We start from the raw sequence: 48,393 nt of genomic DNA on the forward strand, positions 1-48,393 counted from the left end.
ATCGAGCTATATGATGCCTATTCCGAGCAACTGGTCGCTTATTCTGACGGCTATTGTGATGCCGACCTTGCTTACCTAAGTTTAGAAAGTGATAACCATGAGTATATCTACGAAGACACGGTCATAGTGGTTGAGGAACACGGCGGCAGTACGACTATCTTCGGTTTACTATTCATCGCCCTTACTCTAGTGGCGCGCAGAGTAGTTCGACACTAACACTTTACAGTTCACTAAAAAGACTTTCATTGAACGCGGCGTTTTATTCTTTTATCACTACACTAAAGTAGTAGAACAAAAAATAAGCATTATGCAATATGATTTGACCGCATAATGACTTACGAAAGTGGCTACCGATTGGCAGCCACATCGATATGTTAAGTCTAGATGGTATACGTGCGATGAAAATTGAAAATGTAAACCTGATCAACCTTTTGGAACATGCGCATATTGGCGTAGTGATACATTCTTGGGATTCGCAGATTGTTTACGTGAACCCTGCTGCTATGAAACTTTTTAAAACGTCACTTGAACGTTTACAAAACCGACATCTGGTAGAAGATGGATGGGAGTTGGTAGACAGGCAAAATCGCCGCCTGCATCCCGACGAATATCCGGTAAACAAAGTGACATCGCTAAATGTTTCGATTACTGATGAAATTATTGGCTTAGTCAATGAGGACAGCGGGGAGATCTGTTGGTTAAGTGTCAGTGCTTATCCGGAAAAGTCTGAGGGTGCAGGTTTTATGGTGGTTTACTTTACCGAAATCACCGAAAAAATTGCAGCGTTTTCATTCCTCGATATTGTGCAAAGCGCACAAGATATGATTATTGTTACCGAGGCGAAATCAATCGAGGGGCCTTTATCACCAAAAATCATTTACGTGAACGATGCCATTTGTAAGCTTACGGGATATTCTAGAGAAGAGTTAATTGGTGAAACGCCACGAATTTTTCAAGGTACGCTTACAGACAAAGAATCCACCTCTCGTATCCACTGTGCGCTTGCTGAGAACAAGCCAATAACGGAAACACTGCTTAATTATACTAAAACAGGTACCCCCTATTGGGTTGAAATGAGTATCTTCCCACTGAAAAATCAGCTGGATGAGGTCACCCACTTCGCTTCGGTCGAGCGAGACGTAAGTGCCGTTAAGTTCCACGCCGAGCAACTGAATAATCGTAATTTTGAGCTAAAGAGTATTCGTGAAAATTTAGAAGACTTGGTAAATCAACGTACCAGAGAGCTTCGGAACGTTAATGTGAAGCTTGAAAAACTGGCCTATTTCGACCCGCTCACAGACATTCCAAATAGGCGCGCCTTCGAAGAAGCATTAGATAAATCTACGCATTTTGCTCACCGTCACGGCTATTCTCTATTAATCGGCATTGCCGATGTTGACCATTTCAAAAAGCTCAATGATACCTTCGGGCATGCGTTTGGTGATGATGTATTAGTCGCTGTTGCGAAGTCGATGAAACAATTTTTCCGCCAAGAAGATGGTATAGGAAGAGTAGGCGGAGAAGAGTTTGCTTTTTGTATGGTATTACCAGGCTCCCATGATCCGAAAGACATTCTCGAGCGACTCAGAAAACGGATTGAGGTAATTTCAAGCTCACTTCCTGCACTTAAGGGTTATGACGTAACTATCAGTATTGGTGCTTATTATGTCACCGAGGTAAACCCCACTGAATTAAAAGAGATGATAAGCAAGGCTGATGAGGCGCTGTACTGCGCTAAACGGGAAGGAAGAAATCAGGTTAGCTTAGTAAGGCAATATAAAACGGAATTCAATTCAGTCAGTTAGTGGCATAACCTAAACGCTCAGAATCCGTTAATTTTTATCGTTCTTTTGTCTAAAGCTTCGCTCGTATTGGCAAATAACTTGGTAAATATCTAAAATCGATGCCAGAATAAAAATACTATAAAGAACAACTGGAATCGTTCTAATGCCACCCAGCCAACGTTTATCTTCTCGCCCTCGGCGTAGTTTTATTAAAAGAGCCGCTGCGCTGGGAGTAACCGCTGGCGTCACTGCCGGAGTAGCGCCTTTTGCAATAGGTAAGCCAACACCAACGTTAAGGGTCATGGGTACCCATGTCACGCTACAAGAAGAAATTCGTCAACACGCAATGGCTGATTTAGGCATTAATATCCAATTTCAGCCTGGTGGAAGTGCAACCGTACTGCAAAGAGCGTCAATGAATCCTGGTGCTTTTGATTTGTATGAACAGTGGTCAAACAGTATTAATGTTTTGTGGCGCTCGAAAGCTATTCAGCCTATCGAAAAGAAAAAGCTTACCTATTGGGATGAAATAAACGATTTAACCAAAACAGGGAAAGTAACTGAAGCCGCTCGCTTAGGCGCTGGTGATGCCCCCCATAAGATTATAAATGTACAAGCTGATGGCCGTTTAGGGGTTAAACATACAGACACCATTAGCTTTCTTCCCTATGTGCACAACGTAGACTCATTTGGCTACAATACGTCTCAATTTCCTGAACAACTCAAAAACCAAGAAGAAAGCTGGGGATGGCTACTCGATAGTCGGTTGTCTGGCAAAGTGGGGATTGTAAATGATCCCACCATTGGACTTTTCGATTTAGCCCTAGCGGCACAAGCAAAGGGCTACATTACATTTGAAGATATAGGGGCAATGACCACACAAGAGCTGGATAACTTATTCAGTATTCTTATTGAGTTATCCCAGTTAAATCACTTCAGTGGCTTTTGGACATCAGTGCCTGAATCTGTGCAATTTATGAAAAGCCAACGCGTCTCTATAGAGAGCATGTTCTCTCCTGCGGTATCGGCGTTAAACAGCCAAAACATTCCCGTTAAATTTGCTGCGCCGAAGGAAGGTTACCGAGGTTGGCATGGTGTAATGTGTTTATCGTCAGCTTCACAAGGAAGAAGTAAAGATGTGGCTTATGAATATATGAATTGGTGGCTGTCAGGCTGGCCCGGGGCATTTATTGCTCGTCAGGGCTATTACATCTCTAACCCAGAGCGCTCTGCAAAGTATTTGTCTCAAGCCGAGTGGGATTATTGGTACAAAGGGTTACCTGCAAGCGAAAATCTAAAAGGCCCGGCAGGTAAGGTTAGTGTTCAAAAAGGTGAACAGCGCTCAGGTGGAAGCTATGAAGATAGGTTTAGTAACATCGCAGTATGGAATACTGTCATGCCAACCTACGAATATAGCCTCCAAAAATGGTATGAATTTATTACGTCTTAACCCAATTGGTTAAGTCAAAGGCACAATAATAGCTATGCTGTCATCGATTCGAACGCAACTTATTCTCGTATTAATTGCTTTAGTCGCCCTGCTCTTAGTACAAGGGTATATTGCTAGAGAAAACCAATCTGTATTAAGCAGCGGCATGGCGGCATCGAGTCGTGCTGTGGTTGATGTGGGAATAGTAAAAGAACTCGAAAGAGATGTTATCGACCTACAGCGGAATGTGCTCATCTACAAAGAAAATGCGAGCCAATCTGCGGTAACACGTTTTGAAAGGTTGATGCTCTCTATCAATAAAAGGCTAGATGAGCTCGCCGATCCTGTTACTCAAAACGGTGAAATTGACGATACCTATGTGCTGTCTCGTATGCATAAGCACCTTAGTGCCTACCAAGAAAATTTTCGCCAAGTTATTGATGCACGCTCTAGAAAAGACGACTTAATCATTGATGGATCATTGTCAGATTTACTGGCGATTAAGCGGCTATTTGACACTGCCAATGAAGACTTCGCGCTTCCTCAAAGTACCATTGATAAACTTAACTTCCACATTGCTAAAGCGGAAAATGCAATCCTTCGCTATTTGATGAAGCCTGATATGGCGTTAATCACTCAATTCAATGAAGCAATTACTGCAGTTAAAGCGATTACCATGAACAATCAGACACTTCATAGCCAAGTGAATGAGTTACTTGAAAAGGCCGAAGCTGACCTATTTAAGCTAACACAAATTACCCAAGGGAATTTGTTTTTGGTTAATGTGGTTATGGCCGGTTCAGCGAATGAGTTTTTATATTTAAGCGGCGAACTTGCCAACCAAGTAACGTCGAAAACCGAATCTATTGCTCATAACACCTATTTGGTCGCGCAAGAAACACGACGTAATGGTGAGATATTTTCTCTGGTTTCCATTCTACTTGCCCTTACCGCAGCCATATTTACCGCCTACCGTATCTTAGGCCCTATTCGCACCATCACCGAAGTTTTCAATCGGCTTTCTGAAGGCCAGAATATTTCGAGTATTCCAGGCAATAGCCGTAACGACGAAATTGGTAATCTTGCTCGCGCCGCTCATGTATTTAGTGACAAAAACAAGCAAACGGAAAGCTTGCTATCGGAAGCCCGTGAACTAAATGGCAGGTTGGAATCTTTAAACTCAGAACTGACTGAAAGTAAGATAAAAGCAGAGCGGGCAACCGCCTCAAAGAGTATTTTCTTAGCCAATATGAGCCATGAAATTCGCACGCCCATGAATGGTATTATTGGTTTAATTGAACTCGCACAGCAACACCCAGTGCCTGATATCGTAAGTGGTTATCTTGATAAAGCGGCCTATTCAAGTCAGATTTTAATGAGTGTCATAAATGATATTCTTGATTTCTCTAAAATTGAAGCCGGCAAACTTAAAATTGAAGAAGTGAGCTTTTCCCTTCACTCGCTATTCGATAACCTCATTGCGGTTATTGCCCTTAAAGCCAAAGAAAAGAACTTAGCCGTACGCTTCATTGTGTCACCTTCCATTCCCCCCCAAGTTATTGGCGATCCGCTACGTATTGCGCAAATCATCATGAATGTTGGAAGCAATGCGGTGAAATTTACCGAACAAGGGCAAATCTGCATTCGGTTTGATGGCAAAATTAACGATAAAGGTAATTTACTCTCCCTAACAATGATCATTGAAGATTCGGGTATTGGTATGAGTGAGCGACAGCTTGCCCGTATTTTTAACCCCTTTACTCAGGCCGATGACGCGACCAATCGCAAATATGGTGGAACCGGCCTGGGTTTAACCATTGTAAAGCAACTCACCGACTTGATGGGTGGCTCTCTATCCGCCACTTCTGTGGAAGGAAAAGGCAGTACCTTTACAATATCCTTGCCTCTTCGTGTATTTAAAAATCAGCCTGGTATTTTTGACCTTACGCCTCAGTTGCCCACGTCCAGTATGTACTTAACTTCTTCGCCTCTGCTACCAGATATCTATCAGTCGATAATACAAATTAGCCAAGCCAATATCATGGACATTACCGCCGCCCAATCCCTCGATTCTCTGCCCAAACACCTTATTGTTGATATTCCTAGCTTTAGTGTGTTTAAAGAAAATATCCGCTGGTTACACGAATTGGCAGAGCAAGGAACCCATGTGGGCTTGATTATGGATACCGTGGGGAGTGCGCTGCAAGATAAGTACAATAGCCTGTGGAAAGGCCCGCTTATTATGCACCCCTTTACGCCTGCACAATTTGAGCACTTCATGTCTATGGTAGTAAGTAATGAAACACGAAAAACCATGACCAAAAATGTGGATATCATTGAAGATATAAACTTAGAAGGACATATCTTGTTGGTTGAAGATAATAATATAAATCAGATTGTTACCGGTGAAATGCTTAAAACCCTAGGGATTACGTTTGATATAGCGGAAGATGGCAATCAAGCGGTGCGTAAAATAGAAAACGCGCCTCATTATGATTTAGTGTTAATGGATGTCCAAATGCCCGTAATGGATGGCTATGAGGCAACAAAAGTCTTAAGAAATGCGGGCTTTACTACCCTTCCCATTATCGGGCTCTCAGCGAATGCGATGAAAGAAGACAGACAAAGCGCTATCGATGTAGGTATGAACGACTATCTTACTAAGCCAATTAAACGCAAAGCTTTGGTTGATATGTTGAAGCGGCACATGAAACATTAAACACGCAGAGGTTCTTACTCTTTGCACCGTTTAGTGAATAACGGCCAAACAAAAAGGGTTATCTCTCGACAACCCTTTATCAGTTAGCGTGTTAGCTCTGAGTTATAAAGCAGCAATAGTCTCGTATTGCGCTTTTAGCTTTTCGAGTTGTTTCTCACCTTCTTCCAGCTTACCGCGCTCTTTCTCAATCACGGCGTCTGGGGCGTTACTTACAAACTTCTCGTTACCCAGCTTTCCGCGTGTACGTGAAACGTCTTTGTCCACTTTATCCATGGCTTTCGTGATACGAGCAAGCTCAGCATCTTTATCGATAAGACCCGCCATTGGAATAAGAATTTCCATTTCACCTACCAGTGCCGTAGCGCTCGCTGGTGCTTCTTCACCGTCTTTAAGGATGGTTACTGTTTCAAGCTTAGATAACTTATCTAAGAAGGCTTTAGCGGCCTCTAAACGGCGGCTATCTTCAGCACTTACGTTTTTGAGTAAAGCATTAAGCGGTTTGTTTGGAGAAATATCCATTTCGCCGCGAATATTACGAATACCTACGATGAACTTCTTCACCCACTCAATATCGGCAAGTACTTGCTCATCTTGTTTAGCGGCATCTTGTACTGGGAATGCTTGCACCATAATGCTGGCATTCTCTTCAACCTGAAGCGCGCTTAATGGCACAACTCGCTGCCAAATAGTATCGGTAATAAATGGCATTAACGGGTGCAACAAACGTAGCAAGTTTTCCAGTACGTTAATTAACGTATGGCGTGTACCACGCTTTTCAGCTTCACTGCTGGCTTCGTTGCTAAGTACTGGCTTAGTAAGTTCTAAGTACCAATCGCAGAATTGGTTCCAGGTAAACTCATACACAATATGCGCAGCAATGTCGAAACGGTAGTCTTCTAATGCTTTTTCAAACTCAACAAGGGTTTGTTGGAACTTAGCCCAAATCCAGCGATCGGCAATGCTTAATACCATTTCGCCGCCATCACGGCCTGTATCGTGTTCTTCAGTATTCATCAGCACGAAGCGCGATGCATTCCAAATCTTGTTACAGAAGTTACGGTAGCCTTCAACCCGCGCCATATCAAAGTTGATATCACGACTGGTTGATGCCATTGCAGCAAAGGTAAAACGAAGTGCATCTGTACCGTAAGCATGAATACCATCTGGGAATTGCTTACGCGTACGCTTCTCAATCTTTTCAGCTAGTTTTGGCTGCATCATGCCTGAAGTACGCTTTTTCACTAGCGTTTCTAGGTCAATACCGTCAATAAGGTCGATAGGGTCAAGTACGTTCCCTTTCGATTTTGACATTTTATCGCCGTTCTCATCGCGGATAAGACCGGTAATATAAATATCCTTAAACGGGATTTGGCCGGTAAACTTCTTCGTCATCATGATCATTCTAGCCACCCAAAAGAAAATGATATCGAAGCCAGTTACCAATACCGATGAAGGCAAGAAGGTTTCTAGTTCAGGCGTTTTTTCAGGCCAGCCCATGGTCGCGAACGGCCATAGTGCAGAGGAGAACCAGGTATCAAGTACGTCGTCATCTTGGCGAAGGGCAATGTCGTCGCTCAAGCTGTTTTTAGCACGCACTTCTGCTTCAGTACGACCCACGTAAATGTTGCCGTTGTCGTCATACCATGCAGGAATACGGTGTCCCCACCACAACTGACGTGAAATACACCAATCTTGAATGTTGTGCATCCACTGGTAGTAGGTTTTGTTCCAGTTTTCTGGTACAAAACGAATCTCACCGCTTTCAACCGCTTCAATAGCAGGCTTGGCAAGTGATTCAACCGCAACATACCATTGGTCGGTAAGGTAAGGTTCAATGACCGCGCCGGTTCTGTCGCCGCGAGGGACTTTAAGCTTATGCGGTTCAATTTTAACGAGTGCGCCTTGGGCGTCTAAGTCGGCCACAATTTGCTTACGTGCGTCGAAACGGTCTAAGCCGCGATAAGCCTCTGGCGACTCATCATTAATTTTCGCATCGTCAGTTAATATATTGATCATCGGTAGGCTATGACGCTTACCCATGTCGTAATCGTTAAAATCGTGAGCCGGCGTAATTTTAACGCAGCCTGTACCGAATTCTTGATCAACATAATCATCGGCAATAACCGGAATTAAACGGCCAGTAATAGGCAGTTTAATGTCTTTACCAATGTAAGCTTGATATCGTTCGTCATCAGGATGTACTGCAACAGCGGTATCACCTAACATGGTTTCTGGGCGGGTAGTCGCTACCACTAGTTCACCACTGCCATCAGCAAGTGGGTAGCGCATGTGCCACATGTGGCCATCTTCTTCTTCGTTTAGGACTTCTAAATCCGACACTGCGGTGTGCAGTACAGGATCCCAGTTAACCAAACGCTTACCGCGATAAATTAAGCCTTCTTCATGAAGCTTCACAAAGGTTTCAGTTACCGCATCAGACAACTTGTCGTCCATGGTGAACACTTCACGAGACCAATCAGGTGATGTGCCTAAACGGCGCATTTGCCCAGTAATAGTGCCGCCACTGTGCTCTTTCCATTCCCAGACTTTTTTGATGAAGTCTTCACGACCTAAGTCATGACGAGTCTTGCCTTCTGCATTTAATTGGCGTTCTACCACCATCTGGGTAGCGATACCCGCGTGGTCGGTGCCCACTTGCCATAAGGTGTTGTCACCCTTCATACGGCGATAGCGGGTTAAGGCATCCATTATAGTTTGTTGAAAACCGTGGCCCATGTGAAGGCTACCGGTAACATTTGGCGGTGGAAGCAAAATACAATACGGATCGCCGCTGCCCGATGCTTTAAAAAGGCCCGAATTTTCCCATTTTTCATAGCATTGCTGCTCAATGGACTGTGGTTCGAAGGTTTTATCCATTACTTACTCTCGTTGTGAAGCCCGATTTTGATGTGATCACTACGCAGTTTTCTTAAACTGCATATTACATCCGGCTTGCTGGTAGTTCTTATATCGCACCCGCGCAGCCTGTTTGGCTTCGTCATCTACGGGAACAAAATCGATAATTTGGCGATGTTGATTTGGCGAAGGCACCATGCCCGAACCAACATTAACCACCATTTGACGGCGGGCAACCTGCTCGGGTTGCCAACAAATTTCCACCGGTGTGCCGCTTTGTGGCCCTTCACCATATAGGTTGTGGGGAACAAAGCGATTGGCTGGCAATTGCCATAAAAATTCATCAACTTCTTCGGCTTGCTTTTGCGTATCGCATAACACGCTTATCTTTTGCTTGTTGGCAAAAGCATCTGCAATAAGTTCGCTCGCACGAGACGCCACACTGGTGTCGCCTGCGCTCAGTTGATAAAACACGACTTGAGGCATCGTGCGTTAGTCCTCTAACTTAGTGCCAGCGCGGTTCATTAAGAACTGCGATAACATCGGAACAGGTCGCCCTGTTGCACCTTTGTTCTTGCCACTGCGCCATGCAGTACCGGCAATATCTAAGTGCGCCCAATTATATTTCTTGGTGAAACGAGACAAGAAACACGCTGCCGTTATACTGCCTGCCGGACGACCACCTAAGTTAGTCATATCAGCAAACGGGCTTTCAAGCTGCTCTTGGTAATCATCCCACACTGGCAAACGCCATGCGCGATCTGAACTTTGCTCAGACGCATTGAGCAGTTCATGGGCAAGCGGGTTATGTGTGCTCATTACACCGGTTGCATGGTGGCCAAGCGCAATAATGACGGCACCGGTTAAAGTAGCCACATCAATCACCAGCTCAGGCTCGTAGCGCTCCACGTAGGTTAACGCATCACACAGTACCAAGCGTCCTTCTGCATCCGTATTTAATACTTCAACCGTTTGCCCTGACATGGTGGTTAAGATATCGCCTGGGCGATAAGCCGTACCATCTGGCATGTTTTCACAGCCAGCTAGCACACCAATAATGTTTATAGGCAGGTTTAGCGCTGCAATGGTGTGCATAGTACCTAGCACACCAGCTGCACCGCCCATGTCGTATTTCATCTCATCCATGGCTTCGCCAGGCTTAATTGAAATACCGCCTGAGTCGAAGGTAAGCCCTTTACCCACCAGCACAATAGGTGCTTGATCGGCAGGACCACCACGGTGGTGCATAATACTCATCATGCTTTCGTTTGCAGAACCACGGCCCACAGCTAAATAGGCTTGCATACCCAGTTCAGCCATTTGGGTTTCATCTACTACTTCAGCGCTCACGCTGTCGTACTGGCTGGCTAAAGACTGGGCTTGCTCCCACAGGTAAGCAGGGTTACAAATGTTTGGCGGCATGTTAGCCACATCTTTGGTAACTTTGGCGCCGCGAGAAATGGCTAGCCCATGCTCTACTGCACGCTCACCCACGGTGAGTTCGCGACGTGTAGGTACGTTAAATACGATTTTACGCAACGGACGACGTGGCTCACCTTTCTTGGTTTTAAGTTGCAAGAAGGTATACAAAGAATCTTCGGTAGCTTCTACGGCTTGACGCACTTTCCAATAAGTGTCGCGACCTTTAACGTGTAATTCCGTTAAGAAACACACCGCTTCCATCGAGCCCGTTTCGTTTAGGGTAGTAATGGTTTTGGCAATAATTTGCTTGTATTGGCGCTCATCAAGTTCGCGCTCTTTTCCGCAACCGACTAGTAATACGCGCTCACTCAGTACATTCGGTACATGGTGCAGTAATAGCATTTGCCCGGCTTTACCTTCTAGGTCGCCGCGGCGTAATAAGTTGCTAATATAGCCTTCACTGATTTCGTCTAGTTGTTCAGCCACCGCGGTAAGGCGGCGCGGCTCGAAGACCCCGACAACAATACAGGCACTGCGTTGTTTTTCCGGACTGCCACTTTTTACACTAAACTCCACGATATCACCTCGTTTTTCGTCGTTTAAGATTTGCATGCTGACTAAATTCACATAACGTTTCGCGCTGCTTTATGTTTTAATACGCAGCCATACTTGCATGCTAGCTGCGAATGACGCAATGTTGACGTAAATTATGTCAATTTTGCTTCGCCACACCATGCAATTAATTTTATGATTGCAGGCAAAACTTGTAAAAACGGTAAGTTTACTCAAAATTGTGGTTTCTTTCACTAAAATTCCAAAGTTTCCGGTAGGACTGAGATGTTGATATTCCGCTATTTGCTTAAGGAAACCCTTAAGTCTCAGTTAGCCATATTTTTCATTCTAATGGCGATATTTGTCACCCTTAGATTTGTACGTGTACTCGGTGATGCCTCAGACGGCGATATACCAGCAGGACTAGTACTTGGCTTTCTTGGGCTATACGCCCCTATTCTCGCATCACTCGTGCTGCCTATAAGTGCTTATTTAGGCATTATGCTGGCCCATGGGCGACTGTATGTAGACAGTGAAATGACTGTCATGCGTGCATGCGGTATCAGTGAGTGGTACATCACCCGCGTGATGTTGTTCTTATCTGTACTCATTATGATAGTTACGGGGGCGATTACCCTCTATTTTGCTCCTATGGCGGCTGAAAATGAATACCAACTTAGGGAAAAAGCCCGCAACGAAGCAGGCCTTTCTGCCATTATTCCTGGTCGATTCCAACAAACCGGTAATGCCAAAGCAGTTATTTTTGTTCACGACATTGATACGGACGACCAATTGCGCCGCGTGTTTTTATCGCAAAATAAAACTGAAAATGGTGAAAATCAGGTTCAAGTGGTTTACGCGCAAACAGGGCAAGTAGCCAGTAACCCTGATGGCACCCGAAACTTGGTGTTAAAACAAGGGGTGCAGTACGAAGGTCAGCAGTCGCAAAAAAGCTACCGCAAGGTAGAATTCGATGAATACCAAATTCAAATAGCCGATAAGCCTGCAGAGGAAGCAAGACGCAAGGTTAGCGTTTTACCTACTACCGAATTATGGGGTGACGAATCAATAGAAGCCCGTGCAGAGTTGCAATGGCGTATCGCTATTCCTCTTTCGTTGCCCTTCTTGATACTTATTGCGGTGCCATTGAGCGCGGTAGATCCCCGCCAAGGCCGATTTGGAAAAATGTTCCCGGCTATACTGCTCTATCTTGGCTACTTCTTATTGTTATTAGCCAGCAGACGGGTACTAGAAGACGGCAAAATCCCCCCTCAACTTGGGCTGTGGTGGGTGCATACCATTATGCTGATAATTGGTGTTGCCTTGATTGTGCGAGACAGAAAAACAGGCACCCAATTTAGGGCCTGGATATTGGGGAAAAAGTAGATGTTTAAAATCCTCGATTTATATATTGCTCGCACACTGTTAGGTACGGTAACTGTTACTCTATCGGTCCTTATTGGCTTAAGCGCACTGATTAAATTTGTAGAGCAACTGCGTAAAGTGGGTGAAGGCGACTACGACATGATGGTGGCGTTCCTTTATGTTGTGCTTAGCTTACCAAGAGATTTAGAACAGTTTTTCCCCATGGCAACCCTTCTGGGCGGGTTAATCGGTATGGGTGTACTTGCCAGCAACAGTGAGCTTGTTGTTATGCAAGCAGCAGGCATGAGTAGATGGAACATAATTGTCTCTACCATGAAGTCTGCCACTATCATGATTCTATTGGTCATGGCTGTGGGTGAATGGGTCACCCCCTTCAGTGAATCTAAAGCCAAAGAAATTCGCACAGAGGCCATTTCAGGCGGAAGCTTATTCTCTTCAGAGCAATTGGTTTGGGCTAAAGATGGCGAACACTTCGTGAGTATTGGCGAAGTGTTAAGTCGTGATTCACTAAAAGATATTAATATTTTTGATTTTAACGACGACCTTTCACTTGAAAGTATTACCTATGCTAAATCGGGTAATTTCGATGGCAGTGAGTGGCGTTTAAGTGATGTGGACGTTACGCGTTTTAGTGAAACCGCGGTAACGTTAGATAACGAAAAAAGTATGCAATGGAACTCGACATTAACGCCAGATAAGTTGGGTATTGTTGCCGTAAAACCTGAAGCTCTATCTATTTCTGGTTTGCTAGACTATGTGGGCTACTTAGCCAATAACGGACAAGATCCATCACGCTACGAATTGGCACTGTGGCGCAAAATATTACAACCTGTGTCGGTAGGGGTAATGCTATTAATGGCCTTGTCGTTCATCTTTGGCCCGCTGCGCAGTGTTACTATGGGTGCCCGGGTGATCATGGGCGTACTGACCGGCTTTGGCTTCTTCATTTTAAATGAAGTGTTTGGCCCACTTAGCTTGGTATATCAAATTCCACCGTTTTTAGGCGCTTTACTTCCCAGCTTATTGTTCGCGGCCATCGCCGCCATCATGCTGAGAAAGTAGCGTATTTTGAGTCATCTATTGAGTCGCTTGAATTAAGCGTTTGGTTGAATCTTCAGACGCACTAGGCTCTGCCGCTTCAACACTGGATACAAAAAAGGGAAGCTTAGCTTCCCTTTCTTATTGGTATTAGCGCTTTTGCTTACCAGCTTTTATGATCGTTACTTTCTTTAGTCAATTTGAGCACTTGGGTTTGCGCCAATCTATCTTGCAATGACTGCTTGTGCTTAAAATCAAACAGCACCAATAGCGTACCTAAGCCACCTAGTGAGGCCACCAAACGAATAAGCAATCGCGGCCATGTCATAGGTGCATCTACGGTGCTGAAAATACGAAGTCTCCATGCACGCATTCCCAAGGTTTGCCCACCTCGCTTCCAAAACCATAAAAAGAAACCAACCACCCACAAACCAACCCATACTTGAATCAGTAACTTATACCCAGTAGATGCTTGAATTAATTCAGCGGGCTGCTCGTAGCCTTGCAAATCCAATATACCATTTGAAAGCAACACAATAAGCGTCACTATTACCACCATAGCAGCACACATCCCCACCGCAACGGCAACTAATGTATCGTAAATCATGGCAGCTAAACGACGAATAAACCCTGCACGTTCAGAAGAAGAGGTTAACTCGACAGCTTCATTTTCGGTGAGTTTTTCACGCTTATTCGCTTTTTTTGCATTGCGTGCAGCACGTGACGCTTTGTTGTGACTTTTGTTCAAAATACTTCCGATACAGTTCAATACCGCGCTAGTGTGCCACAACCCTGACAAGGCATAAATAACCGATACGGAAACAGGGCTAGTTTTAATACTTAGTATTGTGAATTGCTAAGCTATAACCGGTTAGAAATAGCGTGTAAGGTGTAGAGCACAAAGAATATTTATACTTTTTGCATCTAATTACAGACGGCAAACGTTTAATAACATGTAAACACAAACAATCGATCGAAAAATTCTTGTGTCTATGCCCTGATCAGAGTTCCGAAGCTTAAGGCCATTTAATTTCTAAATGCCATGTATGGCTCGGTAAAGAAGGATACTTTATGGAACATGAAACCTTGTTTCCCCTACTGTGTGAAACAGCGAATGGCAATAAAGCCGCTTTTGCTGAGCTATATAAATTAACTAGCCCTCAACTGTATGCTGTGGTGTTAAAGCTTTTGAAGCGGCCGGAACTGGCCGACGAAGCTACCCAAGATGCTTTTATCAAAATATGGCATAACGCAGGCAGTTACCAAAGAGGTAAAGGTACTGTGCTGACTTGGATGGTCAGTATTGCTCGCTACCGTGCATTAGATTTGATGCGCTATCACAATGTGAGAAATGAAGTATCACTAGATAACGAAGCGCCTCAATTGGATGAGTCTTCTACCCCCGTTCGGATGAATACCGAGCAAGATAAATTAGCGGAATGCTTGGATGAATTGGACCACTCCCAACGCCAAGCAATACAGTTAGCGTATGTAAACGGACTTTCCCATCAAGAAGTTGTGAACCATTTGTCGTCGCCTCTGGGCACTATCAAAAGCTGGATTAGACGTGGCCTTCAAAGCTTGCAAAGGTGTTTGTCATTATGAATTATTTGAAAGAAGAACGGTTAAACGCACTCGCGGCCGAGTATGTGGTGGGTACCTTGCGTGGCAAAGCACGTCTGCGCTATCAAAAATTATTGATGCAGTACCAAATCGTAGGTAAAACTACCGCCAAATGGGAAGAATACTTGGTAGGCTTCTCAGACGGCATAACCCCTGTAAAGCCTCCCCATGCGGTGTGGGAACAAATTCAGCATCGTCTTGATCATGGCAATTCAACAAAACCAGTGTCGAACGTTGTTGAATTTGAACAAGCAAAGCAGGCTAGATGGCGTTATCTCTCCTTTCTGTCTACCGCTGCTGCAATGATATTTGCGGTACTTCTCGTCGTGATGATGCCAGTAGCCGACGAAGAAATTTCACATGTTGCGGTGTTTAATAACGCCGACAATGCGCCGTTATGGGTAATAGAGATTTCTGAATCCACTATGGATGTAAAAGTGACCAGTGCATTTGCTGCTACGACCGATAAAGACTACGAGCTATGGATGGTACCTGAAAATGGAGAAGCGCCTATTTCATTGGGCTTGTTGCCTGAATCGGGCTTTGAGCACTTTGCTACTAATGCCATATTACTCAACGGTAGCATCGCGGCACTAGCCGTAAGCTTAGAAGCGCCAGGCGGCTCAAAAACCGGCGCACCTACTGAAGTGTTATATATAGCGCCGCTGGTTTCTGTGTAATAGAGAAGACATTTCTAAAAAAGTACTTTTGAAAGCCGGCATTCAAGCCGGCTTTTTAGTGTTTGAAAAAAATATTTTAAAAAAAAGTAAATTATTTTGCATCCAACTGCACATCCGAATCGTTTGGCTTTATGAACTCACTCACTAAGAGACATAATATGATTTCGATTAAACGTTCAGTAGTTGCAGTTTCTTGCGCACTTATTGCCGCAGGCGCAGTGGCTTCAAGTCACCGAGAAGCGCCTAACATTACACGTCATCCAGCTTTAGACAGTACCGACTTTTACGCATTTAATAGCTACGAAGAAGGGCGTGAGGGCTACGTTACTTTCATCGCAAATTACATTCCACTGCAAGATGCCTATGGCGGCCCTAATTATTTCGCCATGGATCCAAACGCGCAATATACTATACATATCGACAGCGATGGCGATGCAGTTGAAGACATTAGTTTCGTTTTTGAGTTTCAATCTATGCTTGCCGCCGAAAACGAAGGCATTGCATTACCTATTGGCGCAGCTGGCGAAGAAAAAATGGTGAAAGTGCCATTAAAGAACATTGGCCCTGTTAGTGCAGACGATCAAAGCGCCGCTAACTTCTCAGAAATGTATAGCTTAACTATGGTTTCTGGCGACATACAAAGCGGTGAGCGTACTACGCTAACGCCAAGTGCAGGTGATAGGTTTACCAAACCGCTTGATTACATTGGTAATAAAACCTTCACCAGCGAAGCAGAATACGCCCGCTATGCAGAAAGCTTTATCTATTCATTCTCGATACCAGGCTGTAATGACATGGCTAAGGTATTTGTGGGTCAACGTAAAGACCCATTTGTGGTAAATCTGGGTAAAACTTTTGATTTGGTTAACTACGTTCCGGTTGAAGGCGACAGCGCCCCTGGCGCAGGTGATGGCGCTGGCTTTCCAGGCGGTATTACCCAAAGCGATGATAACGATGACTTAGCCGATAAAAATGTGACCTCAATTTCTGTTGAAGTACCTTCAGCATGTGTTACTGGCGACGGTAATGGCGTAGTGGGCAGTTGGACAACAGCCAGCCTTCCACAAGCACGTATCCTAAACCCTGATGCATCCTTTGAATCGCCAGAAGTTAATGGCGGCGCGATGACCCAAGTATCTCGTTTAGGTAGCCCATTGGTTAACGAACTTGTTATTGGTATTGGCGATAAAGATACGTTCTCTAGCGCACATCCTAGTGATGATGGTCAGTTCGCTGATTATGTCACCCACCCTGCCCTACCAGAGTTGCTGAATATCTTATTCAAAGATGCGGTTAATACTACGTTAGGAACATCAATAGAAACGTTAGCGCCAACTAATTTCCCAAGAAATGATTTAGTTGCTGCATTCTTAACAGGTTTCCCTGGTGTTAACCAACAGGCCTCAGTTACCGCGTCGGAAATGCTTCGGTTAAATACAGGCATTCCAGCAACGCCTGCAGCCGACCAATCTGCATTCGGTGTGGCAGGTGACGATTTAGCTGGCTTCCCGAACGGAAGAAGACCTGGCGATGATGTGGTAGATATTGCCCTACGCGTTGTGATGGGTCGCTTATGTTATCCCATTCCAGTGAATGGTGAAGATACTGATTTAGGCTTGTGTACTGAAGAAGATGCAAGCGTAGGTAATGTTCCATTCACTGATGGCGCGCCAGTTGATGCCAGCATGACCGATGCGTCGTTCCCTTACCTTAAAACCCCTATTGCGGGTTCTGAATAAGGAGTGATGATTATGAACAACGCTCTTTTAAGAGGCTTAGTTTTGGTAGGCGCAGTAAGTGCGCTTACTGGATGCTTTGACAGTGACGATGATAAGCCAGAAGTAAACGTGGCACCGGTAGCTGAAGATGCCATGTTTACTACCCAGGCTGATATTGCGTTCACCGAAATGCTCAGTGCAAGTGATGCTAATGGCGATGCTTTAACTTATACGCTAGCCACAGACAGCGAAAACGGAACCACAACGGTAACAGCAAACGGTGATTTTACTTATACGCCGAATGCGCAGTTTACCGGAACTGATTCTTTTGTTTTCAGCGTATCTGACGGCGTAGCCGATGCTGACACGGGCGAAGTGACTATCACCATTGAAGCGCAGCAAGTCTCGTTTTCAAGCTATACACGAGATGCATTTAATCAAGAAGCGACTGATGACCCACTTCCTATTAACGGAAGAGCGTTCACTCAGGATGCTGAGCAAAGCAGTTTTGATGACTTACTACCTCAGCAATAAATAGCACTAGCGCCAGGGATGGCGCTGCTTTTTCTTAAGTTTGTTTACTTTACGTTTATCTACCCTAGGAGTTCATACTATGAAATTAATGGCTCGGCTTATCGCACTTAGCGCTTTGTCTACATTATGCTCATCAGCGCTGGCATTTGATGATACAGCGTCACTTAGCGTTAAATCAGGTGATATTCCTAGCAATAAAGTAATCGCCACATGGAGTGCACAGCCTCAAGCAAAAATGACCATAGCACAAGCACAAACAGTGCTTAGTCAAAGCCGTTATCCCGATGCCACAGGTAATGAAAGACAACAGGTGATTCGCTTCATCCATTATCAAAAACAGCAAAAACGCTCCCTTTCAGCTAGTGCGCAAACGCAACTTATGGTGTTAGAGGCCAAGGTGCTGCAAGGCACCCATCAATTTCGCGAAGCTGAAGCTATTTTAAACGAAATAAAAACGCCCCTTTATGCACCTGCTTTACTGCTACTAGCAGACATTAACATTCAGCAAGGCAACCCCGCAGCGGCCAAAAAACACTGCCAACAATTAGTTGGCAAAACCAGTTATCTATTGGCTTTCACATGTATTTTAAACGCCGAATTCACACTTAATACTAATAGTGCTAGCTACGAGAAACTACTAAACCTTGAGGCATTTGCTGAAAAATCTCGTGTAGAAAAAATGAATGCTAATAACACTAGCATCAAGCAAGGGGGCGCGAGCGAACGCCTGTGGTATTACGAAACCTTGGCGGCAATGGCCTACACCCTAGATAAACCCGAGACTGCGCTTTCACACCTGAACAAAATAGACACACAAAAACTGCCCGTAAGCGCACTATTGCTATGGTCTGACGCTAAGCTCAAACTTTCAAAATCTCAAGATGTGATTAAAAGGCTTACAGCAATTCAGGCTGCAGCTCATCGCAATTCCAACAGTACAGAAAAGAACATAGACGATGGCTTATTGCTTCGCTTGGCAAAAGCAGAACGGCAAATAAGTCTTCATGATACTGAAATTCAAAAGCAATTAGCTGATAGAATGGCCTTACGTACTTGGCGGGAAGATGTGTCTCATGCAGCGCAAGTAGCTAGTTACTTTTTAGATATTGACTATAAACCCGCTATAGCCCTGAAATTCGCTAGGATAAACTGGCAAGCAGCACAAACAAGAAGTGACGCTAGGTTACTGGCACGGGCCGAAAGCGCTGTTGCCACATCATCGACATTGAATTAAAGAAAATATATGAAAGCACTTGTAGTTATTCTTTTTTTGTCACTTTTAGTTATGAACGCAAGCGTAGTAAACGCCCACGAACTGAGTAGCGGGTATTTAACCCTTAACGCGGGTGAAGAAAATACCTATAGCGGCGAATTGTTATTAAAGCCTGATGATATTGGGCAAGTAGCCGGACTAGACACTAACGGCAATGGCGCACTGACGTGGGGTGAGATTCATCAAAATCAGCCCTTGTTAGAGCGCTATATAACGAAAGTGCTAAGTATTAGAGTAGATGACTCGCCCTGTGAAATTAACCTTAGCATGCCAAATATTAGAAGTGTTTCCGGCGATTCTTACTTGGTCTCACCAATTCAAGTTATGTGTGAATCAGGTGGTACATTGGGCATTCACTACGATGGTATTTTTGAACATAGCCCTACCCATAAGCTGCTTGTAAACGTAAACCTTGCTGATCAATCAGGAAGTCGTTCACAAGGCAGTTCAAAAAGCACTTCAGATAACACATCTGTTACCAGCGTACTTGATACAGATAGCCGCAGCGTTACATTCGATGCTAGCACTACGTCACTAACCGCATTGTTCATTTCGCTAGTGTACGAAGGTGTATGGCATATCTTCATTGGTATCGATCATATCCTGTTTTTAGTGGCTACCTTGCTTACCGTTAACCTGGTAAGAGAGCAAAAACAGTGGCAAAAAGAGCCTTCAACTTCTCGAATACTAAAGCACACTGTAATATTAGTCAGTGCGTTCACGCTAGCGCACTCTATTACCCTGACCGCTACCGCCCTGAATTTTATTGCGTTGGATAGCCGTTTAGTCGAGCTTGGAATCGCTATTTCAGTGCTGCTGACTGCTCTTAATAATATCTATCCGCTCATCGTGCGATTAGGCATTATCACCTTTGCCTTCGGCTTATTACACGGAATGGGGTTCGCCAGCGTGTTTGCCGATTTAAATGCGCAGTCAAATAACCTGGTACTTAGTGTGGCTGCTTTTAATATTGGTGTGGAAGTGGGTCAGTTAGCTATTGTGGCAGTATTACTACCCTTGTTGCTGTGGCTGCGTCATTTTGCATTTTATGCAAAAACCTTAATGCCACTGCTTTCATCTGTCATCGCCATCATAGCGATTAACTGGACGATTCAGCGCTGGTAGGAGCCATCCCGAAGCGCTAATTGGATAATCTTTCAGCACTTAGACATTTAAGCTAAAAAAAGTGTTGTATGCGAGCGCTGCATCGCTATAATGCACCACTTAGCGATAGCACACCTATCCAAGCCAGTGTGATGGAATTGGTAGACATGACGGATTCAAAATCCGTTGCCAGCAATGGCGTGGCGGTTCAAGTCCGCCCACTGGTACCATATTCTTCTTTTAGAAAAAGATACTGAAACCGACTTTTGAGTCGGTTTTTTTGTGTCTGAAATCAGCGTCGTTCTGGGCTCTACCCCATTAACGGGGGATCAGTATTTATCCTGTTCTATTATTTTGGGGTAAATCAGACGAGTAAATTAACTTCAAACAAAAGCTTTTTCAGGTCTTGTCTAGAATCAAAAACTAGAAGAAGAATGACTGTCTTTGTAGACTCTTCAACTCGGTAAAGCACCACATTATGACTATCGACAAGAAGCTGCCTGTATTCGGTTAACCCTAACTCCAGGAGCCTGTCACTATGAGGCGCAGAATACGGATTTCCAGAGAGTTGAGACTTAACTTTCGATTTAATAGCTCGCTTGGCCTCGTTTGCAACATTGTGATTAAAAATGCATCCAGTTTTTTCAAACAAAGTTTAAAAACCGGTGTCACTTTTATGCTGTATTCAATCGTCGTCAAATGCTTCATCCAGATCAAATAGCCCGTTCTGTCGCGCTCTGCGTTCTGACAAATTTATGAGTTTTAATAATGCTATAGTTTGTTGCTGTTCTTCGTAGTCATTCGCATCCTGAATAACATACTTTGGCTTGCCATTTTGCGTGACCAAAATGGGGTTATCCAATTCCAGATGATTCGCATGTTCCTTCATGTAAGATACAGTTTGAGTTTTCATGACAATCTCTTTGGTCTAAATATAGACTTATTATAGTCCGATAGACGAAAAATGAAACGGATAGATTTCCGAGTGGACCGCAATATTTTCATGATATACCTATACCGGAGCATTTATTTAATCAATTCGGCTTCAAAATTGAAAACTCTGCATGTTATGCTTTTACATTAATTCAGCGATTCAAGACTACTTACTTGACAAAGTTTGATAAAGATTTCCCGAAACTAGAAATGCGGCTTGACGCATTTTTTGATGCCATTGATGACGAAGATTACAAACTTGCCCGACTCATTGTAAAAAAGGCGGTCAGGAAATTCCCCCGACATCCTGTTTGCTTCGCGCTTCAAGGGCTAGCAGCTGTATTTATCGATGACGATCATACCGATGGTTATTTGTTTTTTAAGCAAGCAATAAACAGTGGCTACGCACCTGCTTTTGTATATTTTAATTTTGGACTCTGTGCCGAAAAATCTGGCTCAGTTGCTGAATCTTTAGCGGCTTTTCAAAATGCGCTTGACAGTGCGTCACCGGAAGAACTTCATCAATATGAACCTGCCAGACTCCATCTCCAGGCGATAAGAGAGCAACTTCCCGAACACCTCACTTTGGAACAGTACCTTATAGACGCCGAAATTTTTGAAGAAGGTGTTGTATTGTTAGAAAGTCATAAGTTCAGTGAAGCGGCAAACTGCTTTACTCTACTGTTAAAAAGCCAGCCTGAGCATGTACAAAGTTGCGGCAATTTGGGAATTTGTCAGATGTATTTAGGCGATCACTTGTCTGCAAAACGTGCGTTTCATCGAGCATTGGCAATTGATCCAGATTACTTGTTAGCTGAAAATAACCTGGCAATGTTAAAAGCGCTTGAAGACGGAGAGATAGAAGAGCTTCCAAGATTTGGTATTACCGATTTCTATGCAGAAAAAGAGAAAACCTCAAATCCTGCCACTGAACTCAATCAGGCAATATCACAAGCCATGGCCAACGAGCAGTTTGACTCAATTGAGGATGCCCAAGCATTTGTTGAGAACTATATGAATGAGCATAACAGTTCACCGAATACTGATATGCTTAACCTCACACCAAGCCAAACTCACAAGCTACTTACTGAGCCTTTCGAATCCAGTGATTTACTTAGCTGGCAATTTTCGAATGTTACCAAATTTACATCAGCCCCTGTTTATTGGTTAGCTGTAAATTTAATAGGAGCTTTAGGGGCTGATGGAGTTAAGTGCACCGCCAATGGAAATTTGCCCCGCAATTTATGTCGGTCGCTATTCGATAGTTATATGAAAGAGTTTGCTCCCAGCTTTATCGTTTCCAAAATAAATAAAGAAGACGATTTCGTTAACCTACATGTAGTTCGCAGCATCTTGTTGATTGCCAAATTAATTCGTAAACACGGTGGGCGCTGGAAGCCATTGAAATCAACATGGCAACTTTATGAGCGCATACAGCAAGGTGATAACACAGCTGCGACTGAACTTTATCAAATACTGTTTAAAACGTATGCTACTGAGTACAACTGGGCGTACATTAGTGGTAATGAGAGCGATTGTGCATTCTATCAGTTCAGTATAGGTTACTCATTGTATATGCTTCGTCATCTTGGCACTGAATGGCGACATTACCGAAAATACCAGGTACTTTATGAGCAGGCTTTCCCAGATCAAGCAGATTCGTTGTCAGAGCTTGCAAAGATAGAATTTCCCTCCCAGTATATTTTTCATTTCTGGTTCGACTTTGCATGGCAAGTCGGACTAATAGAAAAACGTGAAAGCACCGATGAAAATACAAATGGATTTTCCAAAGAAATCATAGCTACGCCTCTGTTTACCGAACTGATTTCTTGGCACATATGAATCCGGTAATAAAAAACGTCATTTACTCTAATCGAATGCGTGCGGCGTCAGTAATCACAGCGTCTTCAATAAACCTCAACTTATTTGTTATGGCATGGAATTTCAGATCAAAACACGCCGTTTATCTGAATCTGATAGAAAGGGATTCCACCTAAACCTCATCACCTTTGTTTGGGGCTTCGTGGACTGGGGGAAGGAGAATCGGGTAAAGTGGCTTTAAGCATTTTTTTTGCGAAAAGCTGTTAGTCATGCAAAGAATTTGCAAAGCGTCATTATTACAATTTAACTTGCTGATTTAAAATAATTATTTCAAACACTAACTTTTCAAAATCCGTTGCCAGCAATGGCGTGGCAGTTCAAGTCCGCCCACTGGTACCAAACTTTTAAACCAACTTTTTAGTTGGTTTTTTTGTGCCTGACTATTAATCAAACCGCCACCGTTTTTCCTGTTTGTGCGGCCCGAAATATTGCATCAACAATATGAATATCGGCTAACCCTTCACTCCCGGTTACTAGCGGTTGTCGGTCGGTGAGTATGGCTAAAGCATCATTGTCCATTTGAAGCGTTTGCTGCATGCCTTGAATAGGTTCAAACTTTTTCCCATCAGAGGTTATACCCGTTACGCCATTGTAGCTTTGCATTGGTCTCAGTTGATACCAACCTTGTTCGCACTCTGCTTTAAAGTGGTTGAACTCTGTTACTACGCTTGTACCACAATCAGCCATTAGTCCATTCCCGAAATCCATGGTAAACATGGTGGTTTCATCAACCTCGGTAAACTTATTAGGGAAACGCTGGGGTGGATGACTACCTGTAACAGATAATGGCTCTTTACCTGTTAAAAACCGAGCGCTATTAATAGCGTATACACCCATATCATAAAGCGCCCCACCTCCCATGTGTTGCTGCATTCGCCAATTGCTAGCGTCTCTTCCTTGCCCAGCGTAACCAGCAAAGCTAGATACCTTCTTAAACTTCCCATAAGGCATGCTTTCTAAATAGTGATGAAAAGTGCGTGTGTTGGGCTCATGTTGCATGCGATAACCAATAGATAGCGTCACACCATTCTTGTTACATGCGTCTATAATGGCTTGGCATTCGTCACTATTCATGGCCATAGGCTTTTCACACCAAACGTGCTTTCCTGTGTTCGCGGCTTTTACTGCAAAATCTTTATGTGTACCGGTTGGCGTAACTACATAAATAACATCAATATCTTTGTTATTCGCAACCTCATCAATCGTATCGTAGGTATACACATTACTATCCTGAATACCGTATTTACGCTGCCACTTTGAAATTTTGCTTTCTGTACCGGTAATTATTCCGCGCAGTTCACAATGTTCGGTATGCTGAAGTGCTGGCGCAAGTAAATTAGCGCTGTAATTGCCTAAACCTAGCAAGGCAACACCTAACTTTTTCCGCGACTGAGTGCCTCCTAAAGCCAAAGAGAACGGACTATGAGCGACTAATAGACCAGCACCTGTCATACGAATAAAGTGGCGACGTGTTACGTTTGACGTAAAAACTCCCTAATGAAGACCTGTATTTCCCTTCTAATTAATAGTGTTAATTATATATAGTTAGATCACTTTGCCGCGGCGCATTATTCGGTTCTATTCATAAACGATTTTGTCTGGAACCAATGGTGTATCAGCATTCCAGAGAGCATCGAATAATGCGGTTTTGTAGCCTGGTTATGATGATTTACTTCTTTTTCTTTTGTTCGCCCTGCTTATTCCGCCCTCTACGTGACTTCTTTTATTCGCCCTCATTATTCTGTGCGTAATATCACTGAAACAAAAACACTATAGCTTTAGAACTCGAGTCATTGTTTGTGAATTAAATCCGTTCACAAAACTGAGTAAAGCGAGTTGGTATAGTTGTCTATGAAAAAGCTCAAGCGCTATCAATACGAGCGATATGCCATTCTCTGCCAACTCTCCTACCCCGATGCCGAAGCGCATTACCGTCAAGTATTAAAGCCCTTTCACGAACGTCACTTGGTCGATAAATATGGCCGGATGAGCGTCAGGATCCTTTGGGTAGATAATAAAAAAGAAGCCATTGTGGTATTTAGGGGCTCGCTGGGACTAAAAGACTGGCTCGCAAATTTAGTATTCCTACCCACTAGAATCAAACAAGTCGACAAAAAGTTCTATGTACATTGGGGCTTTAGTCGACTACTTCATCAACCCATGTATTCAAGCACTAAGACGATTGACGAAGCGCTGCCATTGCAAGAACTTTTGGTTAAAGTGCTAGAGCCTCTACAAAATCAAGGTAAGCGTTTTACATTTATAGGGCATTCTTCTGGAGGCGCAGTAGCCGTGCTGATGGCTGACTATTTCGAAAGAAAAAATGCGAAAGCCGTTAAACGAGTAGTGACCTTTGGCCAACCCGCAGTGGGCAGTCGCTCATGGTATAAAAATTATCTATTACACCACAAAACATACCGTATTTGCTGTGACTTAGACGTAGTAACGTTTATGCCTCCTTTCCCTTTTTACTTTTGGCACGTGGGTAAAATGCTATGGCTGCACGACGACCAAATCTATGAAAACACGCCCACGCATAAGCGGTTTTTTAAATCATTAAGTAGCTGGCTATTAAGACCCATTACCTACCATTACATGAGAAAATACATCAGAAATAAGTCTTTATTTGATGAGCATTAGTGTGTACTCACGCTATAGCGTTTTTAGATGTGAAGGCCTAATTTAAAAAACAAAAAACCGACTTAACGTCGGTTTTTTGTTTAAAGTGTGCCGATAATGCTATCGAACACCTTCATCGTACCTTCATTTTACAAAGTACAATTCAGTACGCACAAACAGCCTACAAACTGTCTAGATCGTACACGCCTTTTTCAGCAAGCGCTTCATTGACTGGCTTAACATTTTCACGAAATAGAATTTCTAACTGTAGTTTGTACTTTTGCCATCTGGCCTCTAAATCGTCTAAACGTTGTACTGCCCCAGCTTGTGCTGGCGCGCCGGTTCTATCGAAGTTATCCATTAAAAAGCGAACTTGTCGGTCGAGCATATTTGGCCAATTTATGTCATCTTCAAAGGTTTGGTGTTTAGGTTGGATCACCAATGCTTCCCAATCATCAATAGCACTAACAATACGGTCAATTGATGCTGACACTTCGCTGGCTAGTACCACATTCGACTCAGTTACCCCATTTAGCGTTTCACGCACGTTACGGGCTTTTTGCAAGTGCTCAAATAGCTCGTTTAGTAAGTTTTCACTAGCCTGAATGCTTTGCTCAACAATTTGTAATTGGGCGGCATCAGATTCTTCCCTTGGGTCTGGCAGTACCTTAAACGGTCGGGTCTGAGACTGCTCGCCTACAGTGATAGTCGCTTTATAGTCGCCAGGCATTACTCTGGCGCCATTCCAGCCACCAAATAATTTCACATTATCAATACAGTTTAAAGGTGAGCGTCGCAGGTCCCATACAAACTCGTTATAACCTTCATGTGTTGAAGGGTGTGTAAACTTCAGCGGGCTACGTGCGTCTTCGTTACCCTTGGCGCACTTTTCAAACGCATCTGCGGTTGACGATAACGTACGCACGAGTTGATTTTTCGAATCAAAAATATCAATGCGAAGACTTTCACTCTCTTCAAGCTCCTCTTTTAAGTAGTAACGGAACCTTGCTCCGCGAGGAGGGTTTTTCGCTTCTGGTTGGCCGCTCATATTGCCGCCAGACAACAAGCGCACACCGTCGACAGGGCTAAATTGAAACAGAGCTTCATTGTGTAATGAGCCACTGACTTCACGCAGCGGGTTTATGTCGTCCAAAATCCAAAAGCCACGACCTTGCGTTGCCACAACTAAGTCATCACCTTTTACCTGCATATCAGTTATTGCAACAGGCGGTAAATTAAGCGCCATCTCCTGCCAGTTTTTACCATCGTCAAAACTAACAAACATCCCGCTTTCAGTTCCCGCGAACAGCATACCTTCATGCTGCTTATCCTCACGTACTACGCGAACAAACGCATCTTCAGGCAAACCTTTATCTATGCGAGTCCAGCGTTTTCCGTAGTTTTCTGTTTTATAAATATAGGGCTGATAGTCGTTCAGTTTATAGCCGGTTACAGCTACATAGGCTTTACCCTCAGCGTGAACGCTTAGCTCAATAGCATTAACCTGTGCTTCTTTTTTATGAGGCGTAATGTCTTTCCAATTTTTACCTTCATCTTTGGTTAAATGTAACTTGCCATCATCTGCACCTACCCATAGTTCACCTGCATTTGCTGGCGATTCAGCAATATAGAAAACCGTATTGTAATATTCAGCACCGGCTTGTTCGTTGGTGATAGGTCCGCCGTTTAAACCCTGCTTTTCGGCATCGTTGCGGGTTAAATCTGGGCTGATTTCTTGCCAATTAACGCCTCTGTCGGTGGTTTTTAATATCATCTGCGTACCGTAGTACACTGTTTTCGGGTCGTGCTGCGACACCAATACCGGCGCATTCCAGTTGGTACGGTATTTCTGATCTCTCGCATTGCGCCCAAACACGTATTCAGGATAAGGCATGATAGGGCGAGTAAGCCCCGTATCCTTGTTGAACTCGGTCAATGTGCCATTAATAGTGGTGGCGTAAATCAGCGTAGGATTGTCGGCATCAAAGGCGATATGTGCGCTTTCACCACCGCCTACGGCAAACTGCTCGGCGATACCAATGCCGCTATCATAGGTAGAAGAAGGAGTCGCCATTGTGGTGTTATCTTGCTGGCCGCCATAGACATGGTAGGGTTCCAGGTTATCGGTAACTACACGATAAAATTGCGCAGTGGGTTGGTTATAAATACTCGACCACGACTTTCCACCATCAAACGTTACGGTTGCGCCACCGTCGTTGGCATTAATCATATTTAGGCTGTTTTCAGGGTTTATCCACATATCGTGGGTATCACCGTGTGGCAGTGATTTAATTTCAAAGGTTTTGCCGCCATCAATAGATTTATGCAACTGTACATTCATTACAAACAGGGTGTTTTCGTCGTTAGGGTCAACCTTAATATGATTGTAATACCAGGCTCTGGCTTTAAGAATATTGTCGCCATTCATTAGTTGCCAAGACGCGCCAGCGTCGTCGCTGCGGTACAAGCCACCGTTGTCTGCTTCAATAATGGCGTAAACGCGCTTAGGGTTAGAGGCAGAAATATCAATTCCCACCTTTCCGATAAGCTTGGGTAAATCTTTTTCTAGTTTATCCCAAGTTTCGCCACCGTCAGTGGACTTATAAATACCGCCACCGTCGCCGCCTGATTTTACGAACCATGGTGTTCTTCCGTGGTGCCACATGCTGGCGTAAAGCACTCTCGGGTTAGATGGGTCTAGCGCTAAATCTGCAGCCCCTGTGTTGGCATTAACGTTAAGTACGTGCTTCCAGTTTTTACCGCCATCGATAGTTTTAAATACACCGCGCGCTTCATTTGGTGCCCAAATATTACCTTGAACAGCCGCCCACGCGATATCTGGATTGGTGGGGTGAATGCGAATTTTAGGAATTTGACCACGATTTTCTAAACCAACTAGCTCCCAGGTTTCACCCGCGTCGGTAGACTTATATACACCTTTACCGTGGCTGGTGGTTACACCGCGAATAGGCCCTTCTCCCGTACCCACATAAATGACGTTATGATCTGAGGGGGCTACAGCAATTGCTCCAATGCTACCTACTTCAAAGTGCTTGTCAGACAACGGTTTCCAAGACAAACCGGCATTATCTGTTTTCCACACGCCACCACCAGCGGCCCCCATATAATAAAGGTTGGGGTTACCATCAACGCCTGAAACGGCAACAGAGCGACCGCCACGAAAAGGGCCTATATTACGATATTCCATTTTTTCGAAAAGCTTGGGATTAACGGAATCTTCTAACGCAATTGCAGGAAAAGAGAGACTAACTAGCGTGCTAATAGATACTGCTAAAGCGGCTAGTGTTCGCCGTAATTTCATCATTGAAAGCCTTTTTATAATTAATTGTTTATGAAGGATAGGTGCTTATGATTTATATAGTGCAACGTATTTAGCCATACGGTAAAGGCTAAATAGCTAATTCATTAGGAATTCGTATTGCCTTAATGAGTTTATCCACTTGTGTTTTTTTTAAACATTACCATTAAAGCACAGTGAAGGGATTTTAATTGGTACGACAAATACAGCATCTTGTCGCATCGAATAACGCAAGTGGAAATGGAAAAGGCAGTGCAATATGGATTTGTTTAGCGATACCCTGTTCGCACTTAGCGTATTTGTTGGTTTCGCTTTTATTGTCGGCTTCTTTGCTTTTATGTATCTATGGGCCAGAAAACAAAAAGGCGCTGCGATAGTGTTTGGTATGTTGATACAGATGATTTTACCCGATCCCAAGGTGCAGCATACTATCGAAATGGTTACCGAAGCTAAGCAAGAAAAAAGCGGACAAGAAGACAAAAGCGAAGATGATAAAGATAAGGACGAGCCAAGCTAGGTTCAATAAAGGCGATATTAATCATTGAAGGTAGCAATGCAGACCGCGTTTTTGCCTTGGTTCTTGGCGCGATATAATGCTTCATCTGCACCCGATAGCATTTGGTTTGCCAAGTCCTGCACTTCGTCCACATTGGTTACAGTCAATTGTTCTGGCATAACACTAACTATACCGAACGAACAAGAAGTACTAAACGTGCACTCGCCTTTACCGAAATCTGTTTTTGCAATGCGCTCACGAATTCGCTCTACCGTAGTCGGCGCATAATTTTCATCTTGTTTGCTGGCAAATAAAATAACGAACTCGTCCCCTCCCAACCGTGCTATACAATCAGACTGGCGAATATTGTCTTTTATAATAGTTGTAATTTGGGTGAGCAACGCATCACCATTAGCATGCCCATATTGATCGTTGATGTTTTTGAAGTTATCTACATCAAATACGCATACCGATAGCCCGCTCAACTCCCCACGTCGCATTAGGTTCACAGCTTCCGTTAAACGTATCTCCAAATAACTGCGTGAGAATGCTTGGGTTAAATGGTCATACATAAGGCGGTTACTCAGCAACCGCCTTTCTTCATAAAGATCATCTATATGTAAAACCAACACCCACGCAATACATGAAGTAACCGAAAATGAGCCTATCCAACTCAACGGCGGTAAATCAACCACCTGAATACCAGTGAACGTATCGCAAAGGCCTGTAATCACTCACACGATATTTGCTACCAACAGCAATAACACCGTATTTGTATTACTATTTTCTTGCCTAATGCGTTGTCGATTAAACACTCTCACGAGTATAAAAATACAATAGGCGGCCAGTACTAAAATCCATGCCCCCCACAACTGGAATAATGCTCCAAACTTTAAGCCTGTGTAGTACTTAGACGTTGAGTAGAAAGCATTATTAAGAAAGTACGGATTGGGCACCATGGTCAACAAGGAAAAAGCACCACAAATTACGTAGCACCACTTCAGAAAAATAGGCACTTCGTATTGAAAAAAGCAATGTAAAAATGCAGACTCAACACTATGGTAAACATAGCCGCAATAACGGTTAGAAACACTAATTCAGCGTATTACGCTTATATGTTAAGAGTATGTTAGCGCAAAAGCATTCTACTCGCTTGCTCTTTCTATAGCGAACTTTGTCAATCTGGTAACGATTGAGGAATTATATTACGCAGCCCCAGAAGGTAGAACCCCTTATAACTTCGATAAACCTATCATCAGCATAATAAGGGGTAGCGCCCTAAAGCGCCGTCTTCCATGCCTTTTCAGGTAGTAAATATAAGCCATTTTTGTGGGTACTACCTTCCCCGACAATATGCCCAATACCAGCTGCCATTACCGCCAAGGTAACGTCGAAAGCATTTAAGCTATCACCATAGCCTGCGGTAAGGTTAAACATAGAGCCATCTGCCAGTAAGAATAGGGTTTTGCCATTCAAGGTATAAGCATTCACATAAGGCATGGGTTCGCTGTGATTGGCATTTTCTTTAAGATATGGCACGTCAATTTCTTGCGCCACATGCCCAACATTTAATATAAAGGTACCTTCTTTCATCGCATCCAAGTGCTTTGCACTTACCACGCCGTAACCACCCGTGGCAGTGGCAATAACATCGGCATCTTTTACCGCATTGCCCAAATCAACCACTGGCCAGCCATCATACTTAGCTTGTAGCGCGCGAGCAGGGTCGAGTTCAGCAACTTGTACTTGTGCACCAAAAGCCTTTGCAGATGCCGCCACGCCCTGCCCCACTAAACCATAACCTATGACCACTACTACTTTTTCATGCAGGGTAAGATGTGTGGTTTGGAAAAACGTTTGCCATGCGCTTAAGCCCACCATATGACGATTGTGTAAACCTTCTTTAACGGGTAAATCGTCCCAGTTAAAAATAGGATATTCAGGCTGCATACCGTTTAACCGCGTAATGCCTGAACCTGTAGCCTCCAAACCCGCAACAATACTCGGAACCGTTTCATTCGATTGCACTTTTTCATGCAAACGTGTGGTTAAATCCGCACCCATTTCACACAAGTGTGTGGGTTTCCAAGCCAAGGCTTTATCAAAAGAATCTGACCAATCGGCGTTACTCATGTCTCGCCATGCATGCGCCGTTGCCCCTTTATCTACCAGATACTTTACTACATCATCTTGAACTGTAGTGGGATTACAAGTTGTCAGAAAAACCTCACACCCACGCGATAATAACCCTTCAACCAATGGGGCCATCTTTAAATCTAGGTGCATATTACAGGCTAACCTAATGCCGTCTAAGCTGGGAAGAGAGGAAATAGCGTCACGAGTGCGCGGCATATGTAAACTGGCCCATGAAAGCTCAGCTTGAAAATCTTGATACATAGAAAAGTCTTAATGTCGAAAAAGGGAAAGCACTATAGTACGCCACAATATCTTTGCTCTACAACTATCAATTTTGAACTGACCTATTGAAATAAAACATTGATATGTATGAAGATAGTTTTATATTGTTATGCTGAACTTCAAGTTAACGATGCCTATACTGCGCGACAAACCCAGCGCGACAAACCCAGCGCGACAAACTCAGCGTTTTAACTCACTGCCATTATCAAAACTTCCAGTAGTTGAGTTTCTTTCTAATTTTGAAGTTTCTTAATAGGTTTCTAGGTTTTTTATCAACCCAATTACTGCCCACCATTTCTTCAACCGCTTTCACCACCCGTTGTGACGACTTTCCGTCTAGGTAGGGGGTAATTGATGGCCCGTATTTTTGAATGCTATCGATAAGTTCGGGCGAAGGTGCCAACGCTTGTTTTATTGCACCTTCTAGCGCATCGCTTTCTGTAATGTTAATAAAACAATCGAGCGGGTCGCGGTTATTTACCGTCACGACAGGTTTATTTAAAAGTAAGAATTCTTGAAAAATAGAGGAATTGTCACAAATCATCACATCCGCTCTGTGCAACGCTTCGATGACTTGATTATTTTCAAAAAACATTAAGTTTTCACTTTCTAACGCTTTGTATTTTTCAACCGTAGAGGCGGCCATTTTCGGGTGCAGTGTCACTAACCACTGCCAGTTCCCGCTTTGACTCAACCGTTTAACCTCATCATAGACGAATTCGGCGCAAGACAAGGATGCAGAGAAAGTAGAACCAAATAGCACCTGTGGTTTATCGAAATGTTCTTTCGATTGATATTGAAATAATGAGTCTAATTTTACCCACCCGGTTTCAACCACATTGTAATGGCCTTTATTACTGCGTGCTAATGTACCCGTGCGTTCAGGCCCTTCTGTGCAATATAAATCGAACAGCCCACGTTCAGGATAAACATTACCTCGCTTACTTTCATTAAGACCATGAAAAACTTGCACTTTAATGCCGGGAATGAAATTTGGCACTCTATCGCCGGGTACGAACACCGCATCAGGTTTAAAGCTTATCGCTTGCTCAATGGAAGCTAATGCCTGCTCGTTTTCGTGTAAAAAGTGTTTGGACGCATCATTTCCCACCACCAACCATTTAACCTGATGACCTTGCTTTATCGCTTCATTGTGTATGGGATGAAGTATGTCGAAGGAGTAATTTTGTTCTACATATAAAAGAAAATTTAAGGGTTTCCCCACAGTACTTGATGGCGATGCATGCATATTCTTACCCTTCAATTTCAAACTTAAACCAAAACAAAACAACGAATAGTAATGAGGCTGCCACTTTTTAGCAAATGGCTTTTGCAATCGTTACACTGCGATCAATATTCACGCAGAATACGTACAAAACCCTTAGATCATTCAATGTTTTTTGCTCATCGATTTTATATTGAAACCGATGGGTATATTAGCTATTAAGGGGAAGACTCAGTGCCATCTGAATTACATAAATCACGGGCAATAGCGGCGCTTAAAAATGCATTTATTGCTGACGCTTTGGCAATGCCAGTACATTGGTATTATAACCCAGCGGACATTTTAAAAGATTTCCCCGGCGGCATTCAGCAATTTGAAGACGCACCATCATTTCATCCCTCCTCTATTATGTCTTTGCATTCCACCAGCGAAGGGGGCCGGTCCAAAGCGTCTAAGCAGGAAAAGAAAAACATTGTAGGCGACGTTATTTTAAAGGGTAAACGACACTATTGGACTGGCGCTAATCAGCATTACCATCAAGGCATGAAAGCCGGAGAAAATACGCTGAATGCGCATTGTGCAAGAGTGCTACTTAACGCTTCAGTACCGGACTATCAACAAGCTGCTTTTTTAGATGAGTACATTAAACTGCTGAGCGCAGATAAGCCAGCTCACCCAGACACCTACGCGGAATCGTATCATAGAGGCTTTTTTGCAAATCTAGTAGCTGGTAAACCTGCCGATAAGTGCGGCGCAGTGACTCACGATACGGCATCTATAGGTGGCCTTGTTACCATTGGGCCTTTAGCGCTCACTTGCGCCCTAAAAGGTGAAAAACTGGATGATATTCAAAATCTATGCAGAAGCCACTTGTATTTAACGCACCCCAGTGACGCGCTAGGTGTAGTTTGTGATTATTATGTCGAACTGCTATATCGATTGCTCTACCGCACGGACGAATCGCCTCAAGACATACTTGAAGATATTGCCCTACGGGGGAATCATCTATCTTTGGCAAAGCTGGTTGCCAAGAATAAAAGTGATATCGAAATTGTGGGTCGTCAATTCTCTCCTGCATGCTACATTTCTGATGCATGGCCCAGTGTGCTGTATTTTGCTTATTGCTACGCAGAAGGTGGAAAAAAAGCACTCACAGCCAACGCCAATGTTGGAGGAGATAACGTGCACCGTGGTTTTGTATTAGGTACACTCGTAGGTTTGATTGAAGGCGCGCCAATTCGCGACATGTTTGAACAACTTGCTGATACAGAAGCGTTAGAGCATGAAATTCAGCAAGCTTGTAAAGATAAAGAATAAACCATTGAAACTTCAAGATTAAAAGCACGGACACTCAAACAATGACCATAGAGCGAATAGAAACAAAACAGCGTATGAGCCGTATAGTAAAACATAACGGCACCATCTATTTATGCGGCCAAGTGTGCGCAGATGCTACCCAAGGTATTGCCGAACAAACCCAAACCATGTTAGATAAAGTGGATACCTTGCTAGCACAAGCGGGTAGCGATAGAGAGCATATTTTATCAGCCACTATTTACATTAAAAGCATGGAATACTTCGCCGAGATGAACGCCGTATGGGATAACTGGGTACCAGAAGGCCATGCCCCTGCTCGCGCTTGCGTTACCGCAGATATGGCCCGTGAAGCTTTGTTAGTTGAAATAACAGTAGTCGCTGCTGAGAAGTGTGAATAGGCCATAGCGCTTGTTCCAGGCTTCGATGCACCTTTGAATTAATCACCACTCGCCATCAAGACACATTAGAGGCGAACTTCAAAGGTGCGCAACTGTCATGTTTAAATGAAGCAGCCTATGCCGTAAACTTACTTTAGTTACTGGAAAAAAAACTGGGCGCCAATTTCTTTAGTGATTCTGGTCTTATATTTACCGCTGCAAGGTTTGCATTATATTGAGGGGCCAATCTTAAACGTAATGTATGCACTAATTCTTCAGGCGTGTATACGCGCTCTGGCTTCCCTTGTGCAATGACGTCCAAGTCAATTTGATTGCTTAAAGGGTCCCAATTTATATTTGTTGGAATGAATTTTCCGGTTACACCGGAAGGTACATTTATTACAGAGTCTTTGATTGCGGAGTCTTTGATTGCAGATTCATTGAGTGAAGCGTCGCCGACTGAGGCGTCCCCCCATTGATTCTCTGGCACCTCGCTATCATTAAGACCCGCCGTTTTATCTACTGGAACTTGCTCTTTAAGGTCTTTCAGCGTCATTAGCCTGCTTAATTGTTGACGCCAAAATGGCGCACCTAACCCAGCGAGGAATCCTGTCAATACGCAGCCAAAAACCCATTCAATAGAGATTCGATTTATACCTGGCGCTATGGGTCCAACTGAAAATGTTTTACTCTCTAAATCAGAGCGTTGATTTAACCTACTTCTTAACTCAATCATTATCGCCCCTGCGTTAGTCGGGTCGTCCTCTGCCTCAAGCCTAGTGTTTAAACTCTCAATTTGACTTTGAAGAAGGGTCATATCTTCGGCATCAGTACTTTCAAGCTCATTTATCAATGACAAGCTGCTGATATTTAATGCCAAGGCAACAATGGTGGCAACACATGCGACTTTAACGCCTGTCCTCAAACGAAATCGACTTGTGGCACTATGATCACATTTTGCGATTCTATCGGGTAATACTTGCGCTAATTTATCAGCCTTTTTTGGTGCTGATACTTTACTGGCGGACGATAAAATATTATTCAACAATACTGACCTATTTAAATATGGCTTTGCTTTTTCACGCTCATATGCCATTAAGGTATTAAGCTTTTCTAGCACATGTGCGCTTTGTGCTGCAGTAAAATCGACATCATGTATTAAAGACAACCGGACTTCTTCAACTACACATTCACACCAATAATCGTAGCCACGGGTTCGAGAGCCAATCATAGACATGAGCTTATCTGTAGTCAGTGCTGAAAACTCAGCAACGGTAATGATCACTAAGGTCAGCACTATAGCGGTATCAAGATAATCCATAACTCACCTCACAAATCTAAAGATAAAATATCGTTTTTAAATTTAGGAATAAACCGGTTGGCATTTTGAATAAAATCAACAGCAGGAAGCATATAGCCCTTACTCCCATTCCCAGCGATATGCATGCCCAATAGTGTTTCTCCATCATCGCTAAGAACAGGTGAACCACTATCACCAGCCATGGTCTCTCCATCGTAGCTTGCAATAAGGCGATGAACTGCCTGCAGACGGCTAAGTTCAGGCCCATAGGTAACAATTTGTTGATTACCTCTTTTAGCACATACATTGGATAGAGTGACTTTGCCACGCGGGCTGTGCATGATGGCGGTCTTTGGTAATTCATCCATGTAATACAGTATTTTTGTTGGTACTGGACCGGGAATAGCCTTGCTTGCAAGCTCGAGGTTCTTTGGCTCTACTTTGGCAAACGCCACATCGAAGCTCCATGTATCAGTACCTAGCGGGGCGATACTTCCGCAAATATCGTTATAGTGCGCAATAACGTTTCCGCCATGCTCTATGGTGGCCTGCTGACAAGGCTGCTTTACGTTTGTCGCTAATAATCCAAATAGATGAAAACAACTTACAAGATAGTGCTCAACGGGTGAATTTTTTCGGATACGGCGTATTAATGCGACCGCACTGCCTTGGTCGTACTTTGATTTCTTTGCAGTATCGATAACCTTTATATAGCTCATTGCACTTTCCCCTCTTGTAAAATTTCAATCTTGGCTTTTATTTCCTCATGATTACTGAACTTCAAATCGCTGTATCTTAATGTATTTGCCCCTGTAAACCGCTGAAGTGATTTGTTAATCGTCACTTTTGCTTGAGCGGCTAAATCCTCTACTTTATCTACATAAAGTGTTGGACAGATTGAATCTAGGTCACGCAGTGTTACGGTTAATACACCTTCACTAAAATCAGAATAGGCTAACGTAAAATCGTCACCGCAATCTCCAGCTTCCATTGGCGTGCGTAATGCACATTTCAGCCTTCCTACATCGTCATCGGCTTCGCAAACATCAGATGTTGAACTTAAGGCATTGTTTAAACTGGGGTGAGGCGTAAGATAATCGTTGCTGGTAATGTTTTTGCAATTAAGCTTTTTGAGTAAGGGGTCTGAGGTAAGCTTCTCAAGTAAGATCTTCTTAATCGCCTCTATATTTTTCGTTTCTGAAGGGATAGAAAACGACCCAACAAGAGCCAGTTCTCCTGAAATGGTACTTCCTAGTAGGGCTGGATTTTCCAAAACAATACCATTCGCATGTGTTCCCATTACCGGGTAGCCAATAACACCGAAGGTTTCATTCCATGTATTGGTTTTGCTATTTTCGCAGTTTTTCAACGCTGCTTGTGATGCCTCTTTAACTTTCTCTTTCGCAGCATCACTTTCAGTTTTTTTAACTGCCTCTGTAATCGACACATTAATAATGGCATGCTGAGTGCTGCTATCTTTCACTTTAATCGTAAAAGCTTCACCCGCTTTTGCCTCGCCTGTAAGCGTAACGATAACTCCAGATCCTCCTGCCACCGTCGAGACGTTTACCGATGAGTTAGGCGTTCTAGTTAACTGTGCGGAATAAGGCTTAGTTCCACCAGATACTTCAACAATTGCCGTTTGAATTACGCCCTGTGTGAATGCTAAAGAGGAATGATCGAGTGTTAGCTGGGTAGTAATATTATCAGTATGGGCACCACAAGATTTAAACGTAGCTTCATTTAAGTTGAGGGGCATCGCCAATAAACCATTTAATTCGCTGGCTCTTGCCAACATAATTTGACGCTTCGCTTGCATCTCTCCCATGGCAACGCTGATGTTAGAAATGACTTTTTCGTAAACGCTTATAATCGCATTTTTAACGTTCTCAGCGTTTCCTTTGGGATTATTATCAAGGCCACTACTAGACTCCGCTAACATTTCATTGATAACAGTATCCGTATTGGAACCTCCCTCACTAGCGAGTGTGGTTTGTAGTATTTGAGCGAAGTCTAGCCCGGGCGTAAAATATTGTGCGTAATCACTCAATGCAGCTATTTGCGAGCCGATACTATCTGTACTCGCCAATGTTGACGTTAAGGCTTCATCAACGGCCACACGAATGTTATCCACTTGCGCAAATACCCTAGGCCCAATCGTGGAAGACTTTGCAAGCAAGGTGTTGGTGCTTTGAAGTAACTGTGCGGCCCGTTCTCTGTCGCTGTCTACCACCTTTAGCTGTGCTTGGGCTGCCGCCTTTAAGCTTTTGCTTGCGTCATCGTTAAGAAACAGTTGGTTCATGTTATTGGTCAAGTTTCCAGCCGCTATGGCGTACTCGTCCATTGCGCTACGAAGCCGTTTGACATTGTCTTGTATATGCTGATAATTGCTGGTAATTCCCACCATAGGGCTAACAATATCTTTTATGCACACCATTGCTCGCATACCAGCAATATACTGTGCACGCCTGCCAACATTTTCATTTGCCGTTCCTAGATGATAGGCGCCCCCTCCGAGCAACCCCGCCGCTTTGAACGTATCAATATTGGCCTCGAATGCTGCTAAACCCAATGTTACTGTGCCAAGAGCAATCAGGCCTTGGCTTAAGTCTTGGCTCTGCTTAGCATCTTCTAAAAGCTTTCTGCGGTAGCCGTCGTAAGTGTAATCGACGTAAGCCATTGCCCGCTGAAGCTCTACGTCGCTTGACTCACACATAGTGCACGGTCTTATGAATTCGGGGCGAGGATCTTCAACATAAGGAAAAGTAGTACAGCCAAACAGCGAGCTTGCTAAAATACACATTGAGGATATTCGACTCGCGGTTTTATGTCGGTTCAATGACTTACCGAAAAGCGACTTGCCAAATTTGGCATGGTAATTAGTATTCATCACGTTCATGTTGCCCTCACAATCCATTTTTATTGGTATATAGGAGCAGTGCATGCACATTGATGATTCTCTCACCTAAATAATACTTTTTATCTTTTAGGGGGGAGACAATACAAATGATGGGATAATAAAAAAAGGATTAAGCTGAGCCAGGCTTAACTTCTAGCCCAGCGCAACTACAAAGTAAGAATACAGCTAGCTAATTCGCGGTTGCGGTACCTATGTACCTATACCACCACCATGGGTAGTATTGTGTTTTAAAACTTCGAATAAATCTTTATCATGCGAATGAGAGCCATCACCATCGTGATCATGAGCTCCATTGTTACTAAATTGCTTATCTCTATGAAAAACACGATACGTCATCCCATTTTGATTACCCCGATAAACGTATATTTGCATGGAATGGGGATGATCTGTCACGGGTTGAGCACCTTCTGTTCCGTGTTTAGGGTTATCTAAAGTCGGTATATACAGAACCGTAAAATTTCCCGTTTCATAAACCTGATAGCAATTTCCGCTATAGCTGATATCGTCAATATTATCTTTGTCAATTCCACTAGCGCCTGTAAATCCAACACTTATATTAGGTTTTGGCGTGTTTTGGCTTTTTGATTCGAACCTACAAGTATTTTCAAGCGCTAAAGCACTGCCACTTTTATCTAAAATTAGCGCTCCAAACCCGTTTATTCGTTGTGATTGAAGGGCGTCATCCGCCCCGCGAGTATCTATATCATTACCTAAAAATTCGACGTCATAACTAGCAGTAATTTTCGATAGCATGCACTCTGCATCGTCATCGTTGCACTCTTTATTTTCATGTGAACAACCAAGTAAGGTTAAAAGTAATAATGTCAGTCCTACGGTTGATATCATTTTTTTGAATAAAGTCATTAGGGTCCGCTCCTAGTTATTGACTAATTAAATTGTATTAACCCACTGTGCAGTGGTGTTTTTGTTGTATTGTTGTAGCCTGACACTTCAAAATCGTATACTCCTGATTCAAAGTGCTGTAATCCCATGTTTATGAAAATTTCGCTTGTAGAAGTTAAATGTAAAGCGCTTGTCGTGAACACTTGCTCTCCTTTTTGATTGGTTAACGTGAACCCATATTTGGGATAATCAAATTCAGGTATTTCAGTATCAACGTAAATTGCAAACACGAGCTGGCTGTCCGATTGAGTCACCTTAACCGCATCAAATTCTGAAGCTCGAACATTCGCCATTTCCAAGCGATAAACATTTAAATCGGAATTTGGTGCTAAGCGCTGAGAGGTATTGAACGGCGTTGGCATTAATAAAACGAGAATCAATGCAGCGGCGGCTGCCCAAAGCGGAATTGGCTGCTTCCACACGCGAGGTTTGCTTTGAATAGGCGTTACCTTATCTACGCTGTTTGCTTGCATTCCCTTGTACAAACGCTCTGTAAGCTCTAGTTGATCTAAACACGCTTGGTTAGACAAAAAATAAGCTTCAAACTCCGCTTCTTCACTCGGTGTCATTCTACCTAGCACATACCGTTCTATTCTTTCATCTTGCTTCACTACGCAAACTCCTAACCATGAATACTCTGGGTCTATTGTTTGTGAAATGCCTATGCTCTTGCGTACTAACGTCTTGTGCACTAACTAGGCCAAACCTCTCAGTGAAATTCATATCAGTTATCTTCCATTACCGCTAACCACAGCGTTTTAAACCGCTGTTTGCAGCGATAAAGCACATTGTCGAAGTTTTTAGCGTTAACATTTAGTTCGTTACAAATCAGACTTTTATCTTGTTCATGTATATAGTAACGATGGAGTAATTCTCTATCTCTCGGTGTATTCAACTCTTTAATAACCGTTTGAACAAGCAAGCCCAAGTTATGTCGTTCTAATACATCCTCGGGCGATTGTGTTAACGGGCCAGAATACTCAGACTCCAACGCTTCCCCTATACCCGTTTGTTGGCGCTTAACGTCACTTTTTCTAAAATGCATCAGTAGCTGATTTTTCGCCGTCTGAAGAATAAACGCTGACAACTTTGTGGCATCTCGTAGTTCATTATTCCTAATACGTTCAATGACGATGCGCCACGTTTCTTGGCTAATATCTTCAGCCAAATCAGGGTCGTGACATTTTCGCCTAAGCACAAAGCGTAACCCCCTTTCATAACGCTCTATCATTTGTAATTCTGCGGCAGTATCTCCCGCTAAAATCCCTTTCACGATAGTGGCTGCAATATCGCTCTCAGACTCAGTCATGCCGCGTTACCATGCAGAACAAATCCCGCCCAGTAATAGGGCGATCGCCACGGGCGAGTTCCATTTTTTCTTTTGTGATTTTTCACCGCCACTTTCGCTTTTTCTAATGCTTCAGAGATGGGTAATTCGTGTTGTAGTAAATAACGATAAAACTCCTTTATCAGCTTCGCTGTTGCATCATCTTGTACTTGCCACAAACTGCCTATAACACTATGTGCTCCAGCTTCGATGAAGGCGCGGGTTAAGCCAAGCATGCCTTCGCCCTCTATCAAGTGTCCTTGGGTAGTTTCGCAACCACTTAACACAACAAGTTGGGCCTTTAGCCTAAGCCGCCTGATTTCCGAGGCAAACAGCAAATTGTCGGCACTTGAAGCGTTTGATAAAACGAGTCCACCCAATTCAGGCACTTGATTATTTGCTAGCCCATGTGTCGCCATATGTAAGATATTAAAGGTAGATAAATCTAATTCTGCTAACGCTTGTTTACTGGCTTTACCTTTATTTAGAAGGGTTATCGGTTGAGCAGAGAACTCGTTTATGTAACTTGCCTCTTTTGCTGTATAAGGCAATGAGGAAGACTGAAAACCATAGACTAGCGGGCTGCTTTGGTCTTTTGGCATAGTCTTCATTAAAGGGTCTGCCACAACAAGAATACTGCCTTCATCCACAGCCGTAGCGTAATTATCTCTTCTCGAATCTACTATGTTTTGTAAAGAATGTTGATAGCTTACTGACCACCCGCTCTGCGCGGGGGAAGATGTTGACAGTAATGAAAATGGTAAACGGGTTAACGCGCCATCCGGTATTACAATTAAATTCGTTTTGCCTTTGAATAGATACTCTGCATTGCTAGGAAAAAGTGTATTGCGTAGCTCTGCCACCTCTTTACGCATTTTACGCAAAGGCAGTTTTTGCGATATCACATTCAGTACAGCGCCCACACGTTCACTAAAAAAACGCTCATGTTCACTCTTAAAGCTTACAATCTGCTGCTGATCAATAAACCACAACCTAGACTCCACTTCTGCGGTATCAATAAATAACACCACGTCATGCTCTGTTAAAGACTGCTGAAGTTGGGCCAATGATTTGGCCGAAAATTTAGCGGTAGACTGCGGAACAACATAATTGTCACTCTCAAGCTGATATAACGCTTCTGACAATACCCGTATTTCTCTGATGGTCTGTTTTCGCTGCTGTGTTTCAATTTGTGTACTAAGCTCAATCAATTTCACCTGCTGTTTTTGATTGAGCTTTTTTTGTTCACGTTGAATGTCGTTATTAGTATTGTTGTCGCGGTAAAGCCCGTACCCTATGGTTCGTGATCGCGCCCCCTCAGCAAGTAATAAGCTCTGCTCTGCCGAAAGTGAGTTATCAACACGAACCAGCAAACTGACCACCTTCTGGTAGGTAGAGAAATACCCCCTACGTAAATCGGTTCGCTTTATTTTTGAAAAAATGTCGTTGATCTGCTTGCTAATATCACGGCCTATTTGTAGTGCAAGTACTGGGTCGAGATGGGCTACTTCATTGGCATAGGCATATGTACTTTCTAACTGTGACAACGTGGAGCGCGTTTGAATAAGTTTGCTCGTTCCTTTGTTAAAATAGGTCTCAGCACTTTTAATGTTACCCATGGATGCATGCAGCGTGGCCATTTGTATTTGTGCTAAGCCGATTGACCGAATATCTTGCGTTTGCATCAGAACATTTAACGCATTTTGCTGATATTTCATTGCTTCATCTTTGCTACCAAGTAACGTAAGGGCATGCGCTAGATTTGAAGCAGCAATAGCATGCTCATAATCCGTGGCAATTCCGTCAGTGTTAAACAAGTAACTCTCTATTCGCTCTTTCGCCTGTTGATGCTCTCCAAGTTGCATGTTGAGTAAACCAACAAAAAAGTCGATTTCACTCGCCCCCTTTGGGGCATTCAATTTAAAAAATCTGCGCTTTGCTATATCAAACGTATCCTTCGAATAGATATACTGCCCCGTTGCCTGCAGAAGCTTCGCTTTTTCTACATTAGCCCACGCATCTAAATATGCATGCTTAAACCTACCGCTTAGCTTTAGCGCCCGTGTAACATGATGATTGGCTTGCTCGATATTGCCTAGTTGTCGATACACACCCGAGAGTTTGATATGCAAGTTCGTGATTGCGTAGTTATCTGAAACTTGGGTTGCTAATTTCTTGGCAAGAACGTATTGCTGCATGGCGTTGTTAAAATCGCCCGTGTGATAAAACAGCCATCCTAAAGAGGTCATGCTTTTAATAGCATTTGACACATCACCTTGTTCCAAGAAAATTTTGCTGGTTTCTTCAAAGGCCGCTACAGCATTTAAATAGCTTCCTTTTTCAATTTCTATTGACGCTTCTAACTCTTTCGCCTCTGCATACAACAAGGGATAGTGCCCAGAACTTAGATGGTGGAACACAATGCTTAAGTACGCCACCGCGGTATCAAATTCACCTTTTTCATAAATATAGTGACTCGCTAAGTCATTATGAATTTTAATAAGGTAGGATTGGGGAATAGATGTCTGCTGTAAAATACGTTTCAGTAAATCAGCTTGATTGTCGTATTCTCCAAGGTAGTGGCTCACTATGGATTGCATATAGGCACTGAAAACAATGAGAGAGTGATCTTCTAACGATGTTGCAATATTCTCTGCTTTTTCATAGTGCGAACGCACATCATGTAAGGCTTCTTTATACTCCATCTCTGCAAGCTGATTTTCTGCCGCAGACCACGTTAAGGAAGCGAATTGAATGGCATTGTAGAAATTCCTATGAGCATCCAATCCGGTACCAATTGCACTAAATAAGATATCGCTGCGACCTTGCGTTGGCGATGATGCCGAAGTATCTATTTCAACGTAACAAATGACACAGTCGTTCGCATCGAAGAGTAGGTATTCAGGTTGTCTATAGGCGGCTGGAATATCAAGAGTGAGTAAGGGCTTGCTAGTTTCATATTCATCGCCATAAAGCGCTAAGCGAACATTTGCTGCTGATTGCGTTGCTTTAATAAGCACTGTCACACCCGACGTAGGGATAACTCTAAACGTTGTTTTTTCATTAAGGCTTACTTGGAAATTCGCCGTGGTAGCGTCCGATACTGTCACGGTGGGAAGCAATGTATTTTCTTCCGCCCATCCAGAAAAAGAAAACACATAAAGCACAGAAATAAAGAAAGGGAAACCACATAGCAAAGCTAGTGATCTTTTGATGAAAGAGACGCTTGGAGTTTCCATACATGCTTTTACGCCACCAAAGTATCGTTCAAAAAATACACTAATTTATTTGAACACTCAAGTCGCCTCATACTAGCAGGCCTTATTTACCTGGCCTTGGATTTTTCTTTTTTCCTCTAACGAACTGCAATACGCCTCTAAACGAGTACTAGTGGAGATCATTCTCGTATAAGCCTGCAATATCAAATACATTCAGAACCTAATATTCTTGTCATAGCGAATCACTGCAAACATGGCTTTTAAAAAGGCTCATCGATAGCTTTGCTTGGTTCAGTGAACCACACTGCGCCAGTGTCAGATACATAAAAGTGATCTTCCAAACGAATACCAAACTCGTTGGGAACCACTATCATGGGCTCATTGCTAAAGCACATTCCTGGTGCTAAGGGGTGTGGATTATCTTTCACCAAGTATGGCCACTCGTGAATATCCATACCAATGCCATGCCCTGTTCTATGGGGTAAACCTGGTAGATTATAATCTGGGCCTAAGCCATCGGACGCTAAGCTGTCTCGCGCGGCCTTATCAACATCTCCACAGGGTAGGCCTGGCTTTACTGCATTAAAGGCTGCGTACTGCGCGCGTTTTTCACTTTCCCACATCGCCTTTTGTTTCGCTGTTGGCTTACCAAAGCAGTAGGTTCGCGTAATATCAGATAGATACCCATGAACTTTGCAGCCGGTATCAATAAGTACTAAATCGTTTTCTTTCAATACTTGCGGGTCTTTTACCCCATGTGGAAATGACGTTGCTGTACCAAAAAGTACAATGCAAAAGTAGTTGCCACTGGCACCCACTTTTTTGTGAGCATCATTGATAAAGGCTTCTACTTCTGTGGTAGTAATCCCTGTATAGAGCATACTGGCTGTAGCCTTATGCACTGCGAGAGTCATATCCATAGCACGCTGTATAAGCGCAAGCTCATTAACCGATTTGTGCATTCGGCAGTGGGCAGTAATCTCTGCGCCATTAATAATGCTGGCGCCTTCAGGAAGGGCCTTATTAAACCCGTCAACAACGAAAAATTGGGTCGATTCATCTACCGCGATTTTCTTGCCACCAGCAGTATCAATTTCACCCACTAAACGAGCAACCAGTGCATAAGGGCTTTCATGCTCTTGCCACCCAATAATGTCACCCTCGATGAGTTTACGCTCTTCAAGGGAGTCAATTTCAAAATAAGGTGCCACGTAGATAATATCGCCAGAGGCAGGAAGAATAGCGCCCACTAAACGCTCGCTGGCATACCATTGCATGCCCGTAAAGTAAGATAAGTTAGTGCCGGCATTAAGGTACAGCGCAGCAATACAATTTTGCTGCATATATTGCTGAGCTTTATCTATGCGAGATAAGTATTCACTTTTTTGAATAGGCGCTACATCGCTAGTCATATTTGAAAGACTACCCAGTGCTTCTTCCTTTGTTTTCCCGCCAATCAGTGTTGTCATAACCTGCCCTTATAATGTTATTCGTCGATAAAGCAGGTGCACTGTACAACACTGAAGTGAAAAGTCGAGAAGCCAGTTAAAGGATCATTCATCCCCTGCCTGCTTGGGTAATTTAAGCGTAAATGTGGTGTCTCGATCGCTCGACTCTTAAAAAAACGCCCTGCCTAAACACTTATTTTTAAGCTGGGGTAAAGATTGAAAAACTCACACCAATGAGAAATCGACGGTACCTCTTTTTTCTTATCTGCGCTAATTGGTTTATTCTTATCTGCGCCAATTGGTTTATTCTTATCTGCGCTAATTGGTTCATTCTTATCTGCGCTAATTGGCAGTACACCTTTAAAATGACTCGCGCCGGTATATTTCACCACCTGCATATCGGCAGCTAGTGCACCTTGAATACCCGCTTCTGAGTCTTCAATAACTAAACAATGCTTAGGCTTAACACCTACTTTCGATGCCGCAAGTAAAAATATATCAGGGGCTGGCTTCCCATTTACAACTTCTGTACTTGTGGTAATGCGCCCTTCAAAAAAAGAAAGAAGACCTGTTGTTTCTAGCGCAAACGCCACACGCTCTGGACTGCTGCTGGTCGCAATACAATTTTTCACGTTCAAATGCGCTAATACATCATTTAACTGGGGAGTCGTTTGTAACTCTTCAGCAAACACTTTTAACAGTGCAGTTAGGTAGTTATCTCGAAACTCAGCCGGAAGCATGACATTGAAATCAGCTAAAATCTGCTTTTGTGCAGACTCGTAACTTTGGCCTAGAAAATACGTATCGAAGTAGTTGCTTGTAACCTCTACACCTAAGTCGCCTAGCATGGCGATAATGACCCGTTTACACAGCACTTCACTATCGACTAATACGCCATCACAGTCGAAGATCACAAGTTCAATGTCTGTAGTGTCGAGGGAGGTTTTACTGCTACCCATTTAATAATCCTTGTATCTTTCGTCCTTTAAAAACGTGCAGGCTATTGTTGAATGCAATAACCCGCACATTAACTAAAAACGAATTATGCTACACGCTCTTCGCCCCAAGAAAGTGAGGGAATGGTTACGCCATCCTTGTCAAAATGCATAATTTTACTTTCTGCGGCAGTTAGGTTGACCACATCGCCATAGCTCACCGGACAATCACCGTCAGCTTTAACCGTGAGCGTACCAGCACCTTCTACATGCACATGTAAAAAGGTTTCTGAGCCAAGATGCTCCACTACACCTACCTTGCCTGACCACAACCCTCGCTCTTGGGTAATTTTTAAGTGTTCTGGTCGCACGCCTATGGCATGTGTATCGTCGCCGGCTTTAGGCATCACATCAATGAAATTCATTTTAGGCGAGCCAATAAACCCAGCTACAAAGCGGTTAACTGGCTTTTGATATAGCTCTAATGGCGTGCCGACTTGTTCGATAATACCGCCATTGAATACCGCTATACGATCGGCCATGGTCATGGCCTCCACCTGATCGTGCGTTACATAAATCATGGTGGTATCTAAACTTTTATGAAGTTCTGATATTTCTAGGCGCATGTTCACTCGAAGTGAAGCATCCAGGTTAGACAATGGCTCATCGAACAAAAATGCCGAAGGTTGGCGCACAATAGCACGGCCAATCGCCACACGCTGACGCTGACCACCTGATAATTGACCCGGCTTGCGATCAAGATAATCGGTTAGGTTCAGCATTTTAGCCGCTTTTTCAATTTTTTCGTCAATCACAGCAGGCGCTACTTTTGCGCGCTTAAGCGGAAACGCAATATTACTGCGAACAGACATATGCGGGTATAACGCGTAAGACTGAAATACCATGGCTAAACCACGTTTGGCAGGCGGCATATTTGTGGCGTCTTCACCGTCAATATCAATGTTGCCGCTAGTCGTATCTTCAAGTCCTGCAATCATGCGAAGTAAGGTAGATTTACCGCAGCCCGATGGCCCAACGAACACAATGAATTCACCGTCACGGATATGTAAATCTAGCGGTTTAATAACATTTACGTCGCCAAAGCTTTTTGTCACTTGCTTTAAAGTAATGCTTCCCATTGGAATACTCCTACTTAACCGCGCCGAAACTTAATCCGCGCACTAATTGTTTTTGACTGAACCAACCAAGAATAAGGATTGGCACCACAGCCATCACAGAGGCTGCTGATAATTTCGCGTAAAATAAGCCTTCTGGGCTTGAATAACTGGCAATAAAGGCAGTTAACGGTGCTGCATTCGCGGCGGTAAGAATGAGTGTCCAAAAGGCTTCATTCCACGCCAAAATAACGTTTAGCAGCAAGGTTGACGCAATCCCGGGTAAGGCGATTGGTAGTAACACGTGAAAAATTTCTTCTTTAATGCCAGCGCCGTCCATTCGTGCCGCTTCAAGAATTTCATGAGGGATTTCTCTGAAATAGGTGTAAAGCATCCCACCATGATAGGTAAGTTAATGAGTGTCATTACAATCACCAAACCTAAGCGTGACGTGCTCCAATAGATTCACACACCCAGTTAAGAGATAATTATCTCAACTGGAGTGTATATGAAAACCCGAAAAA

At 43.5% G+C, this 48,393-nt stretch carries 38 protein-coding genes, 1 tRNA gene and 1 pseudogene (1 of these 40 cut by a window edge); 18 read left to right on the forward strand and 22 right to left on the reverse strand.

The annotated features are described in order from the left end of the window. Together J5X92_RS13045 and J5X92_RS13050 are read left to right on the forward strand one after the other, a co-directional pair. Positions 1 to 216 carry the 3' portion of a choice-of-anchor H family protein gene (locus J5X92_RS13045; RefSeq protein ID WP_013782786.1) on the forward strand. The gene continues 624 nt to the left of window position 1, outside the view, so the window shows 216 of its 840 coding nt (coding positions 625–840); the start codon falls outside the window, past its left edge; the stop codon is at positions 214 to 216. Positions 217 to 398: 182 nt separating this feature from the next. After that, positions 399 to 1,805, forward strand: coding sequence for a sensor domain-containing diguanylate cyclase (locus J5X92_RS13050; RefSeq protein WP_208805904.1), 1,407 nt, complete (start codon positions 399 to 401; stop codon positions 1,803 to 1,805). A 27-nt stretch (positions 1,806 to 1,832) separates the two neighbouring features. Here J5X92_RS13050 and J5X92_RS21090 read toward each other — a convergent pair whose 3' ends face one another. Continuing rightward, a complete protein-coding gene (locus J5X92_RS21090; RefSeq protein WP_244360775.1) occupies positions 1,833 to 2,087 on the reverse strand; it encodes a hypothetical protein in 255 nt (84 codons plus the stop codon). Here J5X92_RS21090 and J5X92_RS13055 point away from each other — a divergent pair. Further along, a complete protein-coding gene (locus J5X92_RS13055) occupies positions 2,011 to 3,234 on the forward strand; it encodes an extracellular solute-binding protein (protein ID WP_244360771.1) in 1,224 nt (407 codons plus the stop codon). The two genes, J5X92_RS21090 and J5X92_RS13055, sit on opposite strands and share 77 nt — an antisense overlap. 34 nt (positions 3,235 to 3,268) lie before the next feature. Continuing rightward, complete coding sequence (locus tag J5X92_RS13060) at positions 3,269 to 5,932, forward strand: ATP-binding protein (protein WP_208805906.1); 2,664 nt, start codon at positions 3,269 to 3,271, stop codon at positions 5,930 to 5,932. Positions 5,933 to 6,034: 102 nt separating this feature from the next. On the opposite strand, the gene J5X92_RS13065 is transcribed toward J5X92_RS13060, so the two are convergent. The 3 genes from J5X92_RS13065 to pepA are packed head-to-tail and all read right to left on the reverse strand — an operon-like array spanning position 6,035 to position 10,786. Beyond that, positions 6,035 to 8,809, reverse strand: a complete 2,775-nt coding sequence (locus J5X92_RS13065; RefSeq protein WP_126873100.1) for a valine--tRNA ligase — start codon at positions 8,807 to 8,809, stop codon at positions 6,035 to 6,037. Positions 8,810 to 8,848: 39 nt separating this feature from the next. After that, complete coding sequence (locus tag J5X92_RS13070) at positions 8,849 to 9,274, reverse strand: DNA polymerase III subunit chi (protein ID WP_013782780.1); 426 nt, start codon at positions 9,272 to 9,274, stop codon at positions 8,849 to 8,851. 6 nt (positions 9,275 to 9,280) lie between these two features. Next, entirely contained in the window at positions 9,281 to 10,786 is a 1,506-nt protein-coding gene (gene pepA, locus J5X92_RS13075) for a leucyl aminopeptidase (protein ID WP_013782779.1), read from the reverse strand. A gap of 261 nt (positions 10,787 to 11,047) precedes the next feature. Between pepA and lptF the strand changes: the two genes are divergently transcribed. Continuing rightward, the gene (gene lptF / locus J5X92_RS13080; RefSeq protein WP_013782777.1) at positions 11,048 to 12,148 is read left to right on the forward strand and encodes an LPS export ABC transporter permease LptF; all 1,101 of its coding nucleotides are present in this window, start codon (positions 11,048 to 11,050) and stop codon (positions 12,146 to 12,148) included. Beyond that, a complete protein-coding gene (gene lptG / locus J5X92_RS13085) occupies positions 12,149 to 13,210 on the forward strand; it encodes an LPS export ABC transporter permease LptG (protein WP_013782776.1) in 1,062 nt (353 codons plus the stop codon). It abuts the gene before it with no gap. Between the two features lie 139 nt (positions 13,211 to 13,349). Here the strand turns inward: lptG and J5X92_RS13090 are convergent, their stop codons facing one another. Then, positions 13,350 to 13,811 (reverse strand): RDD family protein, encoded by a 462-nt coding sequence (locus tag J5X92_RS13090; RefSeq protein ID WP_260563518.1) that lies wholly within the window; start codon positions 13,809 to 13,811, stop codon positions 13,350 to 13,352. Between the two features lie 446 nt (positions 13,812 to 14,257). On the opposite strand from J5X92_RS13090, the gene J5X92_RS13095 reads away from it, so the two are divergent. The 7 genes from J5X92_RS13095 to J5X92_RS13125 all read left to right on the forward strand — a co-directional run bounded on the left by J5X92_RS13095 (position 14,258) and on the right by J5X92_RS13125 (position 20,348). Next, the gene (locus J5X92_RS13095; RefSeq protein ID WP_013782774.1) at positions 14,258 to 14,791 is read left to right on the forward strand and encodes a sigma-70 family RNA polymerase sigma factor; all 534 of its coding nucleotides are present in this window, start codon (positions 14,258 to 14,260) and stop codon (positions 14,789 to 14,791) included. Beyond that, complete coding sequence (locus J5X92_RS13100; protein ID WP_208805907.1) at positions 14,788 to 15,489, forward strand: anti-sigma factor; 702 nt, start codon at positions 14,788 to 14,790, stop codon at positions 15,487 to 15,489. The genes J5X92_RS13095 and J5X92_RS13100 overlap by 4 nt, the downstream gene beginning before the upstream one ends. A 158-nt stretch (positions 15,490 to 15,647) precedes the next feature. Further along, the gene (locus J5X92_RS13105) at positions 15,648 to 17,228 is read left to right on the forward strand and encodes a DUF4331 domain-containing protein (RefSeq protein ID WP_208805908.1); all 1,581 of its coding nucleotides are present in this window, start codon (positions 15,648 to 15,650) and stop codon (positions 17,226 to 17,228) included. Between the two features lie 12 nt (positions 17,229 to 17,240). Beyond that, on the forward strand, positions 17,241 to 17,741 hold the full coding sequence (locus tag J5X92_RS13110; protein ID WP_208805909.1) for an Ig-like domain-containing protein: 501 nt from the start codon (positions 17,241 to 17,243) through the stop codon (positions 17,739 to 17,741). A 79-nt stretch (positions 17,742 to 17,820) separates the two neighbouring features. Then, the gene (locus J5X92_RS13115; RefSeq protein WP_013782770.1) at positions 17,821 to 18,975 is read left to right on the forward strand and encodes a hypothetical protein; all 1,155 of its coding nucleotides are present in this window, start codon (positions 17,821 to 17,823) and stop codon (positions 18,973 to 18,975) included. 9 nt (positions 18,976 to 18,984) lie between these two features. Beyond that, positions 18,985 to 20,139 carry a HupE/UreJ family protein gene (locus J5X92_RS13120; protein WP_013782769.1) on the forward strand — a complete coding sequence of 385 codons (1,155 nt, stop codon included), beginning with the start codon at positions 18,985 to 18,987 and terminating at the stop codon, positions 20,137 to 20,139. 122 nt (positions 20,140 to 20,261) lie between these two features. Beyond that, positions 20,262 to 20,348, forward strand: a tRNA-Leu gene (locus J5X92_RS13125). 455 nt (positions 20,349 to 20,803) lie between these two features. Here J5X92_RS13125 and J5X92_RS13130 read toward each other — a convergent pair. Further along, on the reverse strand, positions 20,804 to 21,031 hold the full coding sequence (locus J5X92_RS13130; RefSeq protein ID WP_013782767.1) for a type II toxin-antitoxin system Phd/YefM family antitoxin: 228 nt from the start codon (positions 21,029 to 21,031) through the stop codon (positions 20,804 to 20,806). 194 nt (positions 21,032 to 21,225) lie between these two features. Between J5X92_RS13130 and J5X92_RS13135 the strand changes: the two genes are divergently transcribed. Next, positions 21,226 to 22,893, forward strand: coding sequence for a tetratricopeptide repeat protein (locus J5X92_RS13135; protein ID WP_208805910.1), 1,668 nt, complete (start codon positions 21,226 to 21,228; stop codon positions 22,891 to 22,893). A 426-nt stretch (positions 22,894 to 23,319) separates the two neighbouring features. Here the strand turns inward: J5X92_RS13135 and J5X92_RS13140 are convergent, their stop codons facing one another. After that, positions 23,320 to 24,384 carry a Gfo/Idh/MocA family oxidoreductase gene (locus J5X92_RS13140; RefSeq protein WP_013782765.1) on the reverse strand — a complete coding sequence of 355 codons (1,065 nt, stop codon included), beginning with the start codon at positions 24,382 to 24,384 and terminating at the stop codon, positions 23,320 to 23,322. Between the two features lie 399 nt (positions 24,385 to 24,783). On the opposite strand from J5X92_RS13140, the gene J5X92_RS13145 reads away from it, so the two are divergent. Continuing rightward, positions 24,784 to 25,572: a thioesterase domain-containing protein gene (locus J5X92_RS13145; RefSeq protein WP_013782764.1), complete on the forward strand. Its 789-nt coding sequence runs from the start codon at positions 24,784 to 24,786 to the stop codon at positions 25,570 to 25,572. 160 nt (positions 25,573 to 25,732) lie between these two features. Here J5X92_RS13145 and J5X92_RS13150 read toward each other — a convergent pair whose 3' ends face one another. Then, positions 25,733 to 28,876, reverse strand: a complete 3,144-nt coding sequence (locus J5X92_RS13150; RefSeq protein ID WP_244360749.1) for a glycosyl hydrolase — start codon at positions 28,874 to 28,876, stop codon at positions 25,733 to 25,735. Between the two features lie 253 nt (positions 28,877 to 29,129). Here J5X92_RS13150 and J5X92_RS13155 point away from each other — a divergent pair, with 253 nt between their 5' ends. Further along, positions 29,130 to 29,387 (forward strand): hypothetical protein, encoded by a 258-nt coding sequence (locus tag J5X92_RS13155; RefSeq protein WP_208805911.1) that lies wholly within the window; start codon positions 29,130 to 29,132, stop codon positions 29,385 to 29,387. Positions 29,388 to 29,404: 17 nt separating this feature from the next. Here the strand turns inward: J5X92_RS13155 and J5X92_RS21095 are convergent, their stop codons facing one another. From J5X92_RS21095 to J5X92_RS13170, 3 genes are all read right to left on the reverse strand, one after another. Next, positions 29,405 to 30,100, reverse strand: coding sequence for a GGDEF domain-containing protein (locus J5X92_RS21095; protein ID WP_348272398.1), 696 nt, complete (start codon positions 30,098 to 30,100; stop codon positions 29,405 to 29,407). A 544-nt stretch (positions 30,101 to 30,644) separates the two neighbouring features. Then, positions 30,645 to 31,763, reverse strand: coding sequence for an adenosylhomocysteinase (locus J5X92_RS13165; protein WP_208805912.1), 1,119 nt, complete (start codon positions 31,761 to 31,763; stop codon positions 30,645 to 30,647). A 226-nt stretch (positions 31,764 to 31,989) separates the two neighbouring features. After that, positions 31,990 to 33,033, reverse strand: a complete 1,044-nt coding sequence (locus J5X92_RS13170) for a CDP-glycerol glycerophosphotransferase family protein (protein ID WP_208805913.1) — start codon at positions 33,031 to 33,033, stop codon at positions 31,990 to 31,992. Positions 33,034 to 33,243: 210 nt separating this feature from the next. Between J5X92_RS13170 and J5X92_RS13175 the strand changes: the two genes are divergently transcribed. Further along, positions 33,244 to 34,326, forward strand: coding sequence for an ADP-ribosylglycohydrolase family protein (locus J5X92_RS13175; protein WP_208805914.1), 1,083 nt, complete (start codon positions 33,244 to 33,246; stop codon positions 34,324 to 34,326). 41 nt (positions 34,327 to 34,367) lie between these two features. Continuing rightward, a complete protein-coding gene (locus tag J5X92_RS13180; RefSeq protein ID WP_208805915.1) occupies positions 34,368 to 34,724 on the forward strand; it encodes a RidA family protein in 357 nt (118 codons plus the stop codon). Positions 34,725 to 34,857: 133 nt separating this feature from the next. On the opposite strand, the gene J5X92_RS13185 is transcribed toward J5X92_RS13180, so the two are convergent. The 11 genes and pseudogenes from J5X92_RS13185 to J5X92_RS13235 form a co-directional block, all read right to left on the reverse strand. After that, positions 34,858 to 36,024: a hypothetical protein gene (locus J5X92_RS13185; RefSeq protein ID WP_208805916.1), complete on the reverse strand. Its 1,167-nt coding sequence runs from the start codon at positions 36,022 to 36,024 to the stop codon at positions 34,858 to 34,860. 8 nt (positions 36,025 to 36,032) lie between these two features. Then, positions 36,033 to 36,722, reverse strand: coding sequence for a hypothetical protein (locus tag J5X92_RS13190; RefSeq protein ID WP_208805917.1), 690 nt, complete (start codon positions 36,720 to 36,722; stop codon positions 36,033 to 36,035). Next, entirely contained in the window at positions 36,719 to 38,896 is a 2,178-nt protein-coding gene (locus J5X92_RS13195; RefSeq protein ID WP_208805918.1) for a hypothetical protein, read from the reverse strand. The genes J5X92_RS13190 and J5X92_RS13195 overlap by 4 nt, the downstream gene beginning before the upstream one ends. A 216-nt stretch (positions 38,897 to 39,112) precedes the next feature. Then, positions 39,113 to 39,787, reverse strand: coding sequence for a hypothetical protein (locus tag J5X92_RS13200; RefSeq protein WP_126873085.1), 675 nt, complete (start codon positions 39,785 to 39,787; stop codon positions 39,113 to 39,115). A gap of 23 nt (positions 39,788 to 39,810) precedes the next feature. After that, the gene (locus J5X92_RS13205; RefSeq protein ID WP_208805919.1) at positions 39,811 to 40,437 is read right to left on the reverse strand and encodes a hypothetical protein; all 627 of its coding nucleotides are present in this window, start codon (positions 40,435 to 40,437) and stop codon (positions 39,811 to 39,813) included. A 113-nt stretch (positions 40,438 to 40,550) separates the two neighbouring features. Beyond that, the gene (locus tag J5X92_RS13210) at positions 40,551 to 41,135 is read right to left on the reverse strand and encodes a sigma-70 family RNA polymerase sigma factor (RefSeq protein ID WP_208805920.1); all 585 of its coding nucleotides are present in this window, start codon (positions 41,133 to 41,135) and stop codon (positions 40,551 to 40,553) included. Beyond that, positions 41,132 to 44,392, reverse strand: a complete 3,261-nt coding sequence (locus J5X92_RS13215; protein ID WP_208805921.1) for a CHAT domain-containing protein — start codon at positions 44,390 to 44,392, stop codon at positions 41,132 to 41,134. Before J5X92_RS13215 ends, J5X92_RS13210 begins: the two co-directional genes overlap by 4 nt. A 239-nt stretch (positions 44,393 to 44,631) precedes the next feature. Beyond that, entirely contained in the window at positions 44,632 to 45,840 is a 1,209-nt protein-coding gene (locus tag J5X92_RS13220; RefSeq protein WP_208805922.1) for a Xaa-Pro peptidase family protein, read from the reverse strand. Positions 45,841 to 46,004: 164 nt separating this feature from the next. Next, on the reverse strand, positions 46,005 to 46,778 hold the full coding sequence (locus tag J5X92_RS13225) for an HAD family hydrolase (RefSeq protein WP_126873080.1): 774 nt from the start codon (positions 46,776 to 46,778) through the stop codon (positions 46,005 to 46,007). A gap of 83 nt (positions 46,779 to 46,861) precedes the next feature. Beyond that, a complete protein-coding gene (locus tag J5X92_RS13230; protein ID WP_126873079.1) occupies positions 46,862 to 47,893 on the reverse strand; it encodes an ABC transporter ATP-binding protein in 1,032 nt (343 codons plus the stop codon). Between the two features lie 10 nt (positions 47,894 to 47,903). Beyond that, positions 47,904 to 48,319 (reverse strand): annotated as a pseudogene (locus J5X92_RS13235) (carbohydrate ABC transporter permease); the annotation flags it as partial. Between the last annotated feature and the right edge of the window lie 74 nt (positions 48,320 to 48,393).

The organism is Alteromonas sp. K632G (assembly GCF_017653625.1).
Lineage (GTDB): Bacteria > Pseudomonadota > Gammaproteobacteria > Enterobacterales > Alteromonadaceae > Alteromonas > Alteromonas naphthalenivorans.

Excerpts from the sequence above, each read along its gene's own strand:
- J5X92_RS13050 (WP_208805904.1), top strand. The coding sequence starts at position 399 with ATGAAAATTGAAAATGTAAACCTGATCAACCTTTTGGAACATGCGCAT.
- J5X92_RS21090 (WP_244360775.1), bottom strand. The coding sequence starts at position 2,087 with ATGACCCTTAACGTTGGTGTTGGCTTACCTATTGCAAAAGGCGCTACT.
- J5X92_RS13060 (WP_208805906.1), top strand. The coding sequence starts at position 3,269 with ATGCTGTCATCGATTCGAACGCAACTTATTCTCGTATTAATTGCTTTA.
- J5X92_RS13065 (WP_126873100.1), bottom strand. The coding sequence starts at position 8,809 with ATGGATAAAACCTTCGAACCACAGTCCATTGAGCAGCAATGCTATGAA.
- J5X92_RS13070 (WP_013782780.1), bottom strand. The coding sequence starts at position 9,274 with ATGCCTCAAGTCGTGTTTTATCAACTGAGCGCAGGCGACACCAGTGTG.
- lptF (WP_013782777.1), top strand. The coding sequence starts at position 11,048 with ATGTTGATATTCCGCTATTTGCTTAAGGAAACCCTTAAGTCTCAGTTA.
- lptG (WP_013782776.1), top strand. The coding sequence starts at position 12,149 with ATGTTTAAAATCCTCGATTTATATATTGCTCGCACACTGTTAGGTACG.
- J5X92_RS13095 (WP_013782774.1), top strand. The coding sequence starts at position 14,258 with ATGGAACATGAAACCTTGTTTCCCCTACTGTGTGAAACAGCGAATGGC.
- J5X92_RS13100 (WP_208805907.1), top strand. The coding sequence starts at position 14,788 with ATGAATTATTTGAAAGAAGAACGGTTAAACGCACTCGCGGCCGAGTAT.
- J5X92_RS13105 (WP_208805908.1), top strand. The coding sequence starts at position 15,648 with ATGATTTCGATTAAACGTTCAGTAGTTGCAGTTTCTTGCGCACTTATT.
- J5X92_RS13110 (WP_208805909.1), top strand. The coding sequence starts at position 17,241 with ATGAACAACGCTCTTTTAAGAGGCTTAGTTTTGGTAGGCGCAGTAAGT.
- J5X92_RS13115 (WP_013782770.1), top strand. The coding sequence starts at position 17,821 with ATGAAATTAATGGCTCGGCTTATCGCACTTAGCGCTTTGTCTACATTA.
- J5X92_RS13120 (WP_013782769.1), top strand. The coding sequence starts at position 18,985 with ATGAAAGCACTTGTAGTTATTCTTTTTTTGTCACTTTTAGTTATGAAC.
- J5X92_RS13130 (WP_013782767.1), bottom strand. The coding sequence starts at position 21,031 with ATGAAAACTCAAACTGTATCTTACATGAAGGAACATGCGAATCATCTG.
- J5X92_RS13140 (WP_013782765.1), bottom strand. The coding sequence starts at position 24,384 with ATGACAGGTGCTGGTCTATTAGTCGCTCATAGTCCGTTCTCTTTGGCT.
- J5X92_RS13145 (WP_013782764.1), top strand. The coding sequence starts at position 24,784 with ATGAAAAAGCTCAAGCGCTATCAATACGAGCGATATGCCATTCTCTGC.
- J5X92_RS13150 (WP_244360749.1), bottom strand. The coding sequence starts at position 28,876 with ATGATGAAATTACGGCGAACACTAGCCGCTTTAGCAGTATCTATTAGC.
- J5X92_RS13155 (WP_208805911.1), top strand. The coding sequence starts at position 29,130 with ATGGATTTGTTTAGCGATACCCTGTTCGCACTTAGCGTATTTGTTGGT.
- J5X92_RS13165 (WP_208805912.1), bottom strand. The coding sequence starts at position 31,763 with ATGTATCAAGATTTTCAAGCTGAGCTTTCATGGGCCAGTTTACATATG.
- J5X92_RS13170 (WP_208805913.1), bottom strand. The coding sequence starts at position 33,033 with ATGCATGCATCGCCATCAAGTACTGTGGGGAAACCCTTAAATTTTCTT.
- J5X92_RS13180 (WP_208805915.1), top strand. The coding sequence starts at position 34,368 with ATGACCATAGAGCGAATAGAAACAAAACAGCGTATGAGCCGTATAGTA.
- J5X92_RS13185 (WP_208805916.1), bottom strand. The coding sequence starts at position 36,024 with ATGGATTATCTTGATACCGCTATAGTGCTGACCTTAGTGATCATTACC.
- J5X92_RS13190 (WP_208805917.1), bottom strand. The coding sequence starts at position 36,722 with ATGAGCTATATAAAGGTTATCGATACTGCAAAGAAATCAAAGTACGAC.
- J5X92_RS13200 (WP_126873085.1), bottom strand. The coding sequence starts at position 39,787 with ATGACTTTATTCAAAAAAATGATATCAACCGTAGGACTGACATTATTA.
- J5X92_RS13210 (WP_208805920.1), bottom strand. The coding sequence starts at position 41,135 with ATGACTGAGTCTGAGAGCGATATTGCAGCCACTATCGTGAAAGGGATT.
- J5X92_RS13215 (WP_208805921.1), bottom strand. The coding sequence starts at position 44,392 with ATGGAAACTCCAAGCGTCTCTTTCATCAAAAGATCACTAGCTTTGCTA.
- J5X92_RS13220 (WP_208805922.1), bottom strand. The coding sequence starts at position 45,840 with ATGACAACACTGATTGGCGGGAAAACAAAGGAAGAAGCACTGGGTAGT.
- J5X92_RS13225 (WP_126873080.1), bottom strand. The coding sequence starts at position 46,778 with ATGGGTAGCAGTAAAACCTCCCTCGACACTACAGACATTGAACTTGTG.
- J5X92_RS13230 (WP_126873079.1), bottom strand. The coding sequence starts at position 47,893 with ATGGGAAGCATTACTTTAAAGCAAGTGACAAAAAGCTTTGGCGACGTA.